We start from the raw sequence: 57671 nt of genomic DNA, 5'->3' as shown, positions 1-57671 counted from the left end.
AGTAAGTTCTGCTTCTGCGCCCATACTCTCTGCTATAGCCTTTACTTTACGCGGAAGCGACTCGTAAATATGATCGCGCGCGGCTTCATTGAGGGTACGGATTGTGCCAACCATTTCTACTTCATTAGGAATGATGTTTGAACGGTTACCGCCATGAATAGACCCAATGGACACGACTGCTGCATCGTCAATCAATTTCAATTCACGACTGACAATGGTCTGAATAGACATGATCATTTGCGCAGCTGTAACTACAGGGTCAACGCTCTTCCAAGGATAAGCGCCATGAGCTTGCTTACCGTGAATAACAATTTTAAACGGATCTACGGCTGCCATGGTGCCACCCGCGTTGTAGCGCACTTTACCAACATCGGTATTAGCATTGATATGCAGACCAAAAATGGCGTCTACATCCGGGTTTTTAAGTACACCTTCAGCGACCATAACTTCAGCCCCGCCTTTTTCTCCAGCCGGTGCGCCTTCTTCTGCAGGCTGAAAGATAAACTTCACTTTACCTTTCAGGTCGCCTTTAATTTCGGTAAGAATTTTTGCCGCCCCCATGAGCATTGCCATGTGAGTATCGTGACCACAGGCGTGCATAACCGGCACTTCTTTTCCGTTGTATTCGCCCATCTGCTTTGAGCGGTAGGACAAATCGTTTTGCTCTTTTACAGGAAGTCCGTCCATGTCTGCACGTAATGCAACGACAGGACCTGGCTTGCCCGAGTCTAAAATAGCTACCACACCCGTTTTTGCCACACCGGTCTGCACTTCTAAACCTAGACTTTCAAGGTAGTCAGCAACATATTCAGCGGTTTTAAACTCGCGATTCGATAATTCAGGAAATTCATGAAAGTGATGACGCCATTTAATTACATCAGGCTCGACTTTATTCGCTAATTCATCAACATTGATCTGAGCGGCATTAGCAGCTGACACAGAGGCCAACCCTGCAAATGCGAGTGACAGCAATTTTTGGTACATAACTATTATTTCCTTTGGTGTTTTTTAGACAGAGTAAATCATCTCAAGGGAGAAAACACCACTGAACTAACGATTGCTGTTAAATATCAATAAGCCAACGAAAATACCCCATTCACAAGACTGAGGGTATTAGACAGAAGTATAAGAAAAGTGCTTTATCGATGCAGGGAATAAAAAAGGCGCCAACTGGCGCCTTTTCTTTAAAAATCAAATTATTACTAAGTTTCTATTAACTCTTTTGTCTACGCATTGCGTCAAAGAACTCATCATTTGTCTTGGTCATCGACAACTTACTGATAAGGAAGTCCATGGCGTCAATTTCTGACATCTCGTGAACAATTTTGCGAAGGATCCACATTTTCTGTAGTTCGTCTTGCGCAGTAAGCAGCTCTTCACGACGGGTACCAGAGCGATTAAAGTCGATAGCCGGGAATACACGTTTTTCCGCGATTTTGCGGTTAAGATGTAATTCCATGTTACCTGTACCTTTAAACTCTTCGTAGATAACTTCATCCATTTTAGAGCCAGTGTCGATAAGCGCTGTTGCGATAATCGTTAAGCTTCCGCCTTCTTCAACATTACGGGCTGCACCAAAGAAACGCTTGGGCTTGTGAAGTGCATTCGCGTCAACACCACCGGTAAGTACTTTACCTGATGAAGGGATAACCGTGTTGTAAGCGCGGGCAAGACGGGTGATAGAGTCAAGCAGGATAACCACGTCTTTCTTGTGTTCTACAAGACGCTTGGCTTTTTCGATAACCATTTCAGCTACTTGTACGTGACGGCTTGCAGGTTCATCGAATGTTGATGCCACTACTTCGCCTTGTACAAGGCGGTGCATTTCGGTTACTTCTTCTGGACGCTCGTCAATCAGCAATACCATTAACTCACAATCTGGGTGGTTAGCAGCAATTGACTGGGCAATATTCTGAAGAAGAAGGGTTTTACCGGCTTTAGGTGGTGCTACAATGAGTCCACGCTGGCCTTTACCAATTGGCGACGCTAAATCCAGGACACGTGCCGTAATGTCTTCTGTTGAGCCATTACCACGTTCCATGCGCAAGCGATCTGCTGCGTGAAGCGGTGTAAGGTTTTCGAAAAGAATTTTATTTCGTGAGTTTTCAGGCTTGTCGAAGTTAACTTCGCGAATTTTTAGCAGGGCAAAGTAGCGTTCACTGTCTTTTGGTGGACGAATCTTCCCAGCAATCGTATCGCCCGTACGCAAGTTAAAGCGTCGGATTTGGCTTGGCGATACGTAAATATCGTCTGGTCCTGCGAGATACGATGAATCAGCTGAGCGTAAGAAGCCGAAACCGTCCTGTAAAATTTCTAATACCCCATCACCAAAGATGTCTTCACCGCTTTTTGCGTGAGTCTTTAGAATTGAGAAAATGATGTCTTGTTTTCTGGCGCGCGCCATGTTTTCCAGGCCCATTTCCTCGGCCAGGTTAACCAACTCGCTTATTGGTTTGTTCTTTAATTCAGTTAAATTCATACTGGTGGGTCTTTGTGCTTGAACTTCGCTTACAGGACTTAAAGTCACTCTGTTCTAGTTTAGATTTGATATCACCCGGATATGGGCGTAAGCAGAATGCTGCTCGGATGAGCGCTTTAGAAAAGTTAGCACTATATTTAACCAACGTCCAGCGTTTTACCGCCCAAATGTTAAATAAATTATTGCGTCCTTTTCTGATATGGAATGCAAGTACCTGTGTTTTAGATAAAAACCGGTGCTTTATTCGCACCGGTTTTTTGTTTTATAGCTATTAAAGATTTTCGTTAAGAAACTCTGTTAATTGAGCTTTGGATAGCGCGCCAACTTTAGTTGCTGCAACGTTACCGTTTTTGAAAAGTAGCAATGTAGGAATACCACGAATACCATATTTAGGTGGAGTTTCGTTATTTTCATCGACATTCAACTTGCCAACTGTTAACTTGCCATCAAACTCGGTCGCAACTTCTTCCAAGATTGGTGCGATCATTTTACACGGGCCACACCATTCGGCCCAGAAGTCAACCAGTACAGGACCTTCAGCATTGATAACATCTGCTTCGAATTTATCGTCAGATAACTGGATAATTTTGTCGCTCATTCTTTTCTCCATTATTGGTCTGTCGCTGATTTGTCTCAGCCCGACCATAAGTGTTATATAGAAACTGTTTTTTAATGCAAGCACTGATAAGCTATAAGCTATGCCTACTCACTTAACTGATACTCACTTTTCTGACCTGCCGATTAACGGCAAGGTTGTTGACGCCTTGGCGGCAGCTAATTTTTCACATTGTACACCAATTCAAGCACTTGCACTGCCTCCTTTATTAGAAGGTCACGACATTGCAGGTCAGGCTCAAACCGGAACTGGTAAAACCATTGCTTTTTTGGTAGCTACATTTCACTATTTGCTAAGCAAAGCAGAAAATGCAGACAACAGCAAATCAAATGGCCCTCGCGCAATTATCATGGCGCCGACCAGAGAGCTAGCCGTTCAAATTTATAACGACGCCAAATTGCTTAGTGAGCATACTGGATTGTCGCTTGGTTTGATTTATGGGGGCGAAGGTTACCAAAGTCAACGTGAAACTTTGGAAGAAGGGGTAGATATTATAATTGGTACGACAGGACGCATTCTTGATTACTACAAGCAAAATGTGTTCACGCTGAAGAATATTCAGGTTGCCGTACTTGATGAAGCCGACCGAATGTTCGATTTGGGCTTTATTAAAGATATCCGCTTTTTATTCCGTCGTATGCCTCCAGCAAGCGAACGCTTAAGCATGCTATTTTCAGCGACGCTAAGCTACCGCGTACAGGAACTTGCTTACGAGCACATGAACAATCCAACCCACGTTCAGGTGGCGCCAGAGCAAACCACCGCTACACGCGTTTCTCAAGAGCTATTTTACCCGTCTGATGATGACAAGATGCTGTTACTTCTTACACTACTTGAAGAAGAATGGCCTGAAAAAGCGATTGTGTTTGCAAACACGAAAAACAGTTGTGAAAAAGTCACCGACTGGCTTACCGCAGATGGCCATCGTGTGGGCTTACTTAGTGGCGATGTACCACAGAAGAAACGCTTGGGGATCTTAGAAGATTTCACCAAAGGTAACCTAGACATTCTGGTGGCAACCGACGTTGCAGCGCGAGGTCTTCACATTGACGCGGTAACGCACGTATTTAACTACGACTTACCTGACGATGCGGAAGACTATGTACACCGTATCGGTCGTACCGGGCGCGCAGGACAAAGTGGTGTTGCGATTAGTTTTGCATGCGAGAAGTACGCACTAAACTTACCTGCTATTGAGCAATACATCCAAAAGGCAATACCGGTTACCGATTACGACCGCACCGCCCTCCTTGATGATGTAACGCCTCCAAAACCACGTAGAAGACGTACGCCCAACAACCGCAATTCTTCACGCCGTGGTAACGGTAGAGGCAGAGGAAAGCCCCAAAACCGAAACAATAGAACGCAATAATAAAGCGAAAGGTAGTTAATTAGAAACGAGATTTTATGCAGGCAGAACTCCAGCACGACGCACAAACTTACGGTGAGTATTACGCCGCCGTGGACTTAGGCTCCAACAGCTTTCACATGGTGATTGTTCACGTTGTTAATGGCAGTGTGCAAATAATAGGGAAAATTAAACAGAAAGTGCGCCTGGCAGCAGGTTTAGATGATGACCTAGCACTGGATGACGTAAGCATGGAACGCGGCTGGCAATGCCTGCAGGTATTTTCGGAGCGCCTGCAGGACATCCCTCCCTCTAACATAAAAATTGTTGCTACCGCTACGTTGCGACTAGCAACCAATGCGCATATTTTCATTCGTAAAGCAGAAGAGATCCTTAATCACAAACTTGAAGTGATTAGCGGTGAAGAAGAAGCCCGACAAATTTATCTTGGTGTAGCTTATACATCCGCCAACCAAGGCAATAGCTTAGTTATTGATATTGGCGGCGCGAGTACCGAAATCATCATCGGGAACGACATGCAACCGATTCATCTGAAAAGTTTGGATATGGGCTGCGTGACTTTCATGGAGCGCTATTTTACAGGCGGAAAAATAACTGAAGGTAATTTCGAAAATGCTAAGCAAGCAGCACATTCGCTGATTGCTAATGTATCAAACGCTTTTTTATGTTTTGACTGGGAAAATTGTTTAGGTGCATCTGGCACGCCGCAGGCCATTACCGAAATTTTGGTGGCCCAAGGCATCAGCGACGCTATCCGCTTAGACTACCTGTATCACCTTGAAAAGCAATGTATTGAGTGCGGCAGTATTAAAACACTCGATATCGACGGCTTAGAAGACAATAGAAAAGCTATTTTCCCTTCAGGCTTAGCCATTTTGATCAGCCTGTTTGAAGCACTAAATATTAAGCACATGAACATTTCTGGCGGCGCCCTGCGTGAAGGGCTTATCTATGGAATGTTAGATAATGTCACAGAAAACGATAGACGCCAGCAAACGCTTAACCAAGCAAAACAGCGTTATCATATCGACAAAAATCACGCGAATTCTGTTCGCCATGTGGCACTTGGGCTATGCCATCAGCTTTGCGCCCAACAAAACATCTGTCACCTAGATACGGAAACTATCTTGGGTGCTGCTGCACAGCTTCATGAAATCGGCCTTCATATCGAATATAAACGTCACCACGAGCACGGTGAATATATTCTAAGTCATATCGATTTACCCGGCTTTACTCGATTACAGCGTTCAGCAATTCGCGATTTAGTAGCGCAACATCGCTTAACCATTAACACTCAAATTTTCGAAAAGTATCACGAAGATTACCGCCCCATGCTCAAAGGATTGCTTCGAATACTTAGGATTGCAGTTGTGTTATGTCTACGCCGTCAGAACAAGCATATTCCTGAAGTTTCTTTAAGCTGCGACGATAGTAAGTGGACGCTTACTTTTCCAGAAGGTTGGCTGAAGTCGCACCCTTTGATTAATGCCGAGCTAGCTAATGAGTGCTGGCTTCAACACAAAGCTGGTTGCGAGCTCGTCTGTAAGTAAACACTCACATTTATACTTCAAAAAACAAAAACCGTGCTAAGCACGGTTTTTTTATGGACGATTAATGCGCGTTAATAATAAGCGCGTTACTTGGCATTTTGTTTCGCGAGTAACTCAGCCGCTTTAGGCGCAAAGTACGTCAGAATTCCATCTGCACCCGCCCTTTTAAAAGCAAGTAAAGACTCTAATATTACCGCCTCTTCGTTTAACCAACCATTCGCAAATGCAGCTTGGTGCATGGCGTACTCGCCACTTACTTGATACGCAAATGTCGGGACTTTAAATTCGTCTTTACAACGACGCACAACATCTAAGTACGGCATACCTGGCTTCACCATTACCATGTCAGCGCCCTCTTCTATATCAAGCGCAATTTCGTGGAGTGCTTCATCGGTGTTGGAAGGATCCATTTGATAGGTTTTCTTGTTGCCGCCCTTTATATTTGCAGCGGAGCCGACGGCATCACGAAATGGACCGTAGTATGCAGACGCGTATTTAGCTGAATAAGCCATAATACACGTATTGATGTGACCTGCTTCTTCAAGTGCTTTTCGGATACTACCAATGCGTCCATCCATCATGTCAGAAGGTGCTACAATATCAGCGCCAGCTTCGGCATGAGATAATGCCTGTTTGATTAGTACCTCAACCGTCTCATCGTTCATCACGTAACCAGTCTCGTCTAAAAGGCCGTCTTGACCGTGAGACGTAAAAGGGTCTAGTGCGATATCAGACATCAGCATTACCTCAGGAAATGCCTTTTTAAGCGCTCTCATTGCTTGCTGAGCAAGACCTTCAGGGTTAAAGGCTTCACTAGCACATTCCGTTTTAAGCGACATGGGGGTTACAGGGAAAAGCGCTATCGTTCTAATGCCCAGCTCTACCCATTTCGCCGTTTCTTGCACTAGCAAGTCGATAGAAAGTCTTTCCACACCCGGCATAGAAGGTACGGGTTCACGCGTATTTTCACCGGGCAATACAAACACTGGATAGATTAAATCATCCGTAGTTAGCCTATTCTCTGCAACAAGCCCTCTTAGCGCATCTTTAGCTCGCAACCTACGCATACGACGGTGAGGGAAAGATGAAGACATCATAATTTTTCCTGTAAATGTTTGTGTATTACCGTGTTGCGCCCTGAAGCTTTTGCTTCATACAGGCACTCATCAGTAAATTTAAATAGACTCTGCGCGTGCTCTTCGTCAGCAATAATGGTGGTAGATACACCTGCACTCGCGGTTAGCTTAATGATTTCACCCTCATATTCAAGAGGGCTGTTTTCAAGGCTATGTCGAATACTCTCGGCTACGTGATACGCGCCATCCAAGTCTGTATTAGGCAATATAATGGCAAATTCTTCACCCCCTATTCGACACAAGTCATCTGTTGGGCGATGGATGAGTTTTTGAAAAACCTTTGTCACGTGGATTAAACATGCGTCTCCACCGTCGTGACCATACTCGTCGTTGATATTCTTAAAGTGATCCACATCAATAATAATCAGCGATAAAGGCGTTTGCTCACGGCGGCTTCGCCTTCCCTCTGAGCGTAATCGCTTGTCGAAGTGTCGACGATTGTGCGCGCCTGTGAGCGGATCAATCGCATTAAGCCGCTCTAACTCCTGATTAACCTCAGAAAGCTCGCGCAGGGTTATCTCTAATTCAAGTGTTCGTTCCTGAACTTTGTATTCTAAATCGTCTTGGTAGCGCTTTTGCACTTCCAACAGTTTTTCCTTAGCGGAGCTTGCCTGCTTTTCTTGCTCAAGGGCAAACTGCTGGGCATTGATTAAGTCGTCACGACTGTGGCTGTAATTAATGGCAAGAATGAGCGCTAATATAAGCGCTTCAACCGTGCCACCAATAATCAGCAGGTTGTTGGATGAAATAGGTAACTGGATGATATTTACATTATCTAGACTGGCTGTTAATCCACTCACTAATAGAAAGGCCCAAGCGATTGTGAAATAGCGGGCTATCACCTCTCCTTTAAGTGAAAGCCACACGCCCAGAGACAAAGTAAAAATAACCACGAGGCTTAGCAATAAAAGAAATGCTTTTATCATTAACCAATAAGGAAGAATAAGACCTGCAATGATACTTAAACCACACACCCAACTAATCGCTTTGGTCACGCGGTCTAGCTTTTCACTGTATTCCCTTATAGGCAAGAGACTACGGGTAAATAACGCAGCAAACATAATGGTACAGTTTGCAAAAACGATAATTGCTTTGCTTTGAAACCATGTACTTGCAGGCCAAATATAGGAAAACCCGTAGCCGTGTAGCGTCATCAACGTAAGTGCGAGGTTGACCACATAACCGGCATAAAATAAGAAAGACACGTTTTTTGTGGTTAAAGTCAAAAACGCATTGCTCACTCCCATCGCGATTAAAATACCGAAAAAGATGCCTAGTACTAAGTTTCTACTTGATGTGTATTCTATAAACTCAGTCTCTTCCCAGATAAGGATAGGAAGGCGAATAGTGCCCGATGTTTGCATCTTGATAATAACGCGCTGAGACTGCGCACTGGCAGGCAGTGGGAACAAAGGCTTAACGTGTGTAATGGGCCTATCTTCAAAGCTTTGCTTATCTCCACTCGAGTAAGTCACAATAGGTTTACTGCCCACTTGGCTATACACGGCCACATCAAGTTTATCTAATAATGGATAGTCGATGTGCAGAAGAGCGCGACTTTGGTTACTCTGTGTTGGCTCAACTATCATCGAAAACCAATAGACATCGGTATCCATTCCTAAGTTGACTGGAGATGCAATTGGAGACCAATCATTCGCGGGCGTTTGTATAATATTATTAAAGTCGAACGTTTTTCCGTTCACCTCTTTTAAATAACTTAACTGAGAATAACGAGGTGAAACGCTTGTCGCTGGAGACAAGTTCATCAAGACAAAGACAAAAGCAACAGCGGCAAGAACTGTAGTGAGAATAAGACCCGCATCATACTTGCGCATCGCTTTTAGATTTGTCTGCATATAAACCTATGGTTAGTTGAGGGAAAATAACTCACAGGTATTAGCATAACTGCTAATACGTAATTTATCAGTCTCAACTTGCAGATATTCGCCTAATTGCTGAGCGATATGAGGCAAGTATGCGGGCTCATTATTGCGTTTTCGAGGGCGCAATGTCTTCGGAAATAAGTACGGAGCATCGGTCTCGAGAATAAGTCTGTCAAGCGGTATGTGTTTTACGGCATCACGTAAATCTTCGCCACGTTTATCGTCACACACCCACCCTGTTATACCGATATAAAGGCCTAGCGACAAATACGCTTCTACCTGGTCCATTGTTCCTGTGAAGCAGTGGGCTATTCCCCCTTTCAAGCGCGGCATATATCGAGTTAACAAGCTGACTTGTTCGCTAAAGGCATCCCTTTCGTGCAGATATACGGGGAGATTCAATGATACCGCTATATCCAGCTGGGCCTCAAAAACCGCTAATTGAACGTCTTGAGGTGAAAAGTTACGGTTAAAGTCTAATCCGCATTCACCAATAGCTACACAGCCTTGATGCTGAGCAAGCTCACGTAATCGGTCATAGTCACGTTCGGTGACGTCTTTGGCATTATGAGGATGTACTCCAATGGTGAAACAGCATTGTTCAGAGTACTTTTTATAAAGCGCTACCGCTGCATCCCACTCTTGAGGATGAGTAGTGATGACGCAAAGCTTCTCAACTCCGGCTTCTTGCGCTCTCTGGATAACCTCGTCGGCGTCAAAGCGCTTATCAAGCAGATTGACGCCAGCGTCGAACCAAGGCATCTATTTTACGCGCTTTACTTTAATGCGCTTGTTAAGACCTTCAACGCTTAGGAAGAAGGAACCAAAAAGACCCCGCTCAACAGAGACAGCTTGCCCTTCCTCAAGCTTCAAGTGCGTTCGATCCGTTTGCTGCCAGACAGAGCCATCGCTGAAAGTTAGCACATACTTATCGCGAGGGTTTTTCTTAACTGTGTTAATAGTGACGGTAATTTCTGAGGTCTCTTTTGTTAAGTCGCGCTTATGCTCTAGACCAAAGTCATTGCCCGGCTTTGAGGGCACAGGTTGTTGCCCAACCTGCGCTGGGCGAGGGCGAGTTTGTGCGCTGTTATTTGGCTTATATGCCTTTAGCTGGCTCACTTGTTCGTTAACGCCTTCATATTGATTTAACGACTTTGCCACACCGTCGTAGCAAATTAGGCGCTTAAGGCTATCATCTGTATTACGGCACTTTTCCATCGCTTCACCGATAGACTCAGCGTGTACTTGAGGAGCACTAAAAGCACACAGTAAAGTGGCAATTGAAAGCAGTTGAGTTTTCATTTTTATTCCTTTCTCTTCTGAACTTTTATGTGTTGTCAGGTGTTTGCGTTTTGCCTTCATCTTTTGGTGTTTTACCGGCGTAAAAGCCTCCAACAATAACCCCTACTTCAAACAGCAGCCACATTGGAATAGCTAATAATGTCTGAGAGATAACATCGGGTGGTGTGAGCAGCATGCCAACAACAAAGGCCCCTACAACCACATAAGGCCGTTTTGCTCGTAGCGACTTGGCATCTGTTACCCCAGTCCAACACATAAGAATAATAGCGATAGGTATCTCGAATGAGACTCCAAATGCGAAGAAGAGTTTCAATACAAAGTTTAAGTAACTTGAAATATCGGTACTTACAGTAACCCCTTCAGGGGCGACGCTAGTGAAGAACGCAAACGCGATGGGGAAGACAACAAAATAGGCAAACGCCATGCCGGCATAAAATAACAGGGTACTTGATAGCAGCAGGGGCGCAACCAGACGCTTTTCATTTCGATACAAGCCTGGAGCAACAAAGCCCCAAACCTGATAGAGCACATAGGGAATAGCAATGAAAAACGACAATACTAAGGTAAGTTTAAAAGGTGCGAAAAAAGGTGAAGCAACATCAGTTGCAATCATGCTCGCGTTCTCTGGAAGTGTTTCAAGCAGAGGCATGGCCAACAGCTTATATAAATCCTGTGCAAATGCGGCAAGACACACAAACACAATCAATACGCTCAAAAGTGCTTTGAGAATACGACTGCGCAATTCAATTAAATGAGAAATAAGGTTATTAGCGTCAGACATCTATTGCTTTTTATAAGGTTCTTGAACCGACTCTGCAGCTTTTTTTAGCTCATCGACGCTTTGTTCAAGTTCAGGTGAAAGATCTTTAAGCCCTTGCTGCTCTGCTTTTTTCAAATTTTCATGCAACTCGTGCACGCGCAACTGATGCTCAACTTCTTGCTTAAAGCCCGTTGCTACATTACGCACGCTACGAATTGTATTTATAGTTGAGCGCATGGCACCCGGTAATCTTTCTGGCCCTAAAATAAGCAGCGCCAGTACACCGATAACCAATAGCTCCCAAAAGCCGATATCGAACATTAGGATTTTTCTTTAGCGTCGCTCTGCGTCTTTGTTGAAACAGGCTCTGCTGCTGACTTTTCTTCAACTTGCTTCTTTTGTTCAAAGTCTGCGTCTTTGTCTTCTTCGGTGACAGCTTTTTTGAAGCCTTTGATTGCGCCGCCTAAATCAGTACCTATACCTTTAAGACGCTTCGTACCAAATAAAAGCACTACAATAACCAGTATGATCAGCAACTGCCAAACACTAATACCACCCATAAAAATAATCTCCCTTACATCGATTGGCACAGTATGCCATTGCCTGCTGATGCTTTCACCTGAATATTTACTTCTATGAATAAAGATTGACGTTTTGGTTGGGACAATCCATGCTCTGTATATCCCCAATGCGAATGGTCGAAACATTCAACTATGCTAATTTTTACAAGGAGTTAGTGAGCAATGCTATGCCTTACCGTGGTCTATTGCCATTTATTGCTCGCTTTACCTGTTGCACCTGACTCAGCTGCTAACACGTTGAACTCCCCCGTAAATGCGACCAGTGTAGGTATAACCTATCGGGATATTGCTCGGCCAGAAAATACGCTTACTAACAGCGCTACTTCGACACAAGAAAGTACACACTCCTTGCCTCCTTCAATACCTAATGAGCAATGGTTTGATATTTGGCAGCGTAGCTTCACCGACACCATGGACTTCACCGTAAAACAGCTTGATGGTTTGTTTGAAAGTTCAGATGAAATAGGTGCTTCAGGACAGAAGGAGGCCAGAGCCGAAGGTCGTGTTCAACTTGCCTGGGAGCCAAGAAGTGGCATGCTCTCGGATACGGATTTGCGCTTCAGGGTAAGAGTTCGCCTACCGGCTTTAAAAGAACGCGTTGATTTACTATTAAGTGATAACGAAGACGAGACACAGAACAACACAATACGAGCCGCGAGGGATAGCGGCAATAACAACCGCGATCGAACGACCATTGCGCTTCGCTTTCGTCCTGAGCAAGACTCTCACTACTCATTTAGAATTGGCGCTGGTCGCCGCGACCAGCTATATGTGATGACCCGATACAGAGATGCTTTTGCCTTTTCTAAACAATGGGCCATGCTATACGACGCCGAACTTTACTATTACACCCGTGACCGTTTGGGTGCGGAGGTGGGCGTCGCTTTTCAATACGAAATCAATAAAAAGCACCTGGTTCGACAAAATAATCGCTACTACTACCGCGACGATACCAACGACTGGCTATGGCGTCACGAGGTCCACCATTTGTTTTCGGTAGATCAACATAACGCCGTTATTCCTCACTTTATGGTGGAAGGGCTTAGCCAACCCAACTTTCGCGTAGAAGAAGTCTATGGCGGGTTTAGGTGGCGTAACAACATGCTGCGCGATTGGCTATTCTTTGAGGTAGAGCCTTTCGTTTTATGGCTACGTGAAGAGGATTTTAAAACCTCATACGGCATAGCCCTGCGCGTAGAAGCCTACTATGGGCGCGATACTTAGAGAAATTCTTTATAGAATCAAAAAAGGCTGTCTAATGACAGCCTTTCAAAAATAACGCAGTGCGCAAAAACTCAAAAAAGTTTAAGGACGAAGCGCCCTATCACCTCGAGCAAGCCCACACACACCGGTGCGCGATGATTCGATAATTTCAGCACACTGCCCCATAGTCGTGGCAAATGCATCTAGCTTATCTGTGGTGCCCGTAATTTCAATGGTGTAGTTGTTTACGTTCACATCCACAATACGCGCACGGAAGATATCAGAGTTCCGCTTCACTTCAGCACGTACCGACTCTGTGCGAGTCGCGACTTTAATCAGCATAAGTTCGCGTTCAATGTGCGTACCTTCAGTAAGGTCTACCACTTTTAGCACATCAATAAGCTTATTCACTTGCTTAGTAATTTGCTCTATGACTTTGTCGTCGCCGTGCGTGATAATCGTTAGACGCGAAAGGCTCGCGTCGTCAGTCGGTGCCACACACAGTGAATCGACGTTGTAACCGCGTTGTGAGAATACACCAACGATACGAGATAGTGCGCCAGGGGCGTTTTCCATTAATACAGAGATAATACGTTTCATCAGGTTCGCTCCGTCTTGCTTAAGCGCATGTCATCCATTGCGCCAAACTTAATTTGCATTGGATATACGTGTTCGTTTTGGTCTACTGCTATGTCCATAAACACTAAGCGATCTGTGTAACTGAAACATTTCTCCATTGCTGCGTCTAGCTCGTCAAGCTTGTCTACTTTAATGCCCACATGTCCGTAAGCTTCTGCCAACTTCACAAAGTCAGGCATTGAATCCATGTAAGAGTGTGAGTGACGTCCTTTATAAATCATATCCTGCCACTGACGAACCATACCTAGGGCACGGTTATTCAATGAGATAATCTTTATAGGCAGGTTGTACTGCAAACAAGTAGATAGCTCTTGAATATTCATTTGAATACTGCCGTCACCCGTTACTACCACAGAGGTTGAACCTGGATGCGCAAACTGCACACCCATTGCAGCCGGTAAACCAAAGCCCATGGTGCCAAGACCACCTGAGTTGATCCACTGACGCGGTTTATCATACGGATAATAAAGCGCAGCAAACATTTGGTGCTGACCCACGTCAGAACTTACGTAAGCTTTACCGTCTGTGTGTTTGTACAAGGCTTCGATAACGCGCTGAGGCTTAATAACTTCTTCGCCCTGTGCGTAGTTTAAGCACTGACGAGAACGCCAGGTTTCAATTTGTTGCCACCAATCGGCCAGCTTTTCGCTTTGACCTGATAAGTCTTTCTTATTTACCTGACTTAAGATTTGATCAAGTACTTTATCTACCGAACCTACTACAGGAATATGCGCATTTACGGTTTTAGAAATTGATGCTGGGTCAATATCAACGTGAATAATATCCGCATGTGGGCAGAACTTATCAACGTTATTAGTAACACGGTCATCAAAACGTGCACCTAGTGCAATGATGCAGTCGGCATTATGCATAGTCTTGTTCGCTTCAAGCGTACCGTGCATACCTAGCATGCCGATAAATTGCTTGTGTGTACCCGGCATAGCACCAAGACCCATTAGCGTACAAGTTACCGGTGCATTAAGCTTCTCAGCTAACTCAATAACCTTTGCTGAAGCATCGCAAGCTACAGCTCCACCACCTACATACAGTACGGGACGTTCTGCTTTAAGTAGCGACTCAACAGCCTTTTTGACCTGTTTAGGATGGCCTTTTTCAGTTGGGTTGTAAGAACGCATGGTCACATCAGTTGGGAACACGTACGGGTGTTCTTCTGCTACGTTCACAATATCTTTTGGCAAATCTACTACCACCGGACCAGGACGACCTGTGTTGGCAATATAAAAAGCTTTAGCAATCGCTTCTGGGATATCAACCGCGCGCTTCACCAAAAAGCTGTGCTTAACAATAGGGCGTGAACACCCCACCATGTCAGTTTCTTGGAATGCGTCTTCACCAATATGCTTCGACGGCACCTGTCCCGATAAAATAACCATCGGAATAGAGTCCATATATGCAGTAGCAATACCTGTAATAGTATTCGTAGCGCCTGGACCTGATGTGACGAGCACTGTGCCGGTTTTGCCAGTTGAACGTGCATAACCATCCGCCATATGGGCGGCTGCCTGTTCATGACGTACGAGGACGTGTTTGACATCATCTTGCGCAAATAACGCATCATAAATGTCTAATACGGCACCACCTGGGTAACCGAACACGTGTGTCACTCCTACATCTTTTAGCGCTTCAACCACCATGGCTGCGCCCGACATCATTTTCACAGTGCTTTCTCCTGTAATGGGTTGGGGGGTTTGTCAGCGTACGTTGACGATGCCCAGACTATATCTAAGGTAATAGGAAGATAAAACACCAAATTGCATAAAAGTGAGATACATATCCCAATATTCGCAATAATTAGGATAAATATTTCGACTTAAGTGCAATTTTGACAGAAAGTAGGATATTTATTTACACAAATTTAACAGCGCAAACAATAAAGTTGTAGAACGGGAGCGATTCGCCTTTACCCACTAAATGTGCGTAAAGGCATAAGCTTAATCATCGAGGTCGATATCAAGATCACTGTTATCGCTCATATCGTCGCCATCGTCAACATCTTGTTCAACAGCACGCTTAGAGCCATAAATACTTGCTGTTTTTGGACGGTTTATTCTGGCTTGGTATTTCAACCACGCTTTCTCTTGCGGTGTTGCAGGATCACGATGACCAAGAGCCGATTCCAAATAGGCTTGTTCTTCATCATTCTCTGGCGTAATTTTCCCGTCCACTAGTGCAGCGAACAAACTACCGTGAGCCTGAAGAAGCTTACTTTCATTAATTGAAAAATCTCCTGAACGGGCAAAGCCGTACGGGTAATTTTTCTTATCTATAAAGGGTTTTCTTGCGACTTGCTCTTTTGTGATTACAGACATCTTAACCTCTTCCACCGCTAATACCTGCGTTGTAAACACAGACAAAATTGCAACACCAACTGTTGAATGAAATAGACTACTGATATAGCGCCTTAATCGCTTTCAAGGTTATTCTTAGTTGGATTTTTATTTTCTGTCAAACAGAAAAGTAGCTGTAGTAAAAACTTAATATTGAATGTTTTTAAAGAGCATTAAAAAGGCCGCAAGCGCGGCCTTTTAATATAAGTGGGATATCAGCGTTTTTCGCTTACCCAAACCGTAATGGTTCCGTCGACGACCACGGTGCCTTCAGCGTTGTATGCCTTAACACTAATAGGTAAATCACCTGGTTTCCATGCGTCCGCGGGCACTTCTGCAACACAGCGAATATCTGAGTCGGCCTTTGCTGGATATTTCACTTCCATACCCTTTGGGATCCACCTTAGGTTTTTAGGGATTGATGCTTCGCACATGAACCCCATGGCCATTTCTAACCCGTTGCAAATAGCAATAACGTGAACCGTACCAATGTGATTTTCAACCGCTTTACGTTTGCTAATAAGCACTTCGCAGTAGTTTGGTTTGATGTCTGAGATAAGTGGAGAAACAGTTGAAAAATATGGCGCTCTGCGCGCTGAGTACCAACTGAACAGCTTTTTGCCGAAAGGTAGTTTTAAGAATTTATTATAAGTATTGAGTACGTAGTTCTTTGACATAGTCAGTCACGCTAATCGTATATGAGGAGAAACCCCATGAGTGAAGAATCAGTACACTAACGCGTTGCTCTATGATCAACCTAATGTTTAGCGCACGCCTATCTGGTTAGACCAGTATACACATAGTAACATAATAGTTACTGTCTGACGTTGCAACAAGGTTTATTGCAAAAACAAAAAAGCAGCTCAATGGAGCTGCTTTGACTGTATTAATAACAGCTTAGTTAAGCTGCTTTGACTGTATTAATAACAGCTTAGTTAAGCTGCATGTCAAACCCTACGAAGTAAAATCTTCCACGGGCACTTGCCGGATAAGCAAAGTTCGTTAAGAAAGGTTCTTCGTTGGTAATGTTCTTAATACCACCGTACATTTTAACTGTGTCAGTCAATACATATGAGAAGTTAATATCGTGCTGGAAAAATTCATCCATTACGACAGAATCGTCATAATCACCACGCTCGTATTCTTCAATTTCTACGAATGCGACTAACTGCTCATCCATGTACTGAGTTTGCCAACCGATTTGCAGATCCTGCCATTTCCAAGTCACGGTAAAGTTGCCTGCCCATTCAGGGCGATTTACTTCACCAAGCTCTGGGTTAACTTCGCTCAGATCGTTAGGGTTGGTATATTGGTCAATCTCATTGACCTTAGTACCTGATAGTTTTGTTAGGAACGTATGATCATCGATTTCAAAATCATAACCGATGCTGAAATCTACGCCCGACGTTTCTAAGCGAGCAAAGTTAACATCGGTAGAACGTAAGAAATTTAGACCAGCAAACTGCGGAGAGTTTTCATCGGTATTACGGGTAAACAAAGAACAGAAGTTTTCGTTTAAGGTTTCACCGATGTAGCATCCATTAACAATATCGTCAGAGCTTACAGAGCTGATTGCAGATTCAATCTCAATGCTCCAATAGTCAGCCGTTAGTGACAAGCCTTCTAACCAGCTTGCCTGATAGACAAAGCCTACCGTTGTCGTATCAGCGGTTTCTTCCTGTAGTTCTGGGTTACCACCGGTAACACCAGGGAATGCTGCCGATAGTGGATCGGTGTAAACATACTCACCTGCGTCATTAAACGGGTTATAACCAATTGACTGGAAGTCTGCCACACAGTTAGCTTGTATCTGATCTGCGGCTGCCGGATCATTACTACGGATGCCTGCAATCACGCTGGCATTACACGGGTCGGTAGGACGGAATGTTGTACCCACTTCAGGACCGAAAAGCTCTGTGATATTTGGCGCACGAACAGCTTGTGACTGCGACAAGCGAATCATAAGATCTTCGTAAGGTGCATACATTAAGTTTGCACGCCACGTTGTTGTGTCTCCAATTGTAGAGTAATCAGAGTAACGGGCAGCCAAATCTAACGTAAGCTCTTCGGCTAGCATCTCGCCTTCAATTAATGGAATTGATACTTCGACGAACACTTCACTTACATCAAAATCACCTGTTTCGTTTGCCGTTTTAATAGATGGCTGGAATACCAGTGAGTTGTTAGATGAGTACTCAGAAATCAAGGTTCCTTCTTGATATTGTGAGCCTTCAGGGATAATACCAAGTTGCCAATTATCGAAAGTCGCTTCTGATTTTTCTTTTCTATATTCCCCGCCTAGCGCAAAGAATATCGGACCATACGGAAGCTCGAAGTAGTCAGATGAATCACCAGATAGTGAACCACTCACAACGAATTGTTCGATGGTAGTTTTACTGCGGCTATCTTGCGTTACCCAATCAACCGCTTCCTGAGAAATACCGTCTGCACCAGCCCAAATATTTAAAGGTACACAGCTGCCATCACCTGGAGTAAATGAAAAGTAGCCTGGGTCATATACTGGAATATTAAACGCAGTGGTAACTTGAGGTGTATCTGCGTCTAAGTTCACACGGCAGGTTGCCTCACCTGTCGCAGGGTCTGTAACCGCGTCGATTGCAGAGAAGAAACGGTCTACTACAACAATATTTTCTGTACCTTCTTGCTCAAACTCGAATCTTCCGTAATTTAACGCAAGATTATACTGCCAGTCGTTTTCCAAGAAGCCTTCTAGCCCAATAACACCGCGTAGTGTTCTACGCTCGTTCTCAATTTTACCTTGACCAATGCCAATTGGGTCAGCTGTAATGGCAACACCGCCAATTTCGTTTGCTAGCGGCTGAATGAATGAAGGCAGGTAAGGGTTATCTGCTGCACCAAATAATAAATCCCAGTATGAAGACGGCTGGCTTTCATTTTCTGTTGTCTGAACAACGTACTTAAATTCACCAAACACGGTGCTTGTATCAGTAAGGTCATAATGGCCTAGCAGATTTAACGCAATTTTGTCGTTTGGCGTAATTAGATAGCCGCGCTGTTGCTGAATGGTGTTATAAGAGTCACCACCAAAGCCTTCAAAGTTACCTGATACCAAGCCGTCTTGAATCGGTCTGTATGAGCCATCTTCCAATACGTTCCAGCAACCACCTAATGCGCCGAATGACGCTGCTCCAAACGAGCTGTTATATCCAGAAAACGAGTCAAGACAGTCTGGCGTTCCGTTACCATCAAGGTCGATATTAGTCGCAGGATCAAACCCCTCAAACGTATAAGGGTTACCCGGTATGATGTAGCCATAACCCGAAGTGAATGGGAAAGTGCGGTAAGGAAGAACTGCACGAGGGTTTGCTGTGGCCGCGCGGTTAAACAGCGCTAGCTCTTCTGAAGTTAAATTCGGTTGGGTTCCAAAAGTATCTACATAGTTTTGAATAAACGCATCCTGTGACGGGATGCTTAAACCGAAATTAAATAAGCCTGTGTTGTCGTAGTTATAGTATTGCGCCAAGTTTGGTGTACTAGCACCAATATCGCCTTGTTGGAATCGCAAAGCGGGGTTGGTCCAATCGCGCGCAGAGCCAATGATCAAACCATTATCTCTTTCACTTACTCGCACACCTTCATCGTTTTGATACTCGATGTTTATTGCAAAATTACCTCTGTCGTTGTCAAAGTTTTCACCATACAACGCAGACATGCTAATTTGCTCACCATCGCCTTCAGACGAGATACCCGTGTTTACGTCAAATTCAAAGCCTTCATAGTCATCTTGCAAAATAAAGTTAACTACACCCGTTACCGCATCGGCACCATAAACGGCAGAAGCACCACCGGTAAGCACTTCTACCGATTTAATAAGTTTAACTGGAATTGAACCCACATCTACCGCCGCAGAACCGGCGACACCGCCCACATGGCGACGACCATTTACTAGTGTTAAGGTACGGTTTGAACCTAAACCACGTAGGTTAAGGATATTCGCACCGTCTGCAAAGGCTGAGTCAATAGAGCTTTCCGCTGTTGTAGATGAAAACAACGCGGGGATGTCGTTTATAACATCGGTTACAGAAAACTCACCTGACAGCTGAATATCTTCTTCTGAAATTGCTTGAACAGGTGAAGGAGATGCCAGATTAGGATCTCGCGCTATACGAGAGCCAGTGACCACTACTTTTTCAACATCCTTTTCGTCAATAGAGGCGTCTTCCTGAGCCTGAACTGCAGTTGCACTTAATGCTAGTGCAGATGCCACTGCACATGCGAGTACAGTAAGCTTGTTTTGCCTTGATGAATCAAAAGCCATGTGTGTTTCTCCAAATATACTTTCTCGTTCCGACATGCTCTTTTCGGCATTTTTAAGGAGTCTGAAAGCGATGGTTATTTTTTATATGTTTAAGAAATGCGTTGTGCTTAATCTTTTTTACGATCTGTTTTTTGCAAACTATGTGCCTATCAAAAGGCGAGTAATTAGCGAATTTACCGCTAAAAAACGGCGCATTATGCATATTTACCCACTAAATTCTATTTAATATTCAAATAGACTTATCAAAACACTTTCAAATGCACATTTTCTGTGCAAAAGTCCTAACAAAACTCAGATTTATCGAGAAGTGGATTGAAATCAAGGTGGTTGCGCACTAATAGAGTGCAAAGACTAATGAATAAGGATTCATTGTAGTGCGTAAACGCAGGTAGAATAGGTACTGGAGAACAATATAAAGCAATACTTATACTTTCGTATAATTTTAAAAAACCGCTATTGTAGCTGGTTCAAATACTTATCAATGTGCGTTTGAAAACTGCTGTGGTCTCGACACTTCACTGTACCCTGAACCGATTTAACTGGGTCACCCGCTAGTGTGGGAAAGTCGCGATCGTGGAGAGTAATCCCCTTGTTTTTACTGAGGGAGCTAAATAACTTTCCTTTCAACGTGCTGCAATCAACGACTATTTTAATGCTTTCGAGAAAATCTTCGTTTTCAGTATTGAAGGAGTTAGAAGGTTTTCGGCTTCTATTCACATTTGAATGAGTGCTGTTTGAAGGTGATTGCTTAGCGATGCTTTCTAAACGTTGTGCGTTCAAACGATTGATATAGTTTTTCGTCGCATCTTGAACTCTCAGCCTGTCTTCTTTTGCCCATAACAAAAGTTGTGCTGAAACTTCTTTTTCCAAAAGCGCTTGTAACCCTTCAGATTTATTTTTCGGTCTACTAGCGATTGAAGGGGTTTCCTTCTTTATTGCTTCTTTGAGTACAGCATTACCCTCTACATCAGCATTAGTCTCATGTACTAATTTTGGCTTAGTCTCGGTTTTTTGCGGAATAGTTGGCGGCTGTAATAAAACTGCTTTTAGCAAAAGTGCACGAAGCGTAGAAGCACTTGGCAGGCATATTTGAGTGAAGCAGTGCCATTCAAGCCCATATTTATCCACGCTTCCATCTACCATTAATGCATCCATCCATAAAAGCACCTAGTAGTTGAGCACAAACAAACCAGAAAGTTCAGATAGCTTTCACGTAGAAAATAACAATGATGATGGAATATAAATACGGGTGTAAGAGAGTTTAAATTTTCGTGTCATCTGGAAAATTTGGAGCGGAAAACAGATTTGTTCTCGTTGTGAAGCAATGGCCGACACTTGGTCGCGGGCCCTTTAAGGGGTCGCATAGACACAACTATATTGTGTTTTAGTCTTCGTGATTTTTGAAAATTTGGAGCGGGAAACGAGATTCGAACTCGCGACCCCGACCTTGGCAAGGTCGTGCTCTACCAACTGAGCTATTCCCGCATAGAGTCGATGCTGTGCATCTTATAGATACTTACCAACGGTAAGTGAATTTGGAGCGGGAAACGAGATTCGAACTCGCGACCCCGACCTTGGCAAGGTCGTGCTCTACCAACTGAGCTATTCCCGCAACAAAAGAGGTACTTCGTTTGAAGTGGTGCGCATTTTACAAAAATTTTGGGGTAACGCAACCTTTAATTCTACTTTTTTTGCACCTCAATGTTTGAATGCCTAAATCGTAAACACTTTCTCTCGATAATAGCGCATTTCTTCAATAGACTCGCGAATATCATCTAGCGCTAGATGTACGCCTTTCTTTTCGAAACCGTCTAAAACTTCAGGCTTCCAGCGGCGCGTTAGCTCTTTTATTGTACTTACATCAATATTTCTATAGTGGAAGTAAGCTTCAAGCTCGGGCATGTACTTAACCATGAATCGTCTATCTTGCCCAATGGTGTTTCCACACAGTGGTGATTTACCTGCATCTACCCACTGCTCTAAAAAGGCAATAGTCTGCGCTGATGCTTCTTCAACACTTATTTTACTTTCTCGGCAACGTGCAGTTAATCCACTTTCACCGTGAACTCGTGTACACCACTGGTCCATATTATTTAACACGTCATCACTTTGATGTACCGCTATTACAGGGCCTTCAGCCAAAATATTTAGCTGTGCATCGGTAACAATGGTCGCAATCTCCATTACTACACAAGTTTCAGGATCTAACCCTGTCATTTCCATGTCTATCCAAACAAGGTTACTGTTGTGTTTACTCATTACTTTCCTCTTTGCGCTACAGACATGGCAACCATGCCCTACAAACGGTATTATTGACATAGTATACGTGAAACTAGAAAAGAATCGTGGCGAAAAAACCAAAACTTACACAACGACAGAAACGACAAGTTGCAGCAAACAGAAGCAAGCGCTTGCGTGAAAAGCACGCCTCAAAGGGCGCGGCGAACCTAGATGAAAGCACGCTAGAAAGCGGCACGGTAATTGGCCGTTTTGGTAAACACGCCGATGTTGAAGACACAAGCGGCGCAGTATCTCGCTGCCACATTCGCCGCACGGTAGATTCTGTGGTGTGTGGTGACAAAGTGTTTTTTAGTAAAGGGGATGACGCTGAGTCAGGTGTAAGCGGAGTCATCGAAATTGTAAAAGACAGACACTCTGTGCTTACTCGCCCAGATTATTACGACGGCATTAAGCCCATCGCCGCGAATATTGACCGCATTATTGTGGTTAGCGCTATATTACCTATCCTTTCACTGAATATTATCGACCGTTACCTTGTTGCCTGTGAAGACATAGGCATCACGCCGCTGATTGTCCTTAATAAAGTAGAATTGCTCAGTGAAGAGGAACGCGCAACCGTTACAGAGCAGCTTAAGACGTACGAAAACTTAGGCTACGAAGTGCTTTTCACCAGTTGCAAAACCGGTGAAGGCATTAGCAAACTCAATGAATACCTTAACGATAACATCAGCGTTTTCGTAGGGCAGTCCGGTGTAGGTAAATCGAGCCTTATAAACCAAGTTCTGCCAGACGCCGATGAATTAACCGGCGATATTTCAGATAACTCGGGACTAGGTCAACATACAACGACGGCGGCCAAATTGCTTCACTTGCCAGCCGGCGGTGATTTAATTGATTCCCCAGGAGTACGTGAATTTGGCTTGTGGCACATTCCTACCGAACGTATTACATGGGGCTTTATTGAGTTCAGAGATTATTTGGGCGGCTGCAAATTCAGAGACTGCAAGCACTTAAATGATCCGGGGTGCTTACTAAGAGAAGCTGTAGAAGAAGGAAAAATTAGCGCAGAACGCTTCGACAGCTACCATAGAATTTTAACCACCATGGAAGAGCAGCGCCCTAGTCACAGCCAGCCTCCCGGGGCATAACAACTGCCACTGGGTTTCAATCTCACTGGAGCGCTAAACTCGTTGGAGCGACCGAAGAAGTACACGCACTGCTTACGTGTAATAGCTGTCGCTTAATTGGCGATTTATTCTTTTGGTGTGAACCACGTGCTTATGCTTTTGTGTAAGCACTCATAACCCTAAAGTTGCTCTTAATACCACGACTTACGATACAATAACGCGATCTATGCAATGCGTTATTGCTTGCATAAAAGAAACGGAGATATTTTGTGTTAGATTGGCTTAAAGTTAATTTACAATACGTTACACCAAAGCACCTGCTTTCACGCCTTGTAGGCAAACTTGCTGAAGCAGAAATGGGTAGTGTTACGACATTTTTCATCAAGGCATTTATTAAGCAATACAACGTTGATATGTCAGAAGCGCTGCATGAGGAACCAGAGCATTATAGAAGCTTTAATAAGTTCTTCACCCGCCCGCTTAAACCTGAAGCGCGCACCATTGACGAAAACGACGACGTACTTATCCATGCTGTTGACGGTACGGTAAGTCAGTTTGGCGATATCCACAGCGACAGTATTTTTCAGGCGAAAGGCCATGACTTTAGCCTAACTACATTATTAGGTGGCAAGCCTGATGTAGCTGCGCCATTTAAAAATGGTAAGTTTGCTACCATTTACCTTGCCCCTCGTGATTATCACAGAATTCATATGCCTGTTGAGGGCACGCTTACTGATATGCTGTACGTGCCGGGCGAACTTTTTTCGGTAAATCCTCTTACAGCACAAAATATTCCAGGTCTGTTTGCACGTAACGAACGCGTTGTGGCGCTGTTCGACACGCCTGTAGGCAAAATGGCGATGGTGCTTGTGGGCGCTACCATAGTGGCAAGTATTGAGACAGTTTGGGCTGGCACGGTTACACCACCTGCGGGTAAAAACGTTCAGCACTGGTCTTATGAAAAAGACAGCGAAGCAGCAGTTTTCCTTGAAAAAGGTGCAGAGCTAGGCCGCTTTAAGCTAGGTTCGACCATTGTGGTGTGTTTCGAAAAAGACATGATTAATTTTGAAGACTTGGCACCTGGCATGGTCACTCGTCTTGGTGAACCTATGGCGCTTAAATCAACTGCACAAGCTTCTGTTGAAGATACACGAGCTGCGGATGAACCAACCGGCGATGATAAAAGCGAGACGAAATCAGAGGGCGCTGACAGCTAGTTTATGGATGCTGTTAAAAAAAGCCTGATCTCACTTCATTTCACGGTAATTTTACTTGGTGGTACAGCCCTTTTCTCTCGGCTTGTACCACTTAGTGCCAGTGATATCACTTTCGTTCGTTCAGTATTTGCCTGTATAGCGTTATTTGCCTTTCTGAAGCTGGCAAACAACAAAATAAAGCTGAACTCCAAAAAAGACTACGGCGTTGCCTTAGGCTTAGGCGTGCTGATGGCGCTGCACTGGGTCACTTATTTTGCCGCCATGCAATATGCAGGGGTGTCTGTTGGCATGATTGCCCTTTTTACCTTCCCCGTAATCACAGTGCTTATCGAGCCTTTCTTTGAGCGGGTAAGGCTGGTCTGGCAGGATATCGTATCTACCGTTACGGTGGTCGTTGGCGTTTATTTAATAGTGCCAGAGACATCACTGGAAAATGACATTACCCTTGGCGTTCTTATCGGTATTGCCTCCGCCATCTTGTATTCTTTTAGAAACCTTATTCATCGTAAGCACTTTAAGCACTACAGCGGTGCGCAGGCTATGGCGTGGCAAACCTTGGTTATAAGCATTCTAATGTTGCCGGTAGGCAGTGCAGCAATAACCTCAGCGTCTACCAGTTCTTGGCTAATGCTATTGCTTTTAGGTACCGTATTTACTGCGCTGCCTCATGCACTTATTGCTGCGAGCCTACGTCACCTTAGGGCAAAAACGTTTTCGCTCATAGCCTGCATGCAGCCTCTTTATGGCGTTTTCCTTGCTATTATTCTGCTTAACGAAAAACCTGGTTTAAGTGCGTTGTTAGGTGGAATTCTTATTACGTCAGCATCAGTTTATGAAACGCTCAACACGCATAAGTTGCATAATGCAAAAGATGATTAAGCCGTGTTGTGATCTTTAAGGAAAAAATGTCTATGCTCATTTTTGCTCATCGAGGTGCCAGTAAAGCCGCCCCAGAAAACACAGTAAAGGCATTTAAACTGGCTTTCGAACAACGTGCCGATGGCATTGAGTTTGATACCTATCAGCACGAAAGCGGCATTATTGTTTTTCACGATAGAACACTTACGCGCAGAGCACGGGAACCCGGCTATTTACTTGACGTGCCGTGGCAATCCCTTACAGAAATGGACATTGGGGATGGAGAGCACATACCGACCCTGACTGAGACACTGAATTGTGTTCCAAAAGACAAGTGGTGCAATATTGAGATAAAACACTTAACCGACGTAGACAGCTGGGTTAAAGACGTTAAAGCGGCGGTACAGCAAAGCGGCATTAATGCTCATAAGCTACTTATCTCTTCATTTAACCATCACTGGCTTCAAGCTATTGCGCTTAGGTGGCCCGAAGTGAAGATCGGCGCCTTATCTGCAAGCTACGAGCTTGACTGTACGGCAAGCGCTCGGGCGCTTAACGCTTATTCCGTAAACATTGCTTTAGACGCCGTTGATAAGCAGTTTGTGCAAACGGCGCAGCAAGATGGCTTTAACGTATTCGTTTATACCGTGGATGAGCCTAGAGACATGCTAATGCTTAACGAGTGGGGAGTGACGGGCATATTCACTAACGTGCCTGATGTAGCGCTTAATGTGTTGTCGTATTAAACCCTACTTTTTCAATACGAAAAGTCTATAGAAAGCGTATCTGATACAGACTCACACTATAAAAAACGAGCCATTGGCTCGTTTTTTTGGAATGCTTTTCTTAATGCAGCTTAGTTGACTACTTAAATTCAGTTGAAAGGTGGTCTGAAAACACCGTATTCTTGCAGCACTTACATTGTCTACACAATCGCATATTCACCCAGTGGCCGGCTACAATTAGCGCTGCACCTATCGCGATGGTAAAAGGTTCGTAGTGATGCCCAAAAATATCTTTGTGCCAATAAATAGCGCCACCCGTAAACAGCAATGCAAGCGGGTAATATTTGCCATGATAGCGAATTGCACCGCTAACCAAGGCGACTGCACCTACAATTAGCGAAAAAGTTAATATCGTTCTCTCAAACCACACTTGTGCAAAAAAGCTAGAACCGATCAGCGGCAGCAGAGGCACCAAAACAGGTAGCGCGAGGCAATGCAACGCACACAAGCTCGACACCCAGATGCCAAGTTTGTCTAGTTTTGTTGGATTCTCGTCAATTGGAGTCATTGCCCTAATTACCACCGTGAAAAAATGAGTTCGCGAACTATTCGCCAGAGACGTTATATTATAACAGACTCACAGAAATGAGAAACGTTCCCACATTAAATTTTGATCTTAACGAGATGAAAATGAACTAACTACGTATAAAATGGAGAAAAAAAACTATTCGTTTGGCGCTGTGCCTAAGCGCTCAGCAACGCCTTTTTCTGCGGAGCTGTGCATTAGCCCACTGCTGTGTAAGGCATTTTCTTCGGTCATGCTTACCTTGCTATCCTTCATATCGGCGTTATTGAGCGAAGCCGTTAGATCGCGCTCTTTACCAAACTGCTTGGCCACTTTCGGCGCATGCGAAAAATAGTCGGCTACTGAGGTAAGGGTTAAACCTTCTTTTTCAAGTGAGGGTAAATGAGTTTTCAAGAAATTGACAGTTTCTGGGTGAGGATGACCAATCACCACAACGTGACCATTCTTTTTAGCAATACGTTTCATGTGGTTGAACTGCTTAAGTAAGAATGCAGGCTCAAGCTTATGGTCCAGAAACACCTGTCTGCTTGCGCTAGGCACACCTAACCGCTGTGCAATTTCTTCACCTTTTGTGAGTACCGTGGTTCGGCTATCCACAAAAAATAAGCCTTGGCGTTTCACCTCTTTTAAGAGCGCTTCCATTCCTTTCTGCTGCCCCGTGAACGCACTTCCCATATGATTATTCACACCAACCGCGTTCGGCACGCTCTTCATTGCCTTTCGCAAATTGTAAGTAATGGCACCTGCGAACATGTCAGTGGTTAACCCAAGGGGCCCCATGTCCTTTCCACTTTGCGCCTGCATAGGCATATGCAGCATAACAGCCCTGCCTTCTTGCTCAGCGCGGAGCGCAATTTCAGAAGCCAGCGGCGTTTGCGGAAGTATAGAAAAGGTAATTTCTTTAGGGAGAGAAAAAGCAGCGACATCGGACGGCCTGTATCCCAGGTCATCTAATATTATAATTATGTCTGACTTTGCTTTTACTTGAAGGCTAGTTAGCCCGCATAAAACAAAGATTATACAAGGCATTAGCAGACGCAAAAGCATCTAAGTCACATCCGTTTTTCATCATTATTATTAAGCGCACTGTGTGAATGAATTCACGTTAACTTTAAGCATACCAACAACGAAAGTTCTTTCAACAAAACTAAGTCTTTATTCGCCGATTGTGACTTTAAATGTCAACATATAAGGCCACTATGAAAACCTTATTGTGGCTGAGACGAATTAATCCAGCCAGGGTTTCGGATTTAGCGCTTTGCCTTTGTGACGAATTTCAAAGTAAAGGTTAGGATATTCCTGACCACCACTTCGGCCCACAAGGGCTATACGTTCACCTTGCCTGACATCATCGCCAGCTTGCTTGAGTAACGCTTGGTTGTGACCGTAAACACTCATATACCCTTCGCCATGATCGACAATAGCGACCAGACCAAATCCGCGCAACCAATCGGCATACAACACTTTTCCAGGCGCAATGCTGTTTACAGGGTCGCCCTCAGCACCATCTATCACAATACCTTTCCAAGACACTTGCCCTTGGCGGCGACTACCAAACAAATGACGTATTCTGCCTTTTACAGGTGCAGGAAGCTTACCTTTAAGTTTAGCAAGGCCATTCATGCTAAATTCAGCAGCGCGAGCCGCACGTTCGGCAGCGATACGCGCCGCTTCAATCGCACCTTTTAATGCTTTTTCGTCGGCTTGCAAAGACGCAATACGCTGGTTTTCAGAGGCTATGGTTTTGTTTATTTTCTTAAGCGTTGCTTTTCTATCGTCCTGACGGGTTATAAGTACTGCTCGCTGACCTTCTTGCTCATCTTTCAATGCGGCAAGTGACAAGGCTTTTTCGCTAAGCTCTGCGTTAACTTCTTCAAGCCTAGCAACATTTCCCCTAAAGCTCTCAATCTCTTTTTGGCGCGCTTTAGCCACGTATTGATAATAGGTAATGACACGCTCGAACGTTCGCGCGTCATCTTGGTAAAACAGCATTTTCGCGTAGTCGTAATGCCCCGCCATAAATGCACTTTTAAGCTGGCTCGATAAAAGTGACTGCTGTTTACGGATAGCGGTTTTAAGCCCTTCTTGTTCTTCTTCGAGCTTCGCTTGTTCTTGCTCAATGTTTTTAAGTGACTGTCGGGTGCTGGATAGTGCTTTCGCCACTTTAGCGATTTCGAGTTCAGAGGCCTTCAGCACATTTTCTAATTCCTGTGCACTGGCTCTATTGTTCTCTAATACTTGCTGTCGAGCGCGCAGTTCGGCCTGTAACTCAGCTAATTTTTCTTTTTGACTATTCGCACCGCCTTCTTGTGCAATAGCACTACTTCCAATCGGCATAATTGCAAGGGCAACTATGCACCCAATGATTGAAAGAAATAATCGTACTGACATACGTGCGCCTAGAACCTTAACTTTTTCATTGATGACTTAATGTGTTTCATCGTTGCTGTTAACAACGTTTTCCAGTGTATCTGACGCTCCTCCATATGCCCAGTGCAATTTGTTCGTAATATCAATCATCTAAAGTATTTAGCGCAAACCCGCTATGACTGACATCAATCATACTGAAAGGTAAGCTGGTTTCTCGCCCATTTTTCTATATACTTTGCACTCTTTTCATGGTCTGTAGACAGGGTTAGAGGTAATGGATCAACTAATTGAATTTGCTAGCAACAACGTTATTCTTGCTGGTATTTGGGTTGCGCTGATTGCCATGTTGATATTTAGCTATATCAGTGCATGGACATCTTCAGTAAAAGAATTAAGCACACACGAAGCAACGGTTTTGATGAATAAAGACGATGCGATAGTGCTAGATACACGCCCTGCGAAAGAGTTTAAAGCTGGCCATATTTTGGGTGCCAGACAAATTAAACCTGAAGAGTTGCGTGAGAAAAACTTCAAGAAACTTGAAAACAGTAAAGACAAACCCATTATCGTAGTATGCGCTATGGGTAATCAGGCTCGTGGTACAGCAAATGCGATGCTTAAAGATGGCTTCGCGAATGTGAGTGTATTAAAAGGCGGAATGAACGCGTGGCAAAGTGCCAGCCTTCCCGTTTCTAAATAACAGGTAACCTTTATGAGCAAAGTAGAACTTTACACCAAGGGCCACTGCCCTTACTGCCACCGTGCAAAAGCATTGCTAACGCAAAAAGGTGTAGAATTTATTGAATACCCAATAGATGTTAAGCCTGAACTGCGCGACGAGATGATTGAACGCGCAAACGGCGGCTGGACTGTTCCGCAAATTTTCATTGACGATCAGCACGTTGGTGGCTGTGACGATATGATGGCTTTGGAAGCACAAAGCAAACTAAATCCAATGTTGGGTTTGGCGTAAAGCGTCAGCGCATACAGCAACGCACTACATTAAATTAAAACGACAATTAAATAGGAAATACCATGGCTGACGAAAATCAGACAAATAACGGCGAAGCAGCGGGCGCACAAGCGCAACAGAGTGCTCAGTTCAATATTCAGCGTATCTACACAAAAGACATTTCTTTTGAGTCTCCAAACGCGCCAGCTATTTTCACTAAAGAGTGGAAGCCTGAAATTAAACTAGACATCGACACTAGCACTAACAAGCTAGAAGAAAATGTATTTGAAGTTGTACTTTCAGTTACCGTTACGGCAACGCTTGGTGAAGAAACGGCATTCCTTTGTGAAGTGCAACAAGCGGGTATCTTCGCTATTGGCGAAATGCCAGACCAAAACAAAGCGCACACGCTGGGCTCGTTCTGCCCGAACATGCTTTTCCCATATGCGCGTGAAACCATTTCTAACTTGGTTAACCGTGGAACATTCCCTCCACTTAACCTAGCACCTGTAAACTTCGACGCTATCTTTGCAGCTTACGTGCAAAAACGTGCACAGCAAGCGCAGGGCGAAGCGCCAAAAATGGACGCCTAATTAGGTGAACATGAAAGGCGTGGACATGAAGTCGAATTCGGTTTCAGCGTCTGTTTCGGTATTAGGGGCGGGGTCTTACGGCACCGCCCTTGCTTTTTGTCTTGCCAGAAATGGCAACCCCACACTGCTTTGGGGCCGCGATGAAAAGCACATTGCCGAAATGGAAGCGAACCGAGAGAATGCTCGTTATCTTCCCGGCGCAACATTTCCAGATGCCCTAGTGGTAAATGCCAACTTAGAAGAAGTGGTTGCTGCCAGCCGAGATATTTTAGTGGTTGTACCTAGCCATGCATTTGCGGCTATGCTTCAAAGCTTAAAACCATTGCTTAAACCGCATCAACGTATTATTTGGGCGACCAAAGGACTTGAACCAAAAACTGGCCGTCTGCTTCGCGATGTGGCAGAGGAAATACTGGGTACCGACTATCCCCTAGCCGTTTTATCAGGCCCTACCTTTGCTAAAGAAATGGTAGCGGGCTTGCCTACCGCAATTTCGCTGTCTTCCACTGACGATACGCTGAGTGACGAATTTGCAGCAAAGCTGCATTGCGCAAAGTCGTTCAGAGTGTACAAAAACTCAGACTTTACTGGCGTTCAGCTTGGTGGTGCGGTTAAAAACGTTATCGCTATAGGCGCGGGCTTAGCCGATGGCCTTGGCTTTGGTGCAAACGCGCGAACGGCGCTGATCACCCGAGGTTTAGCAGAGCTTACCCGTTTGGGCGTGAAGCTGGGTGCAAATCCAGAAACCTTTATGGGTATGGCGGGTCTTGGCGATTTAGTTTTAACTTGTACAGACAATCAATCGCGCAATCGTCGCTTTGGGCTAGCTTTGGGTCAAGGCAAGAGTGTCGATGTTGCTATTGACGAAATCGGACAAGTGGTTGAGGGATATCGCAACACTGAAGAAGTGCATATATTGTCGAAAAAAGTAGGCGTTGAAATGCCTATTTGTGAACAAATTTATGCTGTGCTTTATCACGGAAAATCCCCTAAAGAGGCGGCCTTAGCTTTGCTTGGTCGAGACCTCAAAAAAGAAGCCTAGTGAATATTTGATGGTTTTTGCTTAGTAGCAAAAACCATCAGCCTCTTAACGCCCCACTATTCCTATCTTTTCCAGCTTATCAACCTGAACTTAGCGGCCTTCCCTTACCACGATCACTTTAGCGTTGTCGTGATATCTAGCGTGACTGCGCTTGTGGTGCTTCACTTTTTTCACCTTTTTGTAGGGTGAATCGACAACCAAATAGCGATTTCCATGCTTGCGATAGTAATGATTATTAGCAACGTAATAACGATGATTGTCGATAACCTCTACCCTATGTGCACCTGGCAAGACGTTAACGTACAGGCCAATTTCAGGAACGTTTATGGCTACATCAATAATCGGACGAGCAGGTTGCGTAATAATAGTGACCCTTTCATTCGCCCCGCTATTCGAGTGAGAATGATGACCTGAATGGGCGCTTGCTTGCCCTGCGATCATTAAGCAAACGCCGGTGATCATACTCAGGGTAATACGTTTCATAATGCTTCTCCAAACTCATTCGTGCATGTTCACAGGCTATATTAATGAGTGAAGCTGAACGAAACCTGACTCAGGCAGGCTTTACAGTGTCTTTACACCAGGCGCTAAAAAGCCCACAACGGGGCTTTGTAAAAATGAATGTCTTCGGGCTGCTGATACCACCTTTTGCTATCTCGCTCCTTCGTAGCCAAATTGACGCCAGCTTTCATACACAAAGACAGACACGGCATTAGATAGGTTCATACTGCGACTGTCTGGCAACATAGGAATGCGAACACGCTGCTCGGGAGGAAGCGATTGAATATAATCGTCGGGTAAGCCACGGGTTTCAGGACCAAATATGAGTGCATCGCCTTTTTGATACGAGACATCACTATGAAACGCTTTGCCTTTTGTTGTGCATGCGAACACTCGGTTTGGTTTTGCATCTTCAAGGTAGGCTTCTAAGTTTGCATGGCGCTTAACGTGGGCAAATTCATGATAATCTAAACCTGCACGTCGTACTCGCTTGTCGTCCCACTCAAAACCCAAGGGCTCGATTAGATGTAGTGTGAACCCACTGTTAGCGCATAAGCGGATGATATTGCCCGTATTAGGGGGGATCTCTGGTTGATAAAGTACGACATCAAGCATGTTTTTTAAACGACCTTCACTATTAATAACCGGCGTATTCTACAACGAAACACTGTAACTCATCACCTATGCTTAGGCTTTTTAAGACGTATGAGTGCAAGCAGTCAAGAAGTCGAGAATTGTCGAAAGAGAGCGCTCGCGAATGTCGTCTGACTCGGTGAATAATTCATGATAAGCCCTTGGTATAATTTCAAGCTCAGCATTTGGCATTAGGCGCGCCACCCGCCGTTGACGTTTATTATCTATTATAGCGTCATCGTCGGCGCTTAAAACTAGTGCTGGAGTAGTGATTGCCCCCGCACTATCTTCAATCCTATTCATGGCCTGATGGGCTGCGGCCAACCACTCAGTAGTTACGCCCCCAAGCTGGATCTCTTGCTCTTCATCATATAACTCGCGAAACAACGCATAGCGGGTCTTACTGTGGGTAAGCTTGTTCAACGAAAAAGGAAACGCAATATACGGTGTTTGACCGAAAAAATACCCTGCGTCTGCTTTTTTCATTCTATTTACCGCTAGGCCGGTTCGGATTAGGCCATTCGCCAACCAATTAGGCAAGGAAGGTTTAATACCGAACATGGGCGAAGCCAGCACAGCTTTGGAGAACAAGCTGGGCAAACGCAACAGTGTAAGTGCTCCGATAGCGCCGCCCATTGAGTGGCAAACCAGCTGTAACGGGCCTTGCTGTAGCGGTTTCACTATTGTTTCTACGAACATGACGAAGTCGTCAACATAGTCATCAAAATCCGCGACATATCCGTGTTGAGGATCACGTGTCATTCTGTCAGACAAGCCTTGCCCGCGGTGATCAAGAATAAAAACGGCAAAACCGTTCTGATAAAGGTCGTAAATAAACTCTTTGTACTTTAAGTAGGACTCTATGCGACCCGAACAAATAACAATAGTGGCTTGCGGTGTTTCAGGAATACAGTAGGCGTAACGCACCTTTATATCATCTTTGCCGGTGAAGTACCCCTCTTTAACACTGTCCTGCCAAAAAGGATTAATGTGTGAGGCGAAGGTGCTGGCTAAATTGTTTTCTGATGTGAACGTCCAGTTCATAAATACCCTATTACAGTTAATAGGCGCTCTTGGTAAGGCTGCAGAGCATCGTCAAAGTTACGACTTTGGAAACGACAGGGTTACTCGCAGACCACCGCGCTTAACAGGTTCAGCTATAATTCGCCCATGATGCAACTCAACCGCTGCTTTTGCAATGGATAAACCTAGTCCAACGCCACCTGACTCTCGCTCTCTTGCAAGGGTAGCCCGATAAAACGGCGAAAATATACGTTCACATTCCTCTACCGTCAGCCCCTCACCGTCATCGGTAATATGAATACTCCATTGCTTTTCGTCTTCACTAAACGAAATATGCGTTAAAAGGCTGCTGTGACGAATGGCGTTGCGCAGAACATTTTCCACAGCGCGACAGAGCATCATACTGTCGATGAAAACGGTTTTTTTAGGTATATCATCAATTTTTAACTGTTTATTTTTATTTGCTGCTTCAAAATTCGCATCGGTAAAAACATCGTTAAGCACTAATGATAACATCTGTTTTTCCATCGTTGCTTGGCCAGCCTCGGCACGACTTAACGTTAGCAACTGACTTACCAGCGCTTCCATACGGTCAGCTTCTCGCTCTACCCGCGCTAAAGTTTCAGGGTCTACGTTTTGTTGATGGGCAAGACCAAGGGCCATTTGCAACCGTGCGAGCGGTGAGCGAAGTTCATGTGATACATCGGCTAATAAGCGCTTTTGCGCCCCCCACATAGACTCTAACTGCTCAGCCATTTTATTAAAGTCGCGCGAAAGCTGCCCTAGCTCGTCATGACGTTTAGCCGCTCGCTCAACCCGCGCCTGCCAGTCGCCATTTGCTATGCGTTTCGCTGAGCTTTGGATACGCAAGATAGGGTTGGTCAATGATTTCGCAAACAACCAGCTCAATAATATGGTGGTGATCAACGCAATACTAAAAAACAGTAAAACCGGTGGCGTTTGCTTTTCAGGCATTTCCAGTCTAACCGTAAAAAGCGCAAATCGAGTGCCGTTGCGCTCAAAGAAAACCGGGCCCAAGATTTTAAATGCCCCCCGCTTTACCGCAATGGGGGATGTTTGGTTGACCAGTCGAAGTAAATCTTCTTTATCATTTTCACGAAGCGGAGGACCCCCACCCGAAATAAGGCGGTTATCACTCATGTCGACAGCAACCATTCGACCTCTCCCTCCCCGAGAAAAGCGGTCAAGAGGCCCGTCCAGCGGTGCATTTTGGAAGCGACTGTTTTGCAAATGTTCCACTACTTGGTTTAGATCAGCTATTTCTCGCGGCTGTATTGCTACAATTTCCAATTCTTCAAAAAATAATCGGCTGCCCCAAATAGCCAATAAGGCGGTGACAATAAATGTAGCCCAAAACCAAAAGAACAAGCGGCCCATGATGGCCCGCGTAGGGCTTATACTGCGTAACAGTTTTACCATTAATGGCTTCCAACAATTAACATATACCCTACACCTCGAATGGTCTTGATCTTTTCATCTACTACTACAGCACCTATTTTTTTACGCAGGTTACTTACGTGCATATCTATACTTCTATCGAAAGCTTGTAGAGGCTTGCCCAAAATTTTTAAGCTTATCTCTTCTTTCGTTACTCGCTGAGCAGCATTAAGCATCAACAGGCGCAAAATTAAAAATTCCGTTGTTGTGAGTGTTAGCTCTACATCGTCCACTTTTGCCAGCTGGCTGCTTGGGCTTAAAAAGATGCCGTTCACAAACAAATCTTGCTCAACGGCTCCACCGGTTGATGACAAATTGTGACGGCGAACGATAGCTTTTATTCGCGCTACAAGCTCGCGGTGATTAAAAGGCTTAGGCAAGTAGTCATCAGCGCCCATCTCAAGACCCAAAATACGGTCATAGTCGTCGCCTCTTGCTGTAAGCATGAGTACTGGCGTGCTGTGGCTTGCTCGAAGCTTTTTCAATACGTCAAACCCATCCATTTTCGGCATCATGACATCAAGCAGTATTAAGTCGTAGTGACGCCCTGAAACCGCTTCAGATAAACCGTCTTCACCATCGTTACGCACTTGCACCTTATACCCCATACCCGATAGATACGTGGAAAGCATTTCTGTCAGCTCTAGGTCATCATCAATAACAAGGATAGACTGCAAATGAAAATCTGAATTCATGGTATTAAACTCTTTAACTGCTAGATTCATGAAAATGCCTGTAAATTGGATAAAACTCAACCGACGCATTCGGTGTAACTCGCCTCAAGCCGACAAACAACACTGGCAAAACGCGCACTATATCTTTTCAGACCTTTACAATTTCAAATCGGCATTACCTTTACATAAGCTTTACACTGCATTGACTGCTTTTTTAGCCGCGCACGCTACGATTAGCCTGTCCTAATAAAAGGAGACGACAATGAAAAAGTTATTAATTGCTAGTGTAGCAGTAGCAGCGATTGGCCTAGGTGGCCTTGCATTGGCGCAGCCAGCAGGACCTGGTATGCGTCACCACGAACCGGTTAAAGAAATTGTTGAACATCTTCGCGGCATCAGCTTAAGCGACGCCCAGCGCGAAGAGATAAAAACACTGTTAAGCGCATTTAAAGACGCTAACCCTCAGCCTTTATTTGGTGACATCGAAAAGCCTAGTTTTGACTTTGCAACTGCCACTGAAGCACAGATAAACACGTTTATTCAAACACAGATTGAAGAGCGCGAAGCCAGGCATTTCGCTTTTGCTCAACTACGTCACGACATATACAAGGTACTGGATGAAGAGCAACAAGCAACTCTCTTAGCGCGAGACGCTAAAAGAGATATAGATAGACAAGAACATCATGGTGCATTCGTAAAACAAGAAGTCCGTTTTGCTAAACGAATGGATGTTGAGGTGAGAGGCCCCAAACGCAAGCCTAAGGACTTTTTCTTTGAAGGCATTGAATTAAGCGACGCACAAATAGCAAGCCTTGCTGAGCTTCGAGAGTCGTTTAAAGAGACATCGAAAACAAATAGAGAGATGCTAGGCAATTTTAGAAACGCCCAGCGCGATTTGGTTCGCAGCCAGTCTTTCTCTAAAGACGCTTGGGACGCGCTTATCGCTCAATATAAAGATGGCCTTGTTAATGCCGGCGTGGAAAAAGCTAAACAGCATCTGGCCATGTTTCAAGTACTAACATCTGAGCAGCAAGCGCGAATAAAAGCCCTGCGAGAAGAAGAACGAAAGTTACATGAGCTATTTAAGCTTTAACGCGTAGCGCTTCTCACCCATCTTACCCACAGTAACGAGTGCTGGCTTCTGCCAGCCTTTTTTACCGCTAGTTGCTAGTTATACTCTCTAGAAGTTCGGTTTAACTGGCTTGTAATCAGGTGATAGGAAAAGCGGTGACGTAATTACCAAATCTGCCGTGGCTGGCGCACAGGCTACAGGTACATTCCATACTGAACACAACCGCAATAGTGCTTTTACATCGGGGTCGTGGGGCGCTGGATTCAATGGGTCCCAAAAGAAGAATAGCGCGTCTAGCTTGTTTTCCGCGATCAATGCGCCTATTTGCTGGTCCCCGCCAAGCGGGCCGCTTTTATAGCGTGTAACGTCTAATCCGGTTTCACTGGCAATTAAACCGCCTGTTGTTCCTGTTCCTACTAAATTACACTGCTTAAGCACGTCAATATGCTGCTTAACCCATGCCAGTAATTCGGGTTTCTTATGGTCATGCGCCACCAGCGCTAAAGTAAGTTTGCTCATTTTATTTTCCGAGTTTAATCCCAACATCCTATCTTTACAGTCTTCAGCTTAGGGCTGTAGCGACCTATCATTTACAACTGTCTCATTTTATACGCCGCTCGCGTTTTGCGACTAGGGCCTGTTTTTTTTTGCAAAAACCAACTCAATTCTTAGCCTTTTAAGTATCAACGCTACCATAAATAAGTACGGCTACTGTATATCTGGAGCCAAAAATAAATATTCAGTTCTATTGTTCTTATTGTCAACTTACTGTCACAACTATAAATATATCATTAACTGCTTTTTTTACTGCCTAAGCTGCACAAAAAGCAATAAAAATATTTATACATTTTTATTGCATAAAAATTCAGATTGGATACAATTATCTACGGTTAAGGCATCCAACCCTAAAATTTGGGTTGTAACATGATAGGAATTGATGATGACACAACCAACTCGCGTTGTTGGTTCAACCACTAGCAACGACAAAGAGTTTACCTCTCCCCTGGCTGGCTACACCTTGCATAGCGCACGACGATGCGTGTGCACATCTATGCTTATTCGGTAGCACACTTTTTACCTTTGTAATGTGGTCGCGGTTAGGCAAGGATTTACGCCCAACCAGTTTACAAAGGTAAAAAGTGATTTTTTTCTCCTTTTATTGAATTTTTAAATTATGTATAGCGTTTCAATTATTGGTGCCAGTGGTTACACAGGGGCACAACTTGTTCAGTTGGTAATTCAACATCCTAAACTAGTGTTGGCGGGTACTTATGTATCTGAGAAAAGTAGCGACGCGGGTAAAAATATTGCACAACTTCACGGCAACTTGGCTCACGTTAATGCTACGCTCACGCCTATCTCAGAAGCTGCTTTAAAAGAAATGGCTGACGGTGTCGATTTTATCTTTCTTGCCACACCTCACGAAGCAAGCCACGACTGGATGCCTATCTTGTCCTCAGGCAAAGCAAAAGTGCTCGATTTATCGGGGGCCTTCAGACTTAAAGATACCGACGTTTTTGAACAGTTTTACGGCTTTCCACATACGCAAGAGCAAAGCTTGTCTCAAGCTGTTTACGGCCTTGCCGAGTGGCATGAAGCTCAAATTGCCTCTGCCGACGTTATCGCTGTGCCGGGTTGCTATCCCACTGCGAGCCTTAGTGCACTTAAACCTCTTGCTCACAATAATTTACTAGATGAAAGCGTACGCCCTGTAATTAACGCTGTTTCCGGTGTGTCGGGTGCAGGCAGGAAAGCTAGCCTAACCACCAGCTTCTTTGAAGTGAGCCTTCAGGCATACGGCGTGTTAGGTCATCGTCATACCCCTGAAATTGAAGCCTACTTGGGGACGCCTGTTATCTTTACGCCGCACTTAGGTAATTTTAAACGTGGGATATTGGCTACGGTAACCGTTAAGGTAAAAGCTGGTACCACCAGCGCGCAACTTGAACAAGCGTACACTGACGCCTATGCTGATAAACCCATTGTGCGTTTGCGCAAGAGTTTTCCAAAAATTGACGACGTTGCTCATACTCCATTTGTTGATCTTCACTGGAAGCTGGACGAAACATCTGGATACGCTGTAGTAACAGCGGCAATAGATAACGTAATGAAAGGCGCTGCTTCTCAAGCTATACAGTGCCTAAACATAATGACGAAACAGCCAGTAGAGACAGGGTTAGTACTATGAGTGTTTCACCAATTGTAATTAAAGTTGGCGGTGCATTACTCGACGATACCGCCGCAATGACACGTTTATTTCTAAGCGTAAAAAACGTGCAGGCCACACGCCCCGTTGTAGTGGTTCACGGAGGCGGACCATTAGTGGAAACGCTAATGGCGAGTCTTGGTCTTCAAAGCACAAAAATTGATGGCCTTCGGGTTACGCCCGATGAACATATGCCTTACATCTGCGGAGCGCTTGCAGGCTCTGCCAATAAGCAGCTATGCGCAGCGGCTTTGGCTTCAGGCTTAACCCCTGTTGGTTTGTCGTTGTTAGACGGCAATATGGTGGTATGCGAGCCACTAGCTGACCAATACGGCGCCGTGGGCGTGCCATCAACGGCAGACGCTTCGTTTTTAAAAAACGTTTTGGCGCAGTCTACACTTCCTGTCATTAGCTCTATTGGCTCAAGCCCACAAGGTCGACTGCTAAATGTCAATGCCGACCAAGCGGCTACGGTCATCGCCGAACTTCTTAATGCTGAGCTTTTACTTCTTTCCAATGTTGACGGTGTACTTGACGGTAACAAATTGCTAATTAGCGAACTTAACGCTGCAAGCATATCGAAGTACGCAGATGAAGGCGTGATCACTGACGGAATGAAAGTAAAAGTGGATGCGGCACTGGCGTCCGCGGAAAATTTAGGCCGCGCGGTTTACATCGCGAGTTGGGCCGCCGACATCAACGACATCTTAAATAAAAAAACGGGTACACAAATTTTGCCCGCAGCGTTGACAAATACACCGTCAACAAACGCTGACTTACCCCACACAGACTTTACAAAAGGCAATGCCGGAGAAGTACAATGAAACAGGACCTACTCACCTTTGCAGACTGGACACCCGACGCAATGAAAAACTTGCTGCAATTGGCTGTAGAAATTAAACAAGCCCCAGCAAGTTACAGCAACGTGCTAGCGGGGAAATCAATTGTTGCCCTGTTTGAAAAGCCGTCTTTGCGAACCCGCGTAAGCTTTGATATCGGTATTAATAAGCTTGGGGGTCATATGGTGTACTTAGATGCACAGTCGGGCAAATTAGCCGGCCGTGAAGACGCGGTAGACACTGCGGCCAACCTAGCCTGCTGGGCTGACGCCATTGTCGCTCGCGTGTTTTCTCACGAGACGCTAGAAACCTTTTCTAAGGCTGCAAACGTGCCTGTTATCAATGCATTGTGCGATAAGTACCACCCGTGCCAAGGTCTTGCCGACTACCTCACTATGTTTGAACGCTTCGGCAAAACCGAAGGTCTTACCATGGCTTATGTGGGCGACGGCAACAATGTAACTCACTCACTATTAATTGTTGGTGCGCTTTTAGGATGCAACCAAGTCGTAGTTACGCCAGAGGGGCACGAAGCGGCACCTGAAATTGTGGCGCAAGCCAAAGCAATTGCCGAGAAAACGGGTGTATCGATTGTTGAAAGCACAGAGCTTAGTGCTGCTAACGGTGCAGACGTTATCTATGCAGATACATGGCTTTCAATGGGTGACGAGACGCCACTTGAAGTGATTAAAGAAAAGTTCATGCCTTATCAGGTGAACGAAGCGTTGATGGAAGCAACCGGTGCTAGCTACGTTATGCACTGCCAACCTGCCCATCGCGATTTAGAAATTACGGGCTCGTTGATTGATAGCGATAAATCGCTATTAATGCAGCAAGCCGAAAATAGAATGCATGGCCAAAACGCCATTCTTACTCAATTACTTAACGCTTAAAAAGACGCCTAAAAAGACGCTTAGAAGGATTATTTAGATGCAAAAAGTTAAAAAAATCGTGCTGGCCTATTCAGGCGGGCTTGATACATCAGCCATCATTCCATGGCTTAAAGAAAACTATGGCTGTGAAGTTGTCGCGTTTGCAGCAGATGTGGGTCAAGGTGATGAAGAACTAGAAGGCCTTCATGAAAAAGCTATCGCATCTGGCGCAAGCGAATGCCACATTGTTGATTTGAAAGAAGAGTTCGTAAGCGAATATATCTTCCCAACTATCACTACCGGTGCGGTTTACGAAGGTGAATATCTACTGGGTACGTCAATGGCACGCCCTGTGATCGCCAAAGCGCAAGTAGAGATTGCCCGTAAAGTAGGTGCCGACGCACTATGCCACGGCTGTACGGGTAAAGGTAACGACCAGGTACGCTTTGAAAGTACCTTTGCTGCTCTAGCCCCAGACCTTACGGTTATTGCGCCATGGCGTGAGTGGGACATGGTAAGCCGTGAAGACCTATTGGCTTATCTAGCAGAGCGCAATATTCCAACCACGGCGTCAGCAACAAAAATTTACAGCCGCGATGCAAACGCATGGCACATTTCACACGAAGGTGGCGAGCTTGAAGATCCATGGCAAGAGCCTACCAAGCAAGTGTGGACCATGACCGTTGACCCTGAAGATGCACCAGACACACCTGAGCGTGTAACCCTGTCGTTCAACGAAGGTAAACTTACCCACGTTGATGGTGAAGCACTATCGCCTTATCAAGCGCTAGTTAAACTTAATACTGTAGCTGCGGCGCATGGCGTTGGACGTATCGACATTGTTGAAAACCGCCTTGTTGGTATGAAGTCACGTGGCTGTTATGAAACGCCAGGAGGCACCGTACTGCTTAAAGCGTATAAAGCCCTAGAAACTATGGTGCTAGATAAGGCTGCGCTTAAATACCGTGAGCAAATTGGCCTTGAGTTCTCACACGTGATGTACGACGGCCGTTGGTTCACCGCCCTTAACGACGCGCTACTTGCTGGTGCTGCTTCTTTTGCGAAGAAAGTAACAGGCGATATCGTGGTTAAGCTATACAAAGGCCAAGCTACGGTAACACAGCGTCGTTCACCTAATAGTCTTTACTCTGAAGACTTTGCCACCTTTGGTGCTGATGATGTTTACGACCAGAAGCACGCTGAAGGCTTTATCCGCCTGTTCAGCCTTTCAAGTCGTATCGAAGCACTGAAAAAACAAGGTGAACAATAAGCTTTACCTACAATAGTAAAGCTTAAGTCAGAACAGCATTTAAGGAGCATCACATGGCGTTGTGGGGTGGCCGGTTTGAATCCGGTGCAAGTAGTATGTTTAAACAGGTTAACGACTCGCTGCCGTTTGACCAAGTTATGGCAAGCCAAGATATTCAAGGCTCTATCAGCTGGTCGCGTGCGCTGCAAAAAGCAGGCGTATTGACCGTTGACGAACAAGCCCAGCTTGAGTCTGCATTGAGCGAGTTAAAAGCGAAAGCTGATGCAGGTGAATTAGACTTTAACGCATCTAGCGAAGAAGACATTCACAGCTTTGTTGAAGCTGCGCTTATTGAAAAGCTTGGTGACATTGGTCGTAAACTTCATACTGGGCGTAGCCGAAACGATCAGGTTGCCACCGACTTTCGCTTGTGGGTACGTGAACATATTGCCTCACTTCGCGCTGATGTTTTAGGTGTAATAAAGTCGCTTCTTAATGCCGCTAGCCGTCATCAAGAAGCGATCATCCCAGGTTACACCCACTTACAGCGTGCACAGCCGATTCACTTTGCACACTGGTGCTTGGCTTACGTTGAAATGCTAAAGCGTGACTTAAGCCGTTTAGACGACTTAAAAGTTCGCATGAATCAGTGCCCTCTAGGCTCTGGCGCATTGGCAGGCACGACTTTCCCTGTAGACCGTCATGCCATTGCTGAAGAGCTGGGCTTTGATTCTCCATGCCTAAACAGCCTTGATGCTGTATCGGACAGAGACTTTGTGCTAGAGCTTTTATTTGTAGCCAGCACTAGCATGATGCACTTGTCACGTCTTGCCGAAGATATGATTTTTTATAACTCTGGCGAAGCAGGATTCTTACAGCTTGGCGATAGCGTAACCTCTGGTTCATCGCTTATGCCGCAGAAGAAAAACCCTGATGCGCTTGAATTAATGCGCGGCAAATGTGGCCGTGTGTTTGGCTCATTGCAGGCCCTGCTAGTTACCATGAAAGGCCTTCCTCTTGCCTACAACAAAGACATGCAAGAAGACAAAGAAGGCGCTATCGATACGGTTAATCAGTGGCATATTTGTTTATGCATTGCCAGTGAAGTGCTTGACTCACTGCAGCTAAACGAAGAGCGCTGTCGCGTTGCAGCAACCCAAGGGTTCTCTAACGCCACTGAGCTTGCCGATTATCTGGTAGGTAAAGGTGTGCCGTTTAGAACAGGCCACGATATTGCAGGGCGCGTTGTGCTTCAAGCCATCGATAAAGGCTGCGCTATTGAAGATTTACCACTTAGCGACATGCAGGCTATTTGCGACAAAATTGAAGACGACGTATACCCGGTACTACAGCTAGAGTACGGCGTGAATCAACGCAATATCTTGGGCGGCACCAGCAAAGAAACCGTGACGAAAGCACTGTATCAAGAGCTGGAAGACTTGGATAAGCAAGGGTAGCGACAAGGAACTGCTTAGATGGTATTAGCGCATCATGACGGCATAAAACTGTTTCGCAGTTCACTGCCCTATATTAATGCTCACCAGGGAAAGACCTTCGTTTTGATGTTCGGTGGCGAAGCCATCGAACATCCTAATTTCCCAAATATTATTCACGACATTGCCCTGCTTAATAGCTTGGGCGTGCGCGTGGTCGTAGTGCACGGTGCCCGCCCGCAGATTGATCAGCGCGTAGCCCTTCGCAACATCGAAGGTCGCTTTGAAAGCGGTGTACGCATTACCGACAAACAAACCCTTGAGTGCGTTAAAGATGCCGCTGGCTCGGTACGCTCTCAGGTAGAAGCCCTACTGACTATGGGGCTACCAAACTCACCTATGCACGGCTCGCAAATACGCGTGTGCTCGGGCAACCTTGTGGTTGCCAAGCCAATGGGCGTGCGAGGCGGTGTTGATTTTGAAAACACCGGTTTAGTGCGTCGTATTGATACCACAGGCATTAATGATCATTTAAACGATGGTTCGATTGTGCTGCTATCGCCTATGGGCTATTCATCAACGGGAGAAGTGTTTAACTTGTCGCACGAAGATGTAGCTACGCAGGCAGCTATAGCCCTTAAAGCGGACAAACTTATCGTATTTTCGAACTTTGATGGCGTATATAACCGTGAAGGTCGTTTACTTCGCACCATTGAACGCCCTCAACTAGAGCAGTTGATCATGGCAGGCGACATTACCACCGAAGATACGGTGTTAAGCGCTCTTACCACCAGCGTAGCTGCCGGTGTGCCCCGAGCTCACTGCATCAGCTTTGAAAAAGACGGCGCATTACTTCAAGAGCTGTTTACTCGCGACGGTACAGGCTCGCTCGTAATGGAGCATCATTACGAACAGCTGCGTGCAGCGACCATCGAAGATGTGGGCGGTATCTTAAAGCTGATAAAACCGCTAGAAGAAAGCGGCGTGTTAGTGAAACGCTCTCGTGAACGTTTAGAAAATGAAATAAACCAGTTTATAGTGATAGTGCGCGACGGCATGATCATCGCCTGTGCAGCCTTGTATTTATACCCCGAAGACGGTTGTGCCGAGTTAGCATGTGTGGCGACTCACCAGGACTATCGCGGCAAAAACCGTGGCGAACGGATTTTAGATGAAGTGCGCGCCCGTGCTAAAGAAGCCGGTATTAACAGCATTTTTGTACTGACCACAGTTACCGCACACTGGTTTTTAGAGCAAGGGTTTGAACCTGCTGACATAAGTGCGCTACCTGCCGTGAAGAAAGAGCTATATAACTTCCAGCGTAATTCTAAGGTATTTACGTTGGCGGTGTAGGAAATCTCTCGTTTTAGCGCGAATGCTATGGCTTACCATCCCAGCTAAGCAGTGGCATTTGCGCGTCACTTATCACTCAGCACTAACTATCAGCAAAATAAATAGTCAGGATATTGCATTTTATTGGTGCAGAAGGTTTACTGGTTAGACCAGATGAGTTTTCGAGATCTTCAATGTCGAGCAAAACAAAGCAACACGACCCCCTAAAAAGTACGAGTGTTAAAGATATCACTGTTACTTGTGCTGATAGTACACCGCTTGCCGCTTCCCTTTACTCTCCTGTCCGCCCTGCTAAAGCAGGAGTCATGATTGGCCCCGCAACAGGTATAAAACGCCAATTCTATAGCGCATTTGCCACTTACTTGAGTGAGCAAGGGTTTGGCGTTATCACGTTCGATAACCGTGGCATTGGCGGGTCGGTAAAGGACAGTGTTAAACAAAGTGACGCTTCACTCGTAACCTGGGGCGAGCAAGATATGCCAGCGGTGCTCGAGACACTAAAGATTCACTTCCCCAATGTGCCCTATTTTCTTGTTGGTCATAGTGCGGGAGGTCAGCTACTGGGTTTAATGCACAACGTACATGACCTCACTGCTTTTTGTAATTTTGGCAGTTCATCAGGTAGCCTACGAAATATGCGTAAAAGCTATTTGCTTAAAGCGCATTTCTTTATGAATTTCTATATTCCCATGAGTAATTTATTGTTTGGCCATACGAAGTCTCAGTGGGTAGGCATGGGAGAGCCACTGCCTAAAAAAGTGGCGCGCCAGTGGCAAAAATGGTGTAACGGGAAAGGATACGTAAAAACAGGGTTCGGCAGTGATGTAAACCAGCACCACTACGACACCATTCAGATACCTTCTAAGTGGTTACTCGCCAACGACGACGACATTGCTAATATTCACAACGTTCACGATATGATCAGCGTTTTCCCCAACATGGAAGCAGAAGTTGAGGAGCTAGATCCACAGGCCTACAACGTAAAAGAAATCGGTCACATGAAGTTTTTCTCACGGAAATGTCAACATCTATGGCCTAAAGTCACCGATTACTTTAATCAATACGTCTGATATTACCTTCGAACGAGCGCTTTTGATCAAAGCGCTCGAACTCAATATGGGCGCTCTGGTTACACGCTAAGCAAGTGTGTATATTCTTCCTTCATTTGAAGGAATGTGGCCTTGTTGATGTTCGCTAAAGTCATCTTGTAACGCGCTCAACCCTTCACGTTCTTCAACGTTCAACCAACCTGCGCTCCATGCAATGGCTTTTGCTACAAACCCGCTACTTAACTTTTGGTACTCAGCAGCCCCAATCTCAGACATACGCTGCTGTATATGAGCAGGAGCAAAGAAAAACTCCTCATCGCTTGATAGCTCAATGTCCTGCCAGTGAGTAAGCCCAACGTTGATGTATCTGGTTAGGTGCGCACCAAGTCTATGCTTGATTGATGCTTTGACCTGAGCATTACCTGACATGTCGACCACAACGGTGCCTTTCAGTTGCAACATGTCCAGCTGTTCATAACTAATAACAGCGCTGTAAACATCTAACCCTTTGAGGGGTGCGACACGCTTATCTGACGTGACGCCTATCGCGCTAATATCAGCTTCTTTTAACGCAAAAGCAAGCCCTAAACTGGTTTTACTTGAAGCACTTAGCACCAGCAACTGTTCTCGCGCTGAAGCGGGTATGGATTCGATTACTTCTGACAAACAGAAAGACGTGGCGTAAAGCGGCCACAGCAACATCTGAAAGTTTTCTTGCTCGTGCTGCTTAGTGCTTATTTCAGCGTCAGCGTGGGCCGCTAGTGAAGGAAGTGGTCGGTAGACATTATACCCTTGGGGCAACTTCAAACGATGAGGGCTACAGTCTATTAAATTGTTGTTTGTCACCGTAGTGTTAGCCATAACCAAATATTCAGCGGGCGGGAAATAACCAAGGAAACGACTTCCTACTCCTACCGCATCGTTGTTAGAGCTAATTACTTGACCCACGCCCCATACTGGAATAACACCCCAATTTTCATTACTGCTGGTGTTAATCGGTGGAAAAAACTGCCAATAACCAAGCTTGTCACCCACCATATAGTAGGTGAGGTTATTGGCAGTAAACGCGAACCTTTCAATTTTGATTACTAGGCTTTTTGTGTTATCAGTACCCTCTATTCGCGCGTTATCGGGGCTACCTTCTGCTTGCATTATTCGAAAGCAGTTTGGGTTCGTTTTATCTATTTGAAACTGTTTCATCGTTATTTTTAACCTATTAAAGTTGTCCGCTCGCTTTTAAGCCTTGTATATAAGTCATCAGCTTTTGCATGGCCGGTGCCGCTGCCTCTTTCAATCGCCCTAACACCTGCATTTTTTGCATATCGTCTTTTGCCACGCCGTGTACTATTTTTGAAAAGCCATCTAATCGACAGTGGTAGATCCACGCTTTAAGCGCTGTGTCTTCACCCCAAATTTGCATATTTCGTAACATGGCTGCGGTCATTGGCAACCAATCGATGTCGCGATTAGGCAGCGGAACCACTTGTGTCAGCATTTGCTTTTGTCGTTCATCGCTGTAAGCAGCCTCAACGTGGGCAATAAGTGCAGCACTAAAAACAGGTTGATAGGCGCGCACTGTTTGAGGGGTGATGGTGTCGCCATCGAACACCGCTTTCATCTCTAGGTTAGTCAGTGCAGAAGCTGAGCAGTCAATAACCAACGCGTTATCTGGCATCTTCCATGTTGTGCTTTCAAAACACAGTTCTTCGCGGCTGATATGTTTAACACGACCTTGTCTAACGACAGATGGCAGCGTTTGTAAGGCTTTAAGCTCTAATTCGCTCACCGTTGCCCCGTGAAACATACTGGGTCTTACTTTTTTATCAATACGCAGTAAAACGCCCCGCTCTTCCAATTTGTCGAACATATCCTCGATGGAACTTGACGCAGCGATAGCTTCCATTTGGTTTGCTTGTGCCCCAATAGAATCAAAGAAGAAGTCATTCAAGGGCTGCGTATTCTTCCGGTTCAGTAACCATGCATCTCGCGATACTACCCAGTGGATATTATGCGGGGCGACGTGATTTTCAAGCAGCCATAGGCAGGTATCAATACCCGTTTTACCCCCACCGACAACCACATAGTTGTCAAAGCCTTTGATATTTTCAACAACGGTATTAACTGGCGTAAAGGCAACGTCGTCGTCGCGGGTAAAGCTTGGGGTATGGGTAAGCGGAATATTAGTATTTAAATAAGTGGCATCAACAATTTTCTTGTTCACGGTGACGTTGTAGTGCTTGCCACTTAAGGTTGAAACAAACTGCTTATTTCCTTTGTACTCGCAAAGCGGGTAATACTGCACACGGTTTGAAGGTAAAAAGGTTTCGTTCATTACGGCATCGAAATACGCACTCACTTCTTGGCCTGAGGCTAATCCCATTAAGCCTTCATTCAATCCTGTTTTATCAATAACGCCACGATTTAACTCTTTTGAACACACGCCATAAAAAGCTGACGGCTGGTGAAGAGTAACGAAGGGATAAGCGTAGTTCCAATGCCCTCCGGGCTTCGCATTTTTATCTACAATCAAAATGTTAGCATTAGTTTCGTGAAGTAGTACATCAGTAAAAGCCATCCCCACCGCGCCAGCACCAACAATTAAATAATCGCAGGTTAATTGCTCAGTTTTCATATATAGTGTCCTTATGAATAACCTGCGGGCAGGCAGGTTAAGTGTTAAACCAAGAGATATAACGTCGTTATAAAACCACTTTACATAACGATGTTATATTGCGCAACATGTAAATGATGTGTAAATGAAAAAAGATACGCGACAAAAGATCTTAGACGCTGCCTCAGCGCTGTTTTTGAAAGGCGGAACGAATGCACTTAGCGTGCGCGCCATTGCTGACGGTGCAGGTATGTCAACGATTGGCATCTATAGCCACTTCAAAGGTAAGCAGGGTATTTTAGATGCGCTCTACATCGAAGGTTTCGAACTAGTAGAGCGTGAAATGTTGGCAGCCGACGGCAATACTGCGGCAGAAAAAGTGATTAATGGCTGCGAGCGTATTTTAACGTTTTCAGAAACTCATGCGGCCCATTATCGACTAATTTTTGCTTCTAATTTGAAAGACTATACGCCATCAGATGAAGCTATCGAGGCAGGTGAAAAAGCCTTTATCACGCTAACTAAACTTACCGCTGCGTTAATTAAAAAAGACCTGTCTGTTGAAGAAAAGCAAGATGTAGCTATGCAGGTATGGGCGCTAAATCATGGTTATATTACGTTGAATCAGCACGAAATTAGCAACCGTATTACTTGGAACAATTGGAAAGAACGCGCACTTCAAGCCATTCGCTTGCACGTTTACGCCCTTGTTGCTACCCAGTAAAAAAAGGGTCAGAGTACATTTTAATAAAGTACTCTGACCCCATTTGCTCTATTTGCTGGCTACCGCCTCTCTAACACGAGCACCGTAGTCGCTATCTGCTAAGTCATATTGCACGAACATCGCTTCTTGCACGTCTTGCGTTGCTTGGCTTAGGCCGTCAGCAATATTGTTCACTAACTGCTGCTTTTGATCTTCACTCATGATGCGGTACAAGTCACCTGCCTGCGAGTAGTTATCTTCATCACGGTTATCATAAATATCTAACCATGCATCTTGCTCTAAAGGCATCGGTGGCTCTTGTACCTCTGGTATTTCAGCAGGCTCACCAAGGCGAGCACGATTGTTTGGATAGAAGTTAGCTCCACTTCCTGCAAGTGCTGGGTTAACCCCTGCAAAAGCGCCATCTCGCTGATAGTTGTGTACCGGACAACGTGGGGCATTTACCGGTATCTGATTGTAGTTGGCTCCAATACGGTATCTGTGAGCATCTTGATATGCAATTAGTCGCGCTTGAAGCATTCTGTCTGGCGACGCACCAATACCCGGTACCAAATTGCTCGGCGCGAACGCGGCTTGCTCAGTTTCTGCAAAGTAGTTATCAACATTGCGGTTTAGCTCCAACTGTCCTACTTCAATTAATGGGAAGTCGCTGTGTGGCCATACCTTGGTAAGATCAAACGGATTGATACGATAATTACGTGCTTCCTCTTCGGTCATAATCTGCACGTTCACTGTCCACGATGGAAAATCACCATTATCAATACTTTCGACCAAGTCTTGCTGAGCGCCATAAGCAGGCATCTTTGCCGCTTCTTCGCTAGTTAGCGTTTTAATACCTTGGTTAGTTTTAAAGTGCCATTTCACCCAATAGCGTTCGCCTGCGTTATTCCAGAAACTCAACGTATGAGAGCTATAGCCATTCACATGGCGATATGAAAGTGGAATACCGCGATCAGACATCAAGATTGTCGATTGATGTAGCGACTGTGGATTGTTCGCCCAAAACTCATAGACAGCTTGCGGGTCAGGCAAGTTAGTGCGTGGGTTCTTTTTCTGGCTGTGGATAAAGTCAGGAAACTTGATGCCATCTCGTAAGAAGAATACCGGAGTATTATTTCCTACCATGTCCCAGTTTCCCTGTTCGGTATAAAACTTCACTGAGAAACCACGAGGATCACGGGCATAGTCACTTGAATCCTGACCACCACCTACAGTAGAAAAGCGCAAAAATACGTCGGTTTTTTGCCCTTCTTTTTGCAAGAAGTCAGCAATCGTATAATCAGACAAACTTTTAGTTAGCGTAAAAGTACCATATGATGCACTACCTCTAGCGTGAACTACGCGCTCTGGAATTCGCTCGCGGTTAAAGTGCGCAAGCTTCTCGAACAAATAGTGGTTGTCGAAAGTAACGGGGCCACGTGGTCCTGCAGTTCGACTTTGATTGTCATCAGCAACGGGCGCACCATTGCTAGATGTTAACGTGGTGGGATTTACAGCTTTACCTGAAAATGGACACTTACTCATTGCGAATTCCTTCTAATTCATTTCTCGCCCACTTTTCAGCTTTACTAATAGTCTCGCTAAATCTGGGCACTACGTGCGCAATTAACAACGTTTTGTTAATCACCTTTTTCGTTTAAAAAGATAATCGCTGATTCACATAAACAATTAAAGCGAACAAAATAGATAGTACTAATCGTGATTTCAAATCACGATGAAGCGCTTGTTACTAGATGGCAGGTTTGACATTTATTATTTAACTATCGGGGGCTTCGTATTGCAGGGCATGTATAAGCAAGCTTAGTGTGGCTGGAAAAAGTGGGCGCTATTATTCAGAGCGTACCTTTTTACGAAGGTGTTTATACCACTCAGTAGCTTGCTCCTTGGGCATACCAACTCACAGTGGATTCGCATGGGCGCGCCCCAACCTAAGTAAATAGTCAAACAATAGCAGCGATGGTGTAATGGCAATGTCGAAACTGTGTTCCAATAAGACATTCACACCCATTTTTACGATGACATTACACTACCATCAAAATGGCTACTCGCGCTGATGATGCCATTGCCAACTTTAAAAAATGTATAGGATGTAGTGCGTATATTTCCTAACTTCAGCACACAAATAAAGATGCTTCACCCTAGCAATTTTAAGGGGAAAGAAATAGGTCATGTGAAGTTCTTTTCTCACAAAAATATCAGTACATCTGGCCCCAAACCTTTCAGTTTTTTGTACAGCTTGTGGAAAGCTAGCGTGCTTGTTCCATGCGAGACAACAGTGCGTTTGCTTTTTCTCGTTCTTCAAAAGGCGTTGATGACTTGACTAAGCGACTTAAAATGCGTTTCGCTTCTGAGTAGTTTTCTAATTCTACCAAGGTATAGGCAAGGTGATATTGTAGTGACAAAGATGTAGCATTTCGCACTGACGCTTCTCGAAGTAGGGGCAGCGAGGCCTGTGGTTGGCCATTAATGGTTAGCGCCCAACCATAAGTGTGCAGCACATCGGAGTCTTTGGGTTGTAATCGGTAAGCTTGCTCAGCAAAGTGTAAGCTCTTTTCGTTATTTATGAGTAAATGAAGCTCCGCTAATCGATTATATAATGCAAACCGGTTTGCTTCTGGTGCTACCTCTAACATATAAAGATAGTGATTAATTGCGGTGTTAGCATCGCCATAATAATAGTGATATTGCGCCAGTAAATTACGGGTGAAATACCTTTCTGGCTCCTGCTCTACTGTCGCAGTTAAACGCTTAATCAAGGCCGAAAAATCACCTGTTTTGACACTTAGCGCATACAGTTTGGCAAAGGCTAAATCGAAGGTTTCATCTTCATTCAGCACCTTTTGATAAAATGTCATCGCTTGAGTGAAACTACCTTTTTTCTGGGCTAATTCACCAAATTTGAATAACACCTGCGGCTCATTCGGGTAACTTTTTATTAATGCTGATAGGCTAGACTCTGCACGTTCAACTTTATTTAATGCTAATAAAAGCTTCACCCACTGAAGCTGTAAATTTAGGTTTTCTGGTTGCGATAAACGGGCTCTATCCATGCTGTTCAACGCTTTATCTTTATTCCCCAATGCCAACCAATTTTGCGATTCGCTTACCAGTACGTTTACTGGCCTATCAAATATTAACTCTAGTTTTAGGAGTGTGGATTTTGCATTTTCTACATCATTTGCTTTGATGTAAAACGTAGCCAGTTGCACTAAAGCCAAGGGGTTGCCTGGTTCTTTCACTTCTAATTTACGTAAAACGGCAATGGCACTTCGATAATCACGGAGCTGATTCATTGCTGCTACAGCAGAAAAGGTGATTTTTCCTATTGGCCCAAATTTTTGCAAAAGGTATTTATACCGTCTATCGGCAGATTCAAAATCGCCTCGCCGCATATCAATATTCGCCAACTGAAACACAACTTGAAGGTGATTACCTTTTTCATTTTCAAGCGCAAGTAAAATAGCTTCAGCGTCGTCTAACAATCCTTTGTTAATTAGCATTGTCGCTTGATTGTATCTCGCGGCAAAAAGATCAGGCGCCTGAGACAGTACTTCGGATAATATAACTTCAGCCTCTGCGTATTTTTTTTCAATCAGCAGTTGAGCAGCGTACATATTTTTAATCGCAATATCGTCAGCAAACTGCGCTCTTAATGTTGAAATGGCTTTCGCGGCTTTTTGGGTTTCGCCAATATCGAGAAAATAAAGCGCGTAGGCCACTAACACTTGCCGATTAGTTGGGTACTGATCAAGTAAGCTATTTAATTGTTCTGCAGCTTCTTTATACTTACCTCGCGAGAATTCTACTCGTACTGCAAATAAGGCAACGTCCACATTATCGGAATACAACTCATTTAAGGAAGATAATAATCTTACTGCTTTAAAGTTACGGGCGTTTTCTAAATACAAACTTCCTAGCAAAATTGCCTGCTCAAGGTGCTGTTCTATCAATTCCGGCTCGTGGTTTTGTAGCCCTAACATGGCGGCTTTTTTATCACCCAACGCCATATTGGTGGTGGCTAGCAAAATCGCGGTTTGTAGGTCTGGTTCGCTGTAGGTGGTAAATAGATCAAAGCTATCTCTTGCTTGTTCAAAATTGGTTTGCATCAAGGCCACCATACCCCGCAAATAGAACAAGGATGGTTCCGCTATCATCATTTCTTCTGGCACGGTAGATAATCGCTGATCGATTTGCTCGAGTTGAGGGCGAATATTAGATAAGGCATCTATTTGGCTAGTTAGCCAACTATTCACAAACATGACGTATAAATCGTCTTCTGTTTCCAATAACAAATCTTCGGTGACTAAGAGCGCTGCGTCCAAATCAGCTACAGCCACATAAGCATCAATAAGACTGCGTGCAATCTTCGCGTTATTAGGTGAAATAAGATAGGCCTTGTTGAAATAACGCTGTGACAGCAGCACATCACCTCTTGCACTTGCAAGACGACCAAGCGCCCACCATGTTAAGGCTTGACTGTCGTCCTCAGCAAGCGAGCGTTGAAGCAGGGCATCGGCCTGTTTATATTGACCATCCTCAATGGCCAACAAGGCCAAACCGTTTAATCCCAGGGGATGATCTGGTAATTGGGTAAGCAATTCATTATATTCCTTTTGGGCACATAGCCGTCTAGATTCAATCAGGCACGCTTCAGCGCGAGTGGCGCGCCATTGTGCCAAATTAGCCTTAGATAAGCCGGCAGATACGTCTATGGCTAATATTTGCTCTGACTTTCGCAGGCGCACCAAAACTCTCGACCAATTAGGAAACACTAAATTAGGATCAGCACCTTTTTCATAGGCGTGTAAATAGGTGTTATGGGCTTCTTCCCATAAACCAGTTTCGAAATAAAGATTACCTAAGAGTAGGTGGGCAGGAAGATAATCAGGGTTAGCTTGAAGTACATTTTTTATATGGATAAATGCTTCTTTGAATGCTTTGGTTTCATAACTAACAATGGCAGATTCATAATCGGCACTCGCAGTATTTTTTTGCTTTGCATTGGCGAATGCCGGGAATGAAAGTGTAAGTATGAAACTAAAAATACTTACACAAATTCGTTGTCTCATTATTTACCGAGTTACTTTAAGCCTGCGTGTAACCATCAATATACTGGCGATAAGAATCAAGAACAAGCTTGAGTGGGGCGCTGGAACTTCTACAACACTCGCTTCACGTTCATAGTTAAATACAAAATTGTGAAACTCTCGAGCACCAGTGTACGATTGCGCGGCAAAGGAGCCATCAAATGATGAGCCACCTGTGGTATCTGCAAAAGGTGCAAGTACAGACCCTTTTACGTTCAGGTTATTAAAATCAATACTTTCAGCATCATAGAAATTCCACAGAACATTAGAGAAGTAACTCTGTTGGGTGAAATCACCCGTACTGTTTACGCCACCGCCAATAACAATGTCCTTGCCTTGCAAGTCACTCGCTGACACATTAATAATGATAGTTTCAGCACTGCCTGCAATTAAATTTAATGAACTGTTTTGGGCAAAAACTTCGCTGGCTGAAACGTTGAAAACAGCAACTTCATCAGTACCCAAATAATTGAACGAGCCGTTGCTGTATGTGCCATTTTCTGTAAGGCTTGCGTAGTAAGCGGTATCTGCATATAAAGAATTGGCAATGTCAGTAATAGACACATCGGGGTTATAAATAGCCTCGCCATCATTACCGTCGTTCAATTCAACCGTCGATGCATTTAAGGCTCCGCCGTAGACAAGGTTATTGTCTCTAAGCACCCGAATACCATTCGCGTTGACATCACCTACAATTGTCACCGCATCAATAGCTGTGTCGGTATTGGCTAACCGACTCCCAAACTCAGCAGTGCGTCCTTGAGCGTTTAAATTTCCGCCAATAAATGCCTGCCCTTCAACATCTCCACCTTGGAAGTTGTAATCTTCTAGCAAAATAAGATTATAAGTGCCGAGCACATTCGATGTCGTTTTACTCGTGCTGGCGGTTTCAGCCGCTACGGCGGTGAATTGAACAACGCAAAAAACAAAAAAAAGTGCAAAACGCATAAAACGACTACCCAACGTGTTAGCGAAACTAAAAAAAGCGCAAGCCCTTTAAGGACGCAGCCTAAATTACTCGGAAATGAAAATGGTTCTGTTAACCTACCATTCTTGGCCACTAAAAAGCAAAAATCACACCAACTTTAAAACCCCAATAAACTCATACACTTCAGTTATTTACATGTATTTAACACGCCTTTTTTGTATATTTTCTTGACGGTCTTGCGCCTAAAACTGCAACTTTAGTTGCAGTTGAAATAAAGAAGAGACACTAGTATTACGCCTCTCCAGCTATGAATTCAGCACTAGGGCTCCTTAAGGCCGCGGCACATCCTCACTTCTGTAGATTACTTTTTTGCAATAAAGGTCTAGCGTTAGCTTTTATCCGTAAATAAAGAAACAACAGTCCGTCAAATACTAAGGGCTTGCATAATGACAAAGCCACTCATAATCATTACCGGTTTTACAATGTTGTGCATCATTAACTTTGCGTCTTGGAAGACCTTTGAAACACTTTGGCGCATTAAGAGCAAGAACAACGAGCTAACTTTTATGGGTATTCCTGGCTGAACAAGGGCTTCTAATTAAGCGTATAGACAGGCATTTACCTGCATGAGAAAAATATCCGACAGCAAAGAATTTGTTTCGCTCATTACCATTACCGAAAGAGGAAATTATTGCGGCTTTGTATTTTTTGAGCAGGGCTGTGAAGAAAGCGCGATTGTCTCAGAGCGTCTAACTTACAGTATGGCAGAACCACCAAAACTTGAAGTATTACACTGCCTGCATGAAAAGCCTGTATATACGAAAAACTGGCCGGCAGTACCCACCGAACGCTGGCAAGGTCGTGTAGGCAATTTTGAATTTTAAAAATTGGGGGCAGAGTCTGAGGTATTTCCACAAATAAAATCACGATATCAGTGAGATAAAAAAGATAGGAACATTCATAACGTTTGCTAATCAGATCAATCGCCAAACTTCACTTAGACCAAACAGCCATGAATGCCCCATCTATTGTGAAAATGTCGTATCTCTTGTCAGCTACAATACGCATAAAACTCGTCTAAATGCAGTCACGGCGTGCGTTAAGAGCCTGCTCAACGGAAGCGCTGCAACCGTAACCAGCATAGGTCGAGGAATTAAGACTAAAGCCTTTGAAAAACACCGGATTAAACGTGCCGACCGCTTGCTTTCAAACCCGCATTTATTCAGTGAAACACCGCTCATCTATGCATCTATATGTCAACTTTTCTGCGGCAATATCTTTAAAAGGTCGGCCCGTCACACTTTATCAAGAAGTGCATTACAACAAGACCAAAGATAAACCTGCTACACACAAGGTACTTTTAAAGGCGTTACACGCCATATTATCTTCTCACTGTAAGCCCATTATCGTCACCGACGCAGGATATAAATCGCCTTAGTTCAGAGCAGTTAGGGCGCTAGGATGAGACATTGTTAGACGTATCCGTAAGCCACATCTTTATTCGCTTGATAGAGGAGATACACGGCAGTGTATTCACCACATCTATGCTAAAGTAACCTGTCGACCGAAGCGTTTTGATAACAACCAAATAGTAAAAAATAATCCCTTTGCCTGCTCGCTAGTTCTATTTAAACAGAAATCTAAAGGACGTCACGCTCAAAAGTCCATGCGCAAGGAGCAAAAGCCCCCTGGCTATTAGCCACATCACTGGCGTCTCACCGAAGCTTATCGAAACAAGTAGTGGCCATTTACAGGCAACGAATACAAGCTGAAGAAGGCTTTAGAGACATGAAAAGTACAAAGTTCGGGCTTGGCTATGAGCAAAATAAAAGCGTGAAAAAGCAGCGTCTAACAATCCTGGTATTGCTGACGACGTTAGCGTCACTGGTTGCTATCTTATTGGGTATGGTAGTCGTCTCTTCGAATAAACATCGGCGCTTCCAAGCTAATACCGACACCAGAAGCGTGCTGTCATTCCACTATCTCGGTCTGAGAGCTGTTGCTTGCCGAATAAGATTCACTATGCGACAGTGGAAAACTGCACTCAAATGGTACAGCTCCATAGTCGACGGGGCCTGGACC

At 44.7% G+C, this 57671-nt stretch carries 54 protein-coding genes, 2 tRNA genes and 1 pseudogene (1 of these 57 running past the window's edge); 24 read left to right on the top strand and 33 right to left on the bottom strand.

The genetic code is table 11. The annotated features are described in order from the left end of the window. The 3 genes from RJ41_RS08380 to trxA form a co-directional block, all read right to left on the bottom strand. Positions 1-984, bottom strand: the 5' portion of a protein-coding gene (locus tag RJ41_RS08380) for an amidohydrolase (RefSeq protein ID WP_039219319.1). 315 nt of this gene lie to the left of the window's left edge; only the first 984 of its 1299 coding nucleotides appear in the window; it begins with the start codon at positions 982-984; its stop codon lies off the left edge, out of view. A gap of 229 nt (positions 985-1213) precedes the next feature. Next, on the bottom strand, positions 1214-2479 hold the full coding sequence (rho, locus tag RJ41_RS08375; RefSeq protein ID WP_014948094.1) for a transcription termination factor Rho: 1266 nt from the start codon (positions 2477-2479) through the stop codon (positions 1214-1216). A gap of 271 nt (positions 2480-2750) precedes the next feature. Beyond that, on the bottom strand, positions 2751-3077 hold the full coding sequence (gene trxA, locus RJ41_RS08370; RefSeq protein WP_012517074.1) for a thioredoxin TrxA: 327 nt from the start codon (positions 3075-3077) through the stop codon (positions 2751-2753). Between the two features lie 100 nt (positions 3078-3177). Between trxA and rhlB the strand changes: the two genes are divergently transcribed. Further along, a complete protein-coding gene (gene rhlB / locus RJ41_RS08365; protein WP_039219315.1) occupies positions 3178-4467 on the top strand; it encodes an ATP-dependent RNA helicase RhlB in 1290 nt (429 codons plus the stop codon). A gap of 35 nt (positions 4468-4502) precedes the next feature. Further along, on the top strand, positions 4503-6014 hold the full coding sequence (locus RJ41_RS08360; RefSeq protein ID WP_039219314.1) for a Ppx/GppA phosphatase family protein: 1512 nt from the start codon (positions 4503-4505) through the stop codon (positions 6012-6014). Between the two features lie 86 nt (positions 6015-6100). Here the strand turns inward: RJ41_RS08360 and hemB are convergent, their stop codons facing one another. The 7 genes from hemB to tatA are packed head-to-tail and all read right to left on the bottom strand — an operon-like array spanning position 6101 to position 11661. Then, positions 6101-7111 (bottom strand): porphobilinogen synthase, encoded by a 1011-nt coding sequence (hemB, locus tag RJ41_RS08355; protein ID WP_205622711.1) that lies wholly within the window; start codon positions 7109-7111, stop codon positions 6101-6103. After that, the gene (locus RJ41_RS08350) at positions 7108-9006 is read right to left on the bottom strand and encodes a sensor domain-containing diguanylate cyclase (RefSeq protein ID WP_039219312.1); all 1899 of its coding nucleotides are present in this window, start codon (positions 9004-9006) and stop codon (positions 7108-7110) included. Before RJ41_RS08350 ends, hemB begins: the two co-directional genes overlap by 4 nt. A 12-nt stretch (positions 9007-9018) precedes the next feature. Then, entirely contained in the window at positions 9019-9795 is a 777-nt protein-coding gene (locus RJ41_RS08345) for a TatD family hydrolase (protein ID WP_039219309.1), read from the bottom strand. Then, entirely contained in the window at positions 9796-10335 is a 540-nt protein-coding gene (locus RJ41_RS08340) for a hypothetical protein (protein ID WP_039219307.1), read from the bottom strand. 25 nt (positions 10336-10360) lie between these two features. Then, positions 10361-11116 (bottom strand): twin-arginine translocase subunit TatC, encoded by a 756-nt coding sequence (tatC, locus tag RJ41_RS08335; protein WP_039219305.1) that lies wholly within the window; start codon positions 11114-11116, stop codon positions 10361-10363. After that, a complete protein-coding gene (gene tatB / locus RJ41_RS08330; protein WP_014948087.1) occupies positions 11117-11416 on the bottom strand; it encodes a Sec-independent protein translocase protein TatB in 300 nt (99 codons plus the stop codon). Then, positions 11416-11661, bottom strand: a complete 246-nt coding sequence (tatA, locus tag RJ41_RS08325; protein ID WP_240485764.1) for a Sec-independent protein translocase subunit TatA — start codon at positions 11659-11661, stop codon at positions 11416-11418. The genes tatB and tatA overlap by 1 nt, the downstream gene beginning before the upstream one ends. Before the next feature lie 177 nt (positions 11662-11838). On the opposite strand from tatA, the gene RJ41_RS08320 reads away from it, so the two are divergent. Then, on the top strand, positions 11839-12900 hold the full coding sequence (locus RJ41_RS08320; RefSeq protein ID WP_039219300.1) for a hypothetical protein: 1062 nt from the start codon (positions 11839-11841) through the stop codon (positions 12898-12900). An 81-nt stretch (positions 12901-12981) separates the two neighbouring features. Here RJ41_RS08320 and ilvN read toward each other — a convergent pair whose 3' ends face one another. From ilvN to orn, 9 genes are all read right to left on the bottom strand, one after another. Continuing rightward, positions 12982-13479, bottom strand: coding sequence for an acetolactate synthase small subunit (gene ilvN / locus RJ41_RS08315; protein WP_014975513.1), 498 nt, complete (start codon positions 13477-13479; stop codon positions 12982-12984). Further along, a complete protein-coding gene (locus tag RJ41_RS08310) occupies positions 13479-15197 on the bottom strand; it encodes an acetolactate synthase 3 large subunit (RefSeq protein ID WP_039219296.1) in 1719 nt (572 codons plus the stop codon). The genes ilvN and RJ41_RS08310 overlap by 1 nt, the downstream gene beginning before the upstream one ends. Before the next feature lie 273 nt (positions 15198-15470). Beyond that, entirely contained in the window at positions 15471-15848 is a 378-nt protein-coding gene (locus RJ41_RS08305) for a MaoP family protein (RefSeq protein WP_039219460.1), read from the bottom strand. 233 nt (positions 15849-16081) lie between these two features. Beyond that, the gene (locus RJ41_RS08300; RefSeq protein WP_039219294.1) at positions 16082-16543 is read right to left on the bottom strand and encodes a hotdog fold domain-containing protein; all 462 of its coding nucleotides are present in this window, start codon (positions 16541-16543) and stop codon (positions 16082-16084) included. Between the two features lie 254 nt (positions 16544-16797). Further along, entirely contained in the window at positions 16798-20166 is a 3369-nt protein-coding gene (locus RJ41_RS08295) for a TonB-dependent receptor (protein WP_039219458.1), read from the bottom strand. A 453-nt stretch (positions 20167-20619) separates the two neighbouring features. Further along, positions 20620-21321 carry a hypothetical protein gene (locus tag RJ41_RS08290; protein ID WP_039219292.1) on the bottom strand — a complete coding sequence of 234 codons (702 nt, stop codon included), beginning with the start codon at positions 21319-21321 and terminating at the stop codon, positions 20620-20622. 254 nt (positions 21322-21575) lie between these two features. Further along, positions 21576-21651 (bottom strand) — tRNA-Gly (locus RJ41_RS08285). A 51-nt stretch (positions 21652-21702) separates the two neighbouring features. Beyond that, a tRNA-Gly gene (locus tag RJ41_RS08280) sits at positions 21703-21778 on the bottom strand. Positions 21779-21879: 101 nt separating this feature from the next. Next, positions 21880-22425, bottom strand: coding sequence for an oligoribonuclease (gene orn, locus RJ41_RS08275; protein ID WP_039219290.1), 546 nt, complete (start codon positions 22423-22425; stop codon positions 21880-21882). A gap of 86 nt (positions 22426-22511) precedes the next feature. Between orn and rsgA the strand changes: the two genes are divergently transcribed. From rsgA to RJ41_RS08255, 4 genes are all read left to right on the top strand, one after another. Further along, a complete protein-coding gene (gene rsgA, locus RJ41_RS08270; RefSeq protein ID WP_039219288.1) occupies positions 22512-23555 on the top strand; it encodes a small ribosomal subunit biogenesis GTPase RsgA in 1044 nt (347 codons plus the stop codon). 248 nt (positions 23556-23803) lie between these two features. Next, complete coding sequence (gene asd / locus RJ41_RS08265) at positions 23804-24751, top strand: archaetidylserine decarboxylase (RefSeq protein ID WP_039219285.1); 948 nt, start codon at positions 23804-23806, stop codon at positions 24749-24751. Between the two features lie 3 nt (positions 24752-24754). Beyond that, positions 24755-25630 carry a DMT family transporter gene (locus tag RJ41_RS08260; protein ID WP_039219283.1) on the top strand — a complete coding sequence of 292 codons (876 nt, stop codon included), beginning with the start codon at positions 24755-24757 and terminating at the stop codon, positions 25628-25630. A gap of 32 nt (positions 25631-25662) precedes the next feature. Next, positions 25663-26355, top strand: coding sequence for a glycerophosphodiester phosphodiesterase (locus tag RJ41_RS08255; RefSeq protein WP_039219282.1), 693 nt, complete (start codon positions 25663-25665; stop codon positions 26353-26355). A gap of 118 nt (positions 26356-26473) precedes the next feature. Here RJ41_RS08255 and RJ41_RS08250 read toward each other — a convergent pair whose 3' ends face one another. From RJ41_RS08250 to RJ41_RS08240, 3 genes are all read right to left on the bottom strand, one after another. Continuing rightward, complete coding sequence (locus RJ41_RS08250; protein ID WP_014948073.1) at positions 26474-26902, bottom strand: MerC domain-containing protein; 429 nt, start codon at positions 26900-26902, stop codon at positions 26474-26476. A gap of 156 nt (positions 26903-27058) precedes the next feature. Then, positions 27059-27967, bottom strand: a complete 909-nt coding sequence (locus tag RJ41_RS08245; RefSeq protein WP_039219280.1) for a divergent polysaccharide deacetylase family protein — start codon at positions 27965-27967, stop codon at positions 27059-27061. Between the two features lie 180 nt (positions 27968-28147). Further along, positions 28148-29311, bottom strand: coding sequence for a murein hydrolase activator EnvC family protein (locus RJ41_RS08240; RefSeq protein WP_039219277.1), 1164 nt, complete (start codon positions 29309-29311; stop codon positions 28148-28150). 253 nt (positions 29312-29564) lie between these two features. On the opposite strand from RJ41_RS08240, the gene RJ41_RS08235 reads away from it, so the two are divergent. From RJ41_RS08235 to gpsA, 4 genes are all read left to right on the top strand, one after another. Continuing rightward, positions 29565-29990 (top strand): rhodanese-like domain-containing protein, encoded by a 426-nt coding sequence (locus RJ41_RS08235; RefSeq protein ID WP_039219274.1) that lies wholly within the window; start codon positions 29565-29567, stop codon positions 29988-29990. Positions 29991-30002: 12 nt separating this feature from the next. Further along, positions 30003-30263: a glutaredoxin 3 gene (gene grxC / locus RJ41_RS08230; protein WP_014948069.1), complete on the top strand. Its 261-nt coding sequence runs from the start codon at positions 30003-30005 to the stop codon at positions 30261-30263. A 62-nt stretch (positions 30264-30325) separates the two neighbouring features. Then, positions 30326-30835 carry a protein-export chaperone SecB gene (secB, locus tag RJ41_RS08225; protein ID WP_014948068.1) on the top strand — a complete coding sequence of 170 codons (510 nt, stop codon included), beginning with the start codon at positions 30326-30328 and terminating at the stop codon, positions 30833-30835. Between the two features lie 10 nt (positions 30836-30845). Next, entirely contained in the window at positions 30846-31877 is a 1032-nt protein-coding gene (gpsA, locus tag RJ41_RS08220; RefSeq protein ID WP_052235437.1) for an NAD(P)H-dependent glycerol-3-phosphate dehydrogenase, read from the top strand. A 90-nt stretch (positions 31878-31967) separates the two neighbouring features. Here gpsA and RJ41_RS08215 read toward each other — a convergent pair whose 3' ends face one another. The 5 genes from RJ41_RS08215 to RJ41_RS08195 form a co-directional block, all read right to left on the bottom strand. Then, positions 31968-32360, bottom strand: a complete 393-nt coding sequence (locus tag RJ41_RS08215; RefSeq protein WP_039219269.1) for a hypothetical protein — start codon at positions 32358-32360, stop codon at positions 31968-31970. Positions 32361-32528: 168 nt separating this feature from the next. Beyond that, entirely contained in the window at positions 32529-32993 is a 465-nt protein-coding gene (trmL, locus tag RJ41_RS08210; protein ID WP_039219267.1) for a tRNA (uridine(34)/cytosine(34)/5-carboxymethylaminomethyluridine(34)-2'-O)-methyltransferase TrmL, read from the bottom strand. Between the two features lie 81 nt (positions 32994-33074). Further along, a complete protein-coding gene (locus RJ41_RS08205) occupies positions 33075-34055 on the bottom strand; it encodes an alpha/beta fold hydrolase (RefSeq protein WP_039219265.1) in 981 nt (326 codons plus the stop codon). A 57-nt stretch (positions 34056-34112) separates the two neighbouring features. Beyond that, positions 34113-35474, bottom strand: coding sequence for an ATP-binding protein (locus tag RJ41_RS08200; RefSeq protein ID WP_039219263.1), 1362 nt, complete (start codon positions 35472-35474; stop codon positions 34113-34115). Continuing rightward, positions 35474-36217: a response regulator transcription factor gene (locus RJ41_RS08195; protein ID WP_052235436.1), complete on the bottom strand. Its 744-nt coding sequence runs from the start codon at positions 36215-36217 to the stop codon at positions 35474-35476. Before RJ41_RS08195 ends, RJ41_RS08200 begins: the two co-directional genes overlap by 1 nt. A 211-nt stretch (positions 36218-36428) precedes the next feature. On the opposite strand from RJ41_RS08195, the gene RJ41_RS08190 reads away from it, so the two are divergent. Continuing rightward, positions 36429-37259, top strand: coding sequence for a Spy/CpxP family protein refolding chaperone (locus RJ41_RS08190; RefSeq protein ID WP_039219261.1), 831 nt, complete (start codon positions 36429-36431; stop codon positions 37257-37259). A gap of 87 nt (positions 37260-37346) precedes the next feature. On the opposite strand, the gene RJ41_RS08185 is transcribed toward RJ41_RS08190, so the two are convergent. Continuing rightward, the gene (locus RJ41_RS08185; RefSeq protein WP_039219259.1) at positions 37347-37757 is read right to left on the bottom strand and encodes a methylglyoxal synthase; all 411 of its coding nucleotides are present in this window, start codon (positions 37755-37757) and stop codon (positions 37347-37349) included. A gap of 421 nt (positions 37758-38178) precedes the next feature. On the opposite strand from RJ41_RS08185, the gene RJ41_RS19480 reads away from it, so the two are divergent. The 8 genes from RJ41_RS19480 to RJ41_RS08150 all read left to right on the top strand — a co-directional run bounded on the left by RJ41_RS19480 (position 38179) and on the right by RJ41_RS08150 (position 46260). Further along, the gene (locus tag RJ41_RS19480; protein ID WP_276203235.1) at positions 38179-38304 is read left to right on the top strand and encodes a hypothetical protein; all 126 of its coding nucleotides are present in this window, start codon (positions 38179-38181) and stop codon (positions 38302-38304) included. Positions 38305-38412: 108 nt separating this feature from the next. After that, a complete protein-coding gene (argC, locus tag RJ41_RS08180) occupies positions 38413-39426 on the top strand; it encodes an N-acetyl-gamma-glutamyl-phosphate reductase (RefSeq protein WP_039219257.1) in 1014 nt (337 codons plus the stop codon). Next, the gene (gene argB, locus RJ41_RS08175; RefSeq protein ID WP_039219255.1) at positions 39423-40268 is read left to right on the top strand and encodes an acetylglutamate kinase; all 846 of its coding nucleotides are present in this window, start codon (positions 39423-39425) and stop codon (positions 40266-40268) included. Before argC ends, argB begins: the two co-directional genes overlap by 4 nt. Beyond that, a complete protein-coding gene (locus RJ41_RS08170; protein ID WP_039219253.1) occupies positions 40265-41176 on the top strand; it encodes an ornithine carbamoyltransferase in 912 nt (303 codons plus the stop codon). The genes argB and RJ41_RS08170 overlap by 4 nt, the downstream gene beginning before the upstream one ends. Positions 41177-41213: 37 nt before the next feature. Continuing rightward, complete coding sequence (locus RJ41_RS08165) at positions 41214-42425, top strand: argininosuccinate synthase (RefSeq protein ID WP_039219251.1); 1212 nt, start codon at positions 41214-41216, stop codon at positions 42423-42425. A gap of 53 nt (positions 42426-42478) precedes the next feature. Continuing rightward, the gene (argH, locus tag RJ41_RS08160) at positions 42479-43861 is read left to right on the top strand and encodes an argininosuccinate lyase (protein ID WP_014948049.1); all 1383 of its coding nucleotides are present in this window, start codon (positions 42479-42481) and stop codon (positions 43859-43861) included. Positions 43862-43879: 18 nt separating this feature from the next. Then, a complete protein-coding gene (gene argA, locus RJ41_RS08155; protein WP_039219249.1) occupies positions 43880-45190 on the top strand; it encodes an amino-acid N-acetyltransferase in 1311 nt (436 codons plus the stop codon). Positions 45191-45363: 173 nt separating this feature from the next. Next, positions 45364-46260 (top strand): alpha/beta hydrolase family protein, encoded by an 897-nt coding sequence (locus RJ41_RS08150; protein ID WP_052235435.1) that lies wholly within the window; start codon positions 45364-45366, stop codon positions 46258-46260. Between the two features lie 66 nt (positions 46261-46326). Here RJ41_RS08150 and RJ41_RS08145 read toward each other — a convergent pair whose 3' ends face one another. Then, positions 46327-47439 (bottom strand): DUF2855 family protein, encoded by a 1113-nt coding sequence (locus RJ41_RS08145; protein ID WP_039219247.1) that lies wholly within the window; start codon positions 47437-47439, stop codon positions 46327-46329. Positions 47440-47455: 16 nt separating this feature from the next. Next, complete coding sequence (locus RJ41_RS08140) at positions 47456-48871, bottom strand: NAD(P)-binding protein (RefSeq protein WP_039219246.1); 1416 nt, start codon at positions 48869-48871, stop codon at positions 47456-47458. Between the two features lie 124 nt (positions 48872-48995). On the opposite strand from RJ41_RS08140, the gene RJ41_RS08135 reads away from it, so the two are divergent. Next, complete coding sequence (locus RJ41_RS08135) at positions 48996-49574, top strand: TetR/AcrR family transcriptional regulator (protein ID WP_039219244.1); 579 nt, start codon at positions 48996-48998, stop codon at positions 49572-49574. 48 nt (positions 49575-49622) lie between these two features. On the opposite strand, the gene RJ41_RS08130 is transcribed toward RJ41_RS08135, so the two are convergent. The 3 genes from RJ41_RS08130 to RJ41_RS08120 form a co-directional block, all read right to left on the bottom strand. Next, entirely contained in the window at positions 49623-51098 is a 1476-nt protein-coding gene (locus RJ41_RS08130) for a catalase (RefSeq protein WP_039219242.1), read from the bottom strand. Positions 51099-51820: 722 nt separating this feature from the next. Continuing rightward, positions 51821-54643, bottom strand: coding sequence for a tetratricopeptide repeat protein (locus tag RJ41_RS08125; RefSeq protein WP_039219241.1), 2823 nt, complete (start codon positions 54641-54643; stop codon positions 51821-51823). Positions 54644-54646: 3 nt separating this feature from the next. After that, a complete protein-coding gene (locus tag RJ41_RS08120) occupies positions 54647-55609 on the bottom strand; it encodes a choice-of-anchor A family protein (RefSeq protein ID WP_039219239.1) in 963 nt (320 codons plus the stop codon). A 426-nt stretch (positions 55610-56035) separates the two neighbouring features. Here RJ41_RS08120 and RJ41_RS19250 point away from each other — a divergent pair, with 426 nt between their 5' ends. The 3 genes and pseudogenes from RJ41_RS19250 to RJ41_RS19350 form a co-directional block, all read left to right on the top strand. Further along, a complete protein-coding gene (locus tag RJ41_RS19250; RefSeq protein WP_205622710.1) occupies positions 56036-56173 on the top strand; it encodes a hypothetical protein in 138 nt (45 codons plus the stop codon). Positions 56174-56215: 42 nt separating this feature from the next. Next, positions 56216-56473 (top strand): hypothetical protein, encoded by a 258-nt coding sequence (locus RJ41_RS19245; RefSeq protein WP_052235434.1) that lies wholly within the window; start codon positions 56216-56218, stop codon positions 56471-56473. Between the two features lie 856 nt (positions 56474-57329). Beyond that, positions 57330-57671, top strand: a pseudogene (locus tag RJ41_RS19350) (IS4 family transposase); the annotation flags it as partial.

The organism is Alteromonas marina (assembly GCF_000808575.1).
In the GTDB taxonomy this organism is placed as follows: domain Bacteria; phylum Pseudomonadota; class Gammaproteobacteria; order Enterobacterales; family Alteromonadaceae; genus Alteromonas; species Alteromonas marina_A.
Note: the sequence above shows the minus strand (reverse complement) of the source record. Positions and strands in the feature narration are given on the sequence as shown.

What these genes read in the sequence shown, in the direction of transcription:
- argB (WP_039219255.1), top strand. Translation starts at nt 39,423, where the DNA reads ATGAGTGTTTCACCAATTGTAATTAAAGTTGGCGGTGCATTACTCGAC.
- RJ41_RS08170 (WP_039219253.1), top strand. Translation starts at nt 40,265, where the DNA reads ATGAAACAGGACCTACTCACCTTTGCAGACTGGACACCCGACGCAATG.
- RJ41_RS08350 (WP_039219312.1), bottom strand. Translation starts at nt 9,006, where the DNA reads ATGCAGACAAATCTAAAAGCGATGCGCAAGTATGATGCGGGTCTTATT.
- gpsA (WP_052235437.1), top strand. Translation starts at nt 30,846, where the DNA reads ATGAAAGGCGTGGACATGAAGTCGAATTCGGTTTCAGCGTCTGTTTCG.
- RJ41_RS19245 (WP_052235434.1), top strand. Translation starts at nt 56,216, where the DNA reads ATGAGAAAAATATCCGACAGCAAAGAATTTGTTTCGCTCATTACCATT.
- RJ41_RS19480 (WP_276203235.1), top strand. Translation starts at nt 38,179, where the DNA reads ATGACACAACCAACTCGCGTTGTTGGTTCAACCACTAGCAACGACAAA.
- trxA (WP_012517074.1), bottom strand. Translation starts at nt 3,077, where the DNA reads ATGAGCGACAAAATTATCCAGTTATCTGACGATAAATTCGAAGCAGAT.
- RJ41_RS08130 (WP_039219242.1), bottom strand. Translation starts at nt 51,098, where the DNA reads ATGAGTAAGTGTCCATTTTCAGGTAAAGCTGTAAATCCCACCACGTTA.
- grxC (WP_014948069.1), top strand. Translation starts at nt 30,003, where the DNA reads ATGAGCAAAGTAGAACTTTACACCAAGGGCCACTGCCCTTACTGCCAC.
- RJ41_RS08320 (WP_039219300.1), top strand. Translation starts at nt 11,839, where the DNA reads ATGCTATGCCTTACCGTGGTCTATTGCCATTTATTGCTCGCTTTACCT.
- RJ41_RS08215 (WP_039219269.1), bottom strand. Translation starts at nt 32,360, where the DNA reads ATGAAACGTATTACCCTGAGTATGATCACCGGCGTTTGCTTAATGATC.
- RJ41_RS19250 (WP_205622710.1), top strand. Translation starts at nt 56,036, where the DNA reads ATGACAAAGCCACTCATAATCATTACCGGTTTTACAATGTTGTGCATC.
- RJ41_RS08240 (WP_039219277.1), bottom strand. Translation starts at nt 29,311, where the DNA reads ATGTCAGTACGATTATTTCTTTCAATCATTGGGTGCATAGTTGCCCTT.
- RJ41_RS08340 (WP_039219307.1), bottom strand. Translation starts at nt 10,335, where the DNA reads ATGAAAACTCAACTGCTTTCAATTGCCACTTTACTGTGTGCTTTTAGT.
- RJ41_RS08120 (WP_039219239.1), bottom strand. Translation starts at nt 55,609, where the DNA reads ATGCGTTTTGCACTTTTTTTTGTTTTTTGCGTTGTTCAATTCACCGCC.
- RJ41_RS08245 (WP_039219280.1), bottom strand. Translation starts at nt 27,967, where the DNA reads ATGCTTTTGCGTCTGCTAATGCCTTGTATAATCTTTGTTTTATGCGGG.
- RJ41_RS08135 (WP_039219244.1), top strand. Translation starts at nt 48,996, where the DNA reads ATGAAAAAAGATACGCGACAAAAGATCTTAGACGCTGCCTCAGCGCTG.
- rhlB (WP_039219315.1), top strand. Translation starts at nt 3,178, where the DNA reads ATGCCTACTCACTTAACTGATACTCACTTTTCTGACCTGCCGATTAAC.
- RJ41_RS08185 (WP_039219259.1), bottom strand. Translation starts at nt 37,757, where the DNA reads ATGAGCAAACTTACTTTAGCGCTGGTGGCGCATGACCATAAGAAACCC.
- RJ41_RS08195 (WP_052235436.1), bottom strand. Translation starts at nt 36,217, where the DNA reads ATGAATCTAGCAGTTAAAGAGTTTAATACCATGAATTCAGATTTTCAT.
- argA (WP_039219249.1), top strand. Translation starts at nt 43,880, where the DNA reads ATGGTATTAGCGCATCATGACGGCATAAAACTGTTTCGCAGTTCACTG.
- RJ41_RS08165 (WP_039219251.1), top strand. Translation starts at nt 41,214, where the DNA reads ATGCAAAAAGTTAAAAAAATCGTGCTGGCCTATTCAGGCGGGCTTGAT.
- tatB (WP_014948087.1), bottom strand. Translation starts at nt 11,416, where the DNA reads ATGTTCGATATCGGCTTTTGGGAGCTATTGGTTATCGGTGTACTGGCG.
- RJ41_RS08345 (WP_039219309.1), bottom strand. Translation starts at nt 9,795, where the DNA reads ATGCCTTGGTTCGACGCTGGCGTCAATCTGCTTGATAAGCGCTTTGAC.
- RJ41_RS08295 (WP_039219458.1), bottom strand. Translation starts at nt 20,166, where the DNA reads ATGGCTTTTGATTCATCAAGGCAAAACAAGCTTACTGTACTCGCATGT.
- RJ41_RS08150 (WP_052235435.1), top strand. Translation starts at nt 45,364, where the DNA reads ATGTCGAGCAAAACAAAGCAACACGACCCCCTAAAAAGTACGAGTGTT.
- RJ41_RS08205 (WP_039219265.1), bottom strand. Translation starts at nt 34,055, where the DNA reads ATGAACTGGACGTTCACATCAGAAAACAATTTAGCCAGCACCTTCGCC.
- RJ41_RS08250 (WP_014948073.1), bottom strand. Translation starts at nt 26,902, where the DNA reads ATGACTCCAATTGACGAGAATCCAACAAAACTAGACAAACTTGGCATC.
- rho (WP_014948094.1), bottom strand. Translation starts at nt 2,479, where the DNA reads ATGAATTTAACTGAATTAAAGAACAAACCAATAAGCGAGTTGGTTAAC.
- RJ41_RS08255 (WP_039219282.1), top strand. Translation starts at nt 25,663, where the DNA reads ATGCTCATTTTTGCTCATCGAGGTGCCAGTAAAGCCGCCCCAGAAAAC.
- RJ41_RS08360 (WP_039219314.1), top strand. Translation starts at nt 4,503, where the DNA reads ATGCAGGCAGAACTCCAGCACGACGCACAAACTTACGGTGAGTATTAC.
- argC (WP_039219257.1), top strand. Translation starts at nt 38,413, where the DNA reads ATGTATAGCGTTTCAATTATTGGTGCCAGTGGTTACACAGGGGCACAA.
- RJ41_RS08190 (WP_039219261.1), top strand. Translation starts at nt 36,429, where the DNA reads ATGAAAAAGTTATTAATTGCTAGTGTAGCAGTAGCAGCGATTGGCCTA.
- orn (WP_039219290.1), bottom strand. Translation starts at nt 22,425, where the DNA reads ATGAGTAAACACAACAGTAACCTTGTTTGGATAGACATGGAAATGACA.
- RJ41_RS08125 (WP_039219241.1), bottom strand. Translation starts at nt 54,643, where the DNA reads ATGAGACAACGAATTTGTGTAAGTATTTTTAGTTTCATACTTACACTT.
- RJ41_RS08200 (WP_039219263.1), bottom strand. Translation starts at nt 35,474, where the DNA reads ATGGTAAAACTGTTACGCAGTATAAGCCCTACGCGGGCCATCATGGGC.
- RJ41_RS08235 (WP_039219274.1), top strand. Translation starts at nt 29,565, where the DNA reads ATGGATCAACTAATTGAATTTGCTAGCAACAACGTTATTCTTGCTGGT.
- hemB (WP_205622711.1), bottom strand. Translation starts at nt 7,111, where the DNA reads ATGATGTCTTCATCTTTCCCTCACCGTCGTATGCGTAGGTTGCGAGCT.
- secB (WP_014948068.1), top strand. Translation starts at nt 30,326, where the DNA reads ATGGCTGACGAAAATCAGACAAATAACGGCGAAGCAGCGGGCGCACAA.
- RJ41_RS08305 (WP_039219460.1), bottom strand. Translation starts at nt 15,848, where the DNA reads ATGTCTGTAATCACAAAAGAGCAAGTCGCAAGAAAACCCTTTATAGAT.
- RJ41_RS08260 (WP_039219283.1), top strand. Translation starts at nt 24,755, where the DNA reads ATGGATGCTGTTAAAAAAAGCCTGATCTCACTTCATTTCACGGTAATT.
- tatC (WP_039219305.1), bottom strand. Translation starts at nt 11,116, where the DNA reads ATGTCTGACGCTAATAACCTTATTTCTCATTTAATTGAATTGCGCAGT.
- argH (WP_014948049.1), top strand. Translation starts at nt 42,479, where the DNA reads ATGGCGTTGTGGGGTGGCCGGTTTGAATCCGGTGCAAGTAGTATGTTT.
- ilvN (WP_014975513.1), bottom strand. Translation starts at nt 13,479, where the DNA reads ATGAAACGTATTATCTCTGTATTAATGGAAAACGCCCCTGGCGCACTA.
- trmL (WP_039219267.1), bottom strand. Translation starts at nt 32,993, where the DNA reads ATGCTTGATGTCGTACTTTATCAACCAGAGATCCCCCCTAATACGGGC.
- RJ41_RS08290 (WP_039219292.1), bottom strand. Translation starts at nt 21,321, where the DNA reads ATGGATGCATTAATGGTAGATGGAAGCGTGGATAAATATGGGCTTGAA.
- RJ41_RS08145 (WP_039219247.1), bottom strand. Translation starts at nt 47,439, where the DNA reads ATGAAACAGTTTCAAATAGATAAAACGAACCCAAACTGCTTTCGAATA.
- RJ41_RS08300 (WP_039219294.1), bottom strand. Translation starts at nt 16,543, where the DNA reads ATGTCAAAGAACTACGTACTCAATACTTATAATAAATTCTTAAAACTA.
- RJ41_RS08140 (WP_039219246.1), bottom strand. Translation starts at nt 48,871, where the DNA reads ATGAAAACTGAGCAATTAACCTGCGATTATTTAATTGTTGGTGCTGGC.